Annotated in this window: 56 protein-coding genes (2 of these 56 running past the window's edge); 38 read left to right on the top strand and 18 right to left on the bottom strand. The window is 70.9% G+C overall.

All coding sequences use genetic code 11. The annotated features are described in order from the left end of the window. The 3 genes from CRP49_RS10015 to CRP49_RS10005 form a co-directional block, all read left to right on the top strand. On the top strand, positions 1-33 hold the 3' portion of the coding sequence (locus CRP49_RS10015) for a hypothetical protein (RefSeq protein ID WP_097253063.1). 807 nt of this gene lie to the left of the window's left edge; only the last 33 of its 840 coding nucleotides appear in the window; its start codon lies beyond the left edge, outside the window; the stop codon is at positions 31-33. A gap of 143 nt (positions 34-176) precedes the next feature. Next, positions 177-1,439, top strand: coding sequence for a sensor histidine kinase (locus tag CRP49_RS10010; RefSeq protein ID WP_218892992.1), 1,263 nt, complete (start codon positions 177-179; stop codon positions 1,437-1,439). Next, complete coding sequence (locus tag CRP49_RS10005; protein WP_097253062.1) at positions 1,436-2,110, top strand: response regulator transcription factor; 675 nt, start codon at positions 1,436-1,438, stop codon at positions 2,108-2,110. Before CRP49_RS10010 ends, CRP49_RS10005 begins: the two co-directional genes overlap by 4 nt. Here the strand turns inward: CRP49_RS10005 and CRP49_RS10000 are convergent. Beyond that, on the bottom strand, positions 2,104-2,598 hold the full coding sequence (locus tag CRP49_RS10000) for a hypothetical protein (protein WP_179851561.1): 495 nt from the start codon (positions 2,596-2,598) through the stop codon (positions 2,104-2,106). The genes CRP49_RS10005 and CRP49_RS10000 overlap by 7 nt on opposite strands. Positions 2,599-2,853: 255 nt before the next feature. Between CRP49_RS10000 and CRP49_RS09995 the strand changes: the two genes are divergently transcribed. The 7 genes from CRP49_RS09995 to CRP49_RS09965 all read left to right on the top strand — a co-directional run bounded on the left by CRP49_RS09995 (position 2,854) and on the right by CRP49_RS09965 (position 10,951). Further along, positions 2,854-4,263, top strand: a complete 1,410-nt coding sequence (locus CRP49_RS09995) for a chloride channel protein (RefSeq protein ID WP_097253060.1) — start codon at positions 2,854-2,856, stop codon at positions 4,261-4,263. A 74-nt stretch (positions 4,264-4,337) separates the two neighbouring features. Next, the gene (locus tag CRP49_RS09990; protein WP_097257278.1) at positions 4,338-5,252 is read left to right on the top strand and encodes a cyclase family protein; all 915 of its coding nucleotides are present in this window, start codon (positions 4,338-4,340) and stop codon (positions 5,250-5,252) included. A gap of 123 nt (positions 5,253-5,375) precedes the next feature. Next, positions 5,376-6,956 (top strand): GMC family oxidoreductase, encoded by a 1,581-nt coding sequence (locus CRP49_RS09985; RefSeq protein ID WP_097253059.1) that lies wholly within the window; start codon positions 5,376-5,378, stop codon positions 6,954-6,956. 165 nt (positions 6,957-7,121) lie between these two features. Further along, a complete protein-coding gene (locus CRP49_RS09980; protein WP_257033350.1) occupies positions 7,122-7,961 on the top strand; it encodes an SDR family oxidoreductase in 840 nt (279 codons plus the stop codon). A gap of 35 nt (positions 7,962-7,996) precedes the next feature. Continuing rightward, positions 7,997-9,424, top strand: a complete 1,428-nt coding sequence (locus tag CRP49_RS09975) for a cytochrome ubiquinol oxidase subunit I (RefSeq protein ID WP_097253058.1) — start codon at positions 7,997-7,999, stop codon at positions 9,422-9,424. Then, on the top strand, positions 9,421-10,461 hold the full coding sequence (locus CRP49_RS09970; RefSeq protein WP_097253057.1) for a cytochrome d ubiquinol oxidase subunit II: 1,041 nt from the start codon (positions 9,421-9,423) through the stop codon (positions 10,459-10,461). Before CRP49_RS09975 ends, CRP49_RS09970 begins: the two co-directional genes overlap by 4 nt. Beyond that, complete coding sequence (locus tag CRP49_RS09965) at positions 10,448-10,951, top strand: cation:proton antiporter (RefSeq protein ID WP_097253056.1); 504 nt, start codon at positions 10,448-10,450, stop codon at positions 10,949-10,951. The genes CRP49_RS09970 and CRP49_RS09965 overlap by 14 nt, the downstream gene beginning before the upstream one ends. Here CRP49_RS09965 and CRP49_RS09960 read toward each other — a convergent pair. From CRP49_RS09960 to CRP49_RS09945, 4 genes are all read right to left on the bottom strand, one after another. Then, the gene (locus CRP49_RS09960) at positions 10,920-12,758 is read right to left on the bottom strand and encodes a glycoside hydrolase family 15 protein (RefSeq protein WP_097253055.1); all 1,839 of its coding nucleotides are present in this window, start codon (positions 12,756-12,758) and stop codon (positions 10,920-10,922) included. The two genes, CRP49_RS09965 and CRP49_RS09960, sit on opposite strands and share 32 nt — an antisense overlap. A gap of 70 nt (positions 12,759-12,828) precedes the next feature. Continuing rightward, complete coding sequence (locus tag CRP49_RS09955; protein WP_097253054.1) at positions 12,829-13,773, bottom strand: DUF389 domain-containing protein; 945 nt, start codon at positions 13,771-13,773, stop codon at positions 12,829-12,831. A 37-nt stretch (positions 13,774-13,810) separates the two neighbouring features. Further along, entirely contained in the window at positions 13,811-14,779 is a 969-nt protein-coding gene (locus CRP49_RS09950) for a CorA family divalent cation transporter (RefSeq protein ID WP_097257276.1), read from the bottom strand. 130 nt (positions 14,780-14,909) lie between these two features. Further along, positions 14,910-15,806: a LysR family transcriptional regulator gene (locus tag CRP49_RS09945; protein WP_097253053.1), complete on the bottom strand. Its 897-nt coding sequence runs from the start codon at positions 15,804-15,806 to the stop codon at positions 14,910-14,912. A 78-nt stretch (positions 15,807-15,884) separates the two neighbouring features. On the opposite strand from CRP49_RS09945, the gene CRP49_RS09940 reads away from it, so the two are divergent. Further along, entirely contained in the window at positions 15,885-16,805 is a 921-nt protein-coding gene (locus tag CRP49_RS09940; protein ID WP_097253052.1) for an EamA family transporter, read from the top strand. Positions 16,806-16,873: 68 nt separating this feature from the next. Then, positions 16,874-17,545 carry an NAD(P)-dependent oxidoreductase gene (locus CRP49_RS09935; RefSeq protein ID WP_097257275.1) on the top strand — a complete coding sequence of 224 codons (672 nt, stop codon included), beginning with the start codon at positions 16,874-16,876 and terminating at the stop codon, positions 17,543-17,545. 15 nt (positions 17,546-17,560) lie between these two features. Here CRP49_RS09935 and CRP49_RS09930 read toward each other — a convergent pair whose 3' ends face one another. After that, positions 17,561-18,151, bottom strand: coding sequence for a TetR/AcrR family transcriptional regulator (locus CRP49_RS09930; RefSeq protein ID WP_097253051.1), 591 nt, complete (start codon positions 18,149-18,151; stop codon positions 17,561-17,563). A 114-nt stretch (positions 18,152-18,265) separates the two neighbouring features. On the opposite strand from CRP49_RS09930, the gene CRP49_RS09925 reads away from it, so the two are divergent. Together CRP49_RS09925 and CRP49_RS09920 are read left to right on the top strand one after the other, a co-directional pair. Further along, the gene (locus CRP49_RS09925; RefSeq protein ID WP_097253050.1) at positions 18,266-18,715 is read left to right on the top strand and encodes a tautomerase family protein; all 450 of its coding nucleotides are present in this window, start codon (positions 18,266-18,268) and stop codon (positions 18,713-18,715) included. After that, complete coding sequence (locus tag CRP49_RS09920) at positions 18,708-19,739, top strand: zinc-binding dehydrogenase (protein WP_097253049.1); 1,032 nt, start codon at positions 18,708-18,710, stop codon at positions 19,737-19,739. The genes CRP49_RS09925 and CRP49_RS09920 overlap by 8 nt, the downstream gene beginning before the upstream one ends. 19 nt (positions 19,740-19,758) lie before the next feature. Here CRP49_RS09920 and CRP49_RS46435 read toward each other — a convergent pair whose 3' ends face one another. Beyond that, positions 19,759-20,193 (bottom strand): hypothetical protein, encoded by a 435-nt coding sequence (locus CRP49_RS46435; RefSeq protein ID WP_143669976.1) that lies wholly within the window; start codon positions 20,191-20,193, stop codon positions 19,759-19,761. A 320-nt stretch (positions 20,194-20,513) separates the two neighbouring features. Between CRP49_RS46435 and CRP49_RS09910 the strand changes: the two genes are divergently transcribed. Next, entirely contained in the window at positions 20,514-24,584 is a 4,071-nt protein-coding gene (locus tag CRP49_RS09910) for a molybdopterin-dependent oxidoreductase (protein WP_373560389.1), read from the top strand. 132 nt (positions 24,585-24,716) lie between these two features. Beyond that, positions 24,717-25,052, top strand: coding sequence for a hypothetical protein (locus tag CRP49_RS09905; protein WP_097253046.1), 336 nt, complete (start codon positions 24,717-24,719; stop codon positions 25,050-25,052). Between the two features lie 21 nt (positions 25,053-25,073). On the opposite strand, the gene CRP49_RS09900 is transcribed toward CRP49_RS09905, so the two are convergent. After that, the gene (locus CRP49_RS09900) at positions 25,074-25,511 is read right to left on the bottom strand and encodes a hypothetical protein (protein WP_003974483.1); all 438 of its coding nucleotides are present in this window, start codon (positions 25,509-25,511) and stop codon (positions 25,074-25,076) included. A 573-nt stretch (positions 25,512-26,084) separates the two neighbouring features. On the opposite strand from CRP49_RS09900, the gene hemL reads away from it, so the two are divergent. The 8 genes from hemL to CRP49_RS09855 all read left to right on the top strand — a co-directional run bounded on the left by hemL (position 26,085) and on the right by CRP49_RS09855 (position 34,250). Continuing rightward, positions 26,085-27,401, top strand: a complete 1,317-nt coding sequence (hemL, locus tag CRP49_RS09890) for a glutamate-1-semialdehyde 2,1-aminomutase (protein WP_097253044.1) — start codon at positions 26,085-26,087, stop codon at positions 27,399-27,401. Positions 27,402-27,436: 35 nt separating this feature from the next. Then, a complete protein-coding gene (locus tag CRP49_RS09885) occupies positions 27,437-28,084 on the top strand; it encodes a histidine phosphatase family protein (protein ID WP_257033658.1) in 648 nt (215 codons plus the stop codon). 146 nt (positions 28,085-28,230) lie between these two features. Then, positions 28,231-29,532: a hypothetical protein gene (locus CRP49_RS09880; RefSeq protein WP_097253042.1), complete on the top strand. Its 1,302-nt coding sequence runs from the start codon at positions 28,231-28,233 to the stop codon at positions 29,530-29,532. A gap of 115 nt (positions 29,533-29,647) precedes the next feature. Continuing rightward, a complete protein-coding gene (locus tag CRP49_RS09875) occupies positions 29,648-30,238 on the top strand; it encodes a TlpA disulfide reductase family protein (protein ID WP_179851560.1) in 591 nt (196 codons plus the stop codon). Between the two features lies 1 nt (position 30,239). Beyond that, on the top strand, positions 30,240-31,004 hold the full coding sequence (locus tag CRP49_RS09870) for a cytochrome c biogenesis CcdA family protein (RefSeq protein ID WP_094215641.1): 765 nt from the start codon (positions 30,240-30,242) through the stop codon (positions 31,002-31,004). Between the two features lie 3 nt (positions 31,005-31,007). Further along, complete coding sequence (locus CRP49_RS09865) at positions 31,008-32,723, top strand: cytochrome c biogenesis protein ResB (protein ID WP_097253040.1); 1,716 nt, start codon at positions 31,008-31,010, stop codon at positions 32,721-32,723. Beyond that, positions 32,720-33,823 (top strand): c-type cytochrome biogenesis protein CcsB, encoded by a 1,104-nt coding sequence (gene ccsB / locus CRP49_RS09860; protein WP_097253039.1) that lies wholly within the window; start codon positions 32,720-32,722, stop codon positions 33,821-33,823. Before CRP49_RS09865 ends, ccsB begins: the two co-directional genes overlap by 4 nt. Before the next feature lie 25 nt (positions 33,824-33,848). Continuing rightward, the gene (locus tag CRP49_RS09855; RefSeq protein ID WP_097253038.1) at positions 33,849-34,250 is read left to right on the top strand and encodes a hypothetical protein; all 402 of its coding nucleotides are present in this window, start codon (positions 33,849-33,851) and stop codon (positions 34,248-34,250) included. Positions 34,251-34,263: 13 nt separating this feature from the next. Here CRP49_RS09855 and CRP49_RS09850 read toward each other — a convergent pair whose 3' ends face one another. The 5 genes from CRP49_RS09850 to CRP49_RS09830 all read right to left on the bottom strand — a co-directional run bounded on the left by CRP49_RS09850 (position 34,264) and on the right by CRP49_RS09830 (position 40,973). After that, a complete protein-coding gene (locus CRP49_RS09850) occupies positions 34,264-35,811 on the bottom strand; it encodes a hypothetical protein (RefSeq protein ID WP_097253037.1) in 1,548 nt (515 codons plus the stop codon). After that, positions 35,811-37,907, bottom strand: a complete 2,097-nt coding sequence (locus CRP49_RS09845) for a hypothetical protein (RefSeq protein ID WP_097257274.1) — start codon at positions 37,905-37,907, stop codon at positions 35,811-35,813. The genes CRP49_RS09850 and CRP49_RS09845 overlap by 1 nt, the downstream gene beginning before the upstream one ends. An 87-nt stretch (positions 37,908-37,994) precedes the next feature. Continuing rightward, positions 37,995-39,380, bottom strand: coding sequence for a condensation domain-containing protein (locus CRP49_RS09840; RefSeq protein WP_097253036.1), 1,386 nt, complete (start codon positions 39,378-39,380; stop codon positions 37,995-37,997). 179 nt (positions 39,381-39,559) lie between these two features. Continuing rightward, complete coding sequence (locus CRP49_RS09835; protein ID WP_097253035.1) at positions 39,560-40,531, bottom strand: isopenicillin N synthase family oxygenase; 972 nt, start codon at positions 40,529-40,531, stop codon at positions 39,560-39,562. After that, positions 40,524-40,973, bottom strand: coding sequence for a nucleoside deaminase (locus tag CRP49_RS09830; RefSeq protein WP_097253034.1), 450 nt, complete (start codon positions 40,971-40,973; stop codon positions 40,524-40,526). The genes CRP49_RS09835 and CRP49_RS09830 overlap by 8 nt, the downstream gene beginning before the upstream one ends. A 112-nt stretch (positions 40,974-41,085) precedes the next feature. On the opposite strand from CRP49_RS09830, the gene CRP49_RS09825 reads away from it, so the two are divergent. The 3 genes from CRP49_RS09825 (at position 41,086) to CRP49_RS09815 (ending at position 44,435) form a co-directional block, all read left to right on the top strand. Beyond that, entirely contained in the window at positions 41,086-41,853 is a 768-nt protein-coding gene (locus tag CRP49_RS09825) for a CDP-alcohol phosphatidyltransferase family protein (RefSeq protein ID WP_097253033.1), read from the top strand. A gap of 190 nt (positions 41,854-42,043) precedes the next feature. Next, the gene (locus CRP49_RS09820) at positions 42,044-42,490 is read left to right on the top strand and encodes an RICIN domain-containing protein (RefSeq protein WP_097253032.1); all 447 of its coding nucleotides are present in this window, start codon (positions 42,044-42,046) and stop codon (positions 42,488-42,490) included. A gap of 157 nt (positions 42,491-42,647) precedes the next feature. After that, positions 42,648-44,435, top strand: coding sequence for a serine/threonine-protein kinase (locus CRP49_RS09815; protein WP_257033349.1), 1,788 nt, complete (start codon positions 42,648-42,650; stop codon positions 44,433-44,435). 18 nt (positions 44,436-44,453) lie between these two features. Here CRP49_RS09815 and CRP49_RS09810 read toward each other — a convergent pair whose 3' ends face one another. Further along, positions 44,454-45,428: a zinc-binding dehydrogenase gene (locus tag CRP49_RS09810; RefSeq protein WP_097253031.1), complete on the bottom strand. Its 975-nt coding sequence runs from the start codon at positions 45,426-45,428 to the stop codon at positions 44,454-44,456. Between the two features lie 124 nt (positions 45,429-45,552). Between CRP49_RS09810 and CRP49_RS09805 the strand changes: the two genes are divergently transcribed. From CRP49_RS09805 to CRP49_RS09795, 3 genes are read left to right on the top strand one after another with little or no spacing between them, the layout of a single operon-like run. Then, positions 45,553-45,888, top strand: a complete 336-nt coding sequence (locus tag CRP49_RS09805; RefSeq protein WP_097253030.1) for a helix-turn-helix transcriptional regulator — start codon at positions 45,553-45,555, stop codon at positions 45,886-45,888. Between the two features lie 29 nt (positions 45,889-45,917). Then, complete coding sequence (locus tag CRP49_RS09800; protein ID WP_097253029.1) at positions 45,918-46,112, top strand: hypothetical protein; 195 nt, start codon at positions 45,918-45,920, stop codon at positions 46,110-46,112. Then, a complete protein-coding gene (locus CRP49_RS09795) occupies positions 46,109-47,056 on the top strand; it encodes a DMT family transporter (protein ID WP_097253028.1) in 948 nt (315 codons plus the stop codon). The genes CRP49_RS09800 and CRP49_RS09795 overlap by 4 nt, the downstream gene beginning before the upstream one ends. On the opposite strand, the gene CRP49_RS09790 is transcribed toward CRP49_RS09795, so the two are convergent. Next, on the bottom strand, positions 46,953-47,834 hold the full coding sequence (locus CRP49_RS09790) for a LysR family transcriptional regulator (RefSeq protein WP_097253027.1): 882 nt from the start codon (positions 47,832-47,834) through the stop codon (positions 46,953-46,955). The two genes, CRP49_RS09795 and CRP49_RS09790, sit on opposite strands and share 104 nt — an antisense overlap. Continuing rightward, entirely contained in the window at positions 47,834-48,145 is a 312-nt protein-coding gene (locus tag CRP49_RS09785; RefSeq protein ID WP_097253026.1) for a PLD nuclease N-terminal domain-containing protein, read from the bottom strand. Before CRP49_RS09785 ends, CRP49_RS09790 begins: the two co-directional genes overlap by 1 nt. A 76-nt stretch (positions 48,146-48,221) precedes the next feature. On the opposite strand from CRP49_RS09785, the gene CRP49_RS09780 reads away from it, so the two are divergent. The 7 genes from CRP49_RS09780 (at position 48,222) to CRP49_RS09750 (ending at position 54,015) form a co-directional block, all read left to right on the top strand. Then, positions 48,222-49,673, top strand: a complete 1,452-nt coding sequence (locus tag CRP49_RS09780; RefSeq protein WP_094215624.1) for a menaquinone biosynthesis decarboxylase — start codon at positions 48,222-48,224, stop codon at positions 49,671-49,673. After that, positions 49,670-50,572, top strand: coding sequence for a menaquinone biosynthesis prenyltransferase MqnP (gene mqnP, locus CRP49_RS09775; RefSeq protein ID WP_097253025.1), 903 nt, complete (start codon positions 49,670-49,672; stop codon positions 50,570-50,572). Before CRP49_RS09780 ends, mqnP begins: the two co-directional genes overlap by 4 nt. A gap of 64 nt (positions 50,573-50,636) precedes the next feature. Next, entirely contained in the window at positions 50,637-51,311 is a 675-nt protein-coding gene (locus CRP49_RS09770) for a UbiX family flavin prenyltransferase (RefSeq protein WP_097253024.1), read from the top strand. A gap of 89 nt (positions 51,312-51,400) precedes the next feature. Then, positions 51,401-51,856: an Lrp/AsnC family transcriptional regulator gene (locus CRP49_RS09765; protein WP_097253023.1), complete on the top strand. Its 456-nt coding sequence runs from the start codon at positions 51,401-51,403 to the stop codon at positions 51,854-51,856. A gap of 82 nt (positions 51,857-51,938) precedes the next feature. Then, a complete protein-coding gene (mqnE, locus tag CRP49_RS09760) occupies positions 51,939-53,102 on the top strand; it encodes an aminofutalosine synthase MqnE (RefSeq protein WP_097253022.1) in 1,164 nt (387 codons plus the stop codon). Between the two features lie 4 nt (positions 53,103-53,106). After that, positions 53,107-53,631: a GNAT family N-acetyltransferase gene (locus CRP49_RS09755; protein ID WP_097253021.1), complete on the top strand. Its 525-nt coding sequence runs from the start codon at positions 53,107-53,109 to the stop codon at positions 53,629-53,631. Positions 53,632-53,706: 75 nt separating this feature from the next. Continuing rightward, complete coding sequence (locus CRP49_RS09750; protein ID WP_097253020.1) at positions 53,707-54,015, top strand: DUF4229 domain-containing protein; 309 nt, start codon at positions 53,707-53,709, stop codon at positions 54,013-54,015. 68 nt (positions 54,016-54,083) lie between these two features. Here the strand turns inward: CRP49_RS09750 and CRP49_RS09745 are convergent, their stop codons facing one another. Beyond that, on the bottom strand, positions 54,084-54,641 hold the full coding sequence (locus CRP49_RS09745) for a GNAT family N-acetyltransferase (protein WP_097253019.1): 558 nt from the start codon (positions 54,639-54,641) through the stop codon (positions 54,084-54,086). Positions 54,642-54,772: 131 nt separating this feature from the next. On the opposite strand from CRP49_RS09745, the gene CRP49_RS09740 reads away from it, so the two are divergent. Continuing rightward, on the top strand, positions 54,773-55,423 hold the full coding sequence (locus CRP49_RS09740) for a TetR/AcrR family transcriptional regulator (RefSeq protein WP_097253018.1): 651 nt from the start codon (positions 54,773-54,775) through the stop codon (positions 55,421-55,423). A 170-nt stretch (positions 55,424-55,593) separates the two neighbouring features. Here CRP49_RS09740 and CRP49_RS09735 read toward each other — a convergent pair whose 3' ends face one another. Further along, positions 55,594-55,686 carry the end of a MaoC/PaaZ C-terminal domain-containing protein gene (locus CRP49_RS09735; RefSeq protein ID WP_097253017.1) on the bottom strand. It continues 801 nt past the right edge of the window, so only the last 93 of its 894 coding nucleotides appear in the window; its start codon lies off the right edge, out of view — the gene reads right to left on this strand; it ends in the stop codon at positions 55,594-55,596.

The raw sequence follows: 55,686 nt of genomic DNA, 5'->3' as shown, positions 1-55,686 counted from the left end.
GCGGCGTACCGGCTGGTGCGCTCCGACGCCTGAGCGTGGACGCGAGGGACACAGCCGCGATGGGCACAGCCGCCAGGGACACAGCGACGTCCGACCGGGTGCCGCGCGGCGCAGCGACGTACGACCCCGTGCACCATGGGCTGGTGACCGCCGTGACCGCCTACGACATCAGCGGAATGGGGCCGCTGGTCGCCCGGCTCGGCCGGGTCGGCCAGCGGCTCCGGCAGGCCGACCGGGCCCGGCCGTGGGTGCTGGACACCACGGTCGTGGTGCTGGTCTTCCTGCTGTTCTGCCTGCCCGACCTGCTGCACGTCGTCGCCGGGGACGGCGACGGCCCGCGCCATGTCCGGCTCGCCTTCACCCGGCCGCCCGTGGCGGCCATGCTCGCCCTGCAGGCCGGTCTGGTGCTGCCGCTGCTGTGGCGAAGGCGCCGGCCGCCGGCCGCCTTCGGTGCGATCTGGGCCGTCTTCGTCCTGCAGTGGTCCCTCGATGTGGCGCTGCGCGCGGACGTGGCCCTCTTCATAGCCCTGTACAGCCTGGCCCTGCACGGGCGGCTGCGCCAGCTGCCCTGGGCCTGCGGGGCCATGGCGGCCGGGATGGCGCTGGTCGCGGTGCGGGTGTCGCGGGCCGTGTCCGTCTGGGACGCGCTGTTCTTCCTGCTCAGCACGGCGACCGCGGCCCTCGCGCTCGGCCTGGTGGTCCGCATCCGCCGGGCCCAGCTCGCCGGGCTGCGGGACCGGGCGGCCCGCCTGGAGATCGAGCGCGACCAGCGCAGCAGGCTGGCCGTCGCCACCGAACGGGCCCGGGTGGCCCGCGAGATGCACGACATCGTCGGCCACAACCTGTCCGTCATCATCACGCTCGCCGACGCCGGCGCCTACGCGACCGACACCGCCCCGGAACGCGGCAAGGAGGCCCTGCACCTCATCGGCGACACCGGCCGCCAGGCGCTCGGCGAACTCCGGCGCGTCCTCGGCATCCTGCGCGAGGCGGCCGACGGCCCGCCGGGCGCGCCCGAACTCAGCCCGCAGCCCGGCATCGCGGACATCGACGCGCTGTGCGAGGGTGTGCGCGCCGCGGGCCTGGACGTCGTCTACCGCTCCGCCGGAGAGGTCGACGCCCTGGACGACGGGGTGCAGCTGACGGTCTACCGGATCGTCCAGGAAGCCCTGACCAACACCCTGAAGCACGCGGGCGCCGGCACCCGGGCCCACCTGTCGATCGCCGTCGAGGACGCCCGGCTGACCATCCGGGTCCAGGACACCGGCCCGGCCGCCCGGCCCGGACCGCCGAACGAGGAAGGACACGGCCTGGTGGGCATGCGGGAACGAGCGGCACTCTACGGCGGAACCGTCAGCGCGGGCCCGGTCGCGGGCGGCGGATGGCGCGTGGCGGTCACCCTGGACCTGGATCTGGACCGGGCGGGCGGTGCCGCGTGACCACCGTACTGATCGTCGACGACCAGCCCCTCCAGCGCTACGGCTTCCGCCTCCTGCTGGAGTCCGTTCCCGAGACGGAGGTGGTCGGCGAGGCCGCGCACGGCGCCGAGGCCGTTCGCAGGGCCGCCGAACTGCGCCCCGACGTCGTGCTGATGGACGTACGGATGCCCGGCATGGACGGCATCGAGGCCACCCGCCGTATCGCCGAGTCCGGCGGCCGCTCCCGGGTCCTCGTCCTGACCACCTTCGACCTGGACGAGTACGTCCACGCGGCCCTGCGCGCCGGAGCCAGCGGCTTCCTCCTCAAGGACGCGCGCCCCGAGGAACTCCTGGCCGGCATCCGCGCGGTCGCCCTCGGCGACGCCGTGATCGCGCCCGCGCTCACCCGCCGCCTCCTGGACGAGTTCGCCCAGCTCCTGCCGCGGCCCGCCGGCGACCCGGACGAGGACGCGCGCCTGAACTCCCTCACCGACCGCGAACGAGAGATCCTCGTCGCGATCGGCCAGGGCTGGACCAACGGCGAGATCGCCGCCCGCTTCGTCCTGTCCGAGTCCACCGTCAAGACCCATGTGGGCCGCGTCCTCGCCAAGATCGGCGCCCGGGACCGCGTACAGGCGGTGATCTTCGCGTACGACCGCGGGCTCGCCCGGCCGAACAGCGGCGCTCAGTAGCGCAGGGCCGAGCCGACCACCGCGTGGACCTCGCCGGCCAGCTTGCGGTTGCTGGTGGCCGTGGCCTCGCCGGAGGCGCCGGCGGCCACGTCCTTGACGGTCACCACGGTCACGTCCTGCAGGTTGCCGCTCTTGTCCGTGAAGTTGACCTGGACGGCGAAGGACTTGGCGGAGTCGGCGGTGTTCTTGGCGGTCACCTTGACCGTGGCCGTGCCCGCGCTGTCGGGGGTGGGGACGCCGAGCGTCACGTCGTCCTTGGCCTTCACCCCGTTCTTGATCCCCTCGAGTTTCTGCTTGGCCTCCGCCGACGCCGAGGCCAGCGCCTCCGAAGCCTTGGAGGCGAGGGAGGCGGCGGCGGAGGAGGCCGCCGAAGCCGCCTTGCTGGCGCCGCCGGACGGGCTCCCCGAGTCGGAACACCCGGCCCCCGCGACCGCGACGACCGCCGCCAGGACCGTGCCCACCGCACCTCGTGTCCAGTGCCCTGCCATACCGCGCCTCCCATGTCTCACGAAACGACTCACGAAACGGACTCTCCTTCTCAGTGAAGGGGCCACCGCGGCGGCCTGCACGCCGGGTGGGAGAGCCCGGGCCTCGCGGGCACCCGAACGGCCCCGTCCCGACGCCGCCGCGGCTCCGCGCATGCGTGGCCTGCGGCCCGGTGCTGCAATGGCTGGAGGGAGGGCGCCGACGGGCTGCCAGGCCCACGAGCGCGACATCCCCGGCTGACACGGGAGGTACGTGCCGTGACCCGGTCGGATCCGTCCGCCGCCCCCGCTGCCGGTACGCAGCCGGAAGAGGCCGACCGGCTGCGGGAGCTGCTCAGTGCTCCCGCGTACCGCAGGACACTCCTGTTCTCGGCGATCATCGGTGTCCCGGTCTCGCTGGCCGCCTTCTGGTTCCTGGCCGGACTGCACGCGCTGGAACACCTGCTGTGGGCCGCGCTGCCGGCCGGTCTGGGCTGGGACGTTCCCCCGTGGTGGTGGCCACTGCCGCTGCTGGCGCTCGCCGGTCTCGTCGTCGGCCTCGTCGTCAGGCATCTGCCGGGAGCCGGCGGCCACGTCCCCGCCGGGGGTCTGCACGCCGCGGGCATGGCACCGGCCGCCCTGCCCGGGGTGATCCTCGCGGCCGCGGCCAGTCTTCCGCTCGGTGCCACGCTCGGCCCCGAGGCCCCGCTGATCGCGCTCGGGGGCGGCCTCGCGCTGTGGTTCAGGGACCTGGCCCGCGCCCCGGTGACACCGCGGAACACGGCCCTCCTCGGCGCGGCCGGTGCCGCGGCGGCGCTGTCCGCGATCTTCGGCAATCCGCTGGTCGGCGCGGTGATCCTCATCGAGGTGGCCGGAGTGGGCGGCCCGCAGCTGTTCGCGGTCATGCTGCCCGCGCTCCTGTCGAGCGGGATCGGGTCGCTGGTGTTCACCGGTTTCGGCCACTGGACCGGCCTGCCGACGGGAAGCCTGTCGCTCAAGCTGGGCGTTCCGTTCCCCCGCCTGGACGCGGGAGACGTGCTCTGGTCGGTGGTGATGGCCGTCGGCATCGCCGTCGCCCTCCACGTGATCCTGTCCACCGGGCGCCTGGCCGCGGTGTTCGTCGTGCGGCGACCGGTCGTCCACACGGTGCTCTGCGCCCTTGCCGCCGGGGTGTGCGCCGCGGTGTACACACTGGCCGTGGACCGGTCGCCGGCGGACGTGGCCTCGTCCGGCGAGGCCGTCATGGCACAGCTGGCCGCGGATCCCCACGCCTGGGGTGTGGGTGCTCTGGTCGCCGTGCTGCTGTGCAAGGGAGCGGCGTACGCCCTGTGTCTCGGCAGTCTGCGCGGTGGCCCCGTCTTCCCGTCACTGTTCCTCGGTGCCGCGACGGGGGTGCTGCTCGCCCCGCTGCCCGGCCTGGGTGTCGTACCCGGGATGGCGGCGGGCATGGCGGCCGCGGCGGCGGCCGCGCTGCGGCTCCCGGTCAGCAGTGTGGTGCTGATCGTCCTGGTGCTGGGCAGCGCCGCCATGATCCCCGTGGTCATCCTCGCCGCCGTGGTCGGCTTCGTGACGGTCGAGCTGCTGCCGCCCGGCCGCGCCGTGCCGCCGGTGGGCAAGCCGGCCGGCCCACCGGCCGCCCGGCCAGCCGCCACCTGGGACGACAGCCCTGAACGCCGGACGAGGCCCTGACAGCCTTCAAGAAGGAGTTCCCGATGACTTCGCGCCCCCGGCCCGCGCCCTCGTGTCCCTCGGCACCGTCCGCCATGTCCGAAGCGGCCTTCCGCGACCTGTACCGCCGACTGCGGGACCAGGCCCCGGAGGGCGGGGAGCACCGGCGCGGCGCGCTGGACCGGCTCACACCGGAGCGGGTGGTGGCGGCCGCCGCCGGGGTCCGGAGCGGACGTACGGTGTCGCTGGCCGCCCCCATCGAGACCACGGCGGGTCCGGACGATCCCGAGCCCGCGACGCACCGGATGATCGCACCGGCGCCAGGGGAGGCCGAGGCCCCTGGACTCCACTTCGCCCGCGACCGGTTCGCCATGAACGTGCACGGGGACGCCGACAGCCACCTCGACGCACTGTGCCACGTGATCTTCGACGGCGAACTGTACGGCGGCGTCCCGGCGAGCAGCGTGACGCCCGACGGCGCCGACGCCCTCACGGTGGACCTGGTGCGGGACGGCATCGTCGGCCGCGGCGTGCTCCTGGACATCCCGCGCCTGCGCGGCGTGCCGTGGCTCGAACCCGGCGACACCGTGAGCGCCGAGGACCTCGCGGCCGCCGAGGCCGCCCAGGAGGTCACGACCGGCCCGGGCGACCTGCTGTTCGTGCGCGTCGGACACCGCCGCAGGCGCCGCAGCCTCGGCGCCTGGGACGCGGCACAGGGTCGCGCGGGCCTGCACCCGGAAGCCATGCCCTTCCTGGCCGAGCGGCGGGTGGCCGCCCTGGGGTCGGACGGCAACAACGACACGGCCCCCAGCCCGGTGGCGGAGGTCCCGTTTCCCGTCCACGTCCTGGCCGTGCACGCCATGGGGTTGCACCTCATGGACTACCTGGACTTCGAGGAACTGGTGCCCGTGTGCGAACAGCTGGGCCGCTGGCACTTCCTGTGCGTGATCGCCCCGCTCCGGCTGCCGGCGGCCACCGGTTCTCCGGTGAACCCGATCGCCGTCCTGTGACCGTGCCGGGGCACGGCAGTTCCAGGTGCCGCATCGCCGGGGGGCGTATACGTTCGAAGAGGGGCAAGAGCCGAGGCAGGTCCCGGCAACGCCCGGACCGCGGAAGCAAGGACGGTGGTCGCCATGGGCGGCTTCCCCCATTACGACCTCATCATCGTCGGCTCCGGCGCGGGCGGGGGCACGCTCGCCCACCGGCTCGCTCCGTCGGGGAAACGGGTGCTCATCCTCGAACGCGGTGACTACCTGCCGCGCGAACGCGACAACTGGGACTCGACGGCCGTGTTCGTCAAGGGCAAGTACCGGGCCCCGGAGTTCTGGCTGGACAAACACGGCAACGAGTTCCCGCCCGAGGTCAACTACTACGTCGGCGGCAACACCAAGTTCTACGGCGCGGCCCTGTTCCGGCTGCGGCCCGAGGACTTCGGAGAACTGCGCCACCACGGCGGCGTCTCTCCCGCCTGGCCGATCCGCTACGAGGACCTGGAGCCGTACTACACCCAGGCGGAGCACCTCTACCTGGTGCACGGCCGGCACGGCGAGGACCCGTGGGAGGGTCCGTGCAGCGGCCAGTACGCCTTCCCGCCGGTCGAACACGAGCCGCGCATCCAGCAGTTGAGCGACGACCTGGAGAAACGGGGACTGCACCCCTTCCACCTGCCCATCGGGGTCAACCTCACCCAGGACGCCAACGGGCGGGCGACGCACGCCAGCGCCTGCATCCGGTGCAACCGGGTCGACGGTTTCCCGTGTCTCGTCCGGGCCAAGTCCGACGCCCAGGTGATCTGCGTGGAACCGGCGCTGGAGCACCCGAACGTCGAGATGGTCACCAACGCCCGGGTGACGCGGCTCGAGACCGATCCGACCGGGCGCAGCGTCACAGCGGTCGTCGTCCAGCTGCCGGGCGAGGAGGAGGCCCGCTTCTCGGCGGACGTCGTGGCCGTGGCCTGTGGCGCCGTCAACTCCGCCGCGCTGCTGCTCGCTTCGGCGAACGACCGGCACCCGGCCGGGCTCGCGAACAGCTCGGACGTGGTCGGCCGCAACTACATGCGGCACAACAACCTTGCCCTGATGGCCATTTCGAAGGAGCCCAACGACACCCAGTTCCAGAAGACCCTCGCCCTGCACGACTGGTACCTGGGCGCGGACGACTGGGACTACCCCCTCGGTGGCATCCAGATGCTCGGGAAGTCGGACGCCGAGCAGATCCACGGTGAGGCCCCGCGCTGGGCCGGAGCGGTGACACCGGACATGCCCTTCGAGGTCATGGCCCATCACGCCGTCGACTTCTGGCTGTGCGGGGAGGACCTGCCACAGCCCGACAACCGGGTCACCCTGGACGGAGAGGGCCGGATCCATCTGGCGCTCGACGAGAGCAACAACATCGAGGGCCTCACGCGCCTCAGGCACAAGCTCCAGCACATGCTCGGCCAACTGGGCATGCACGAGCACCATCTGCTGTCCCACAGCATCTACCTGCACAAGGGCATGCCCATCGGCGCCACCGCACACCAGGCCGGCACGGTGCGTTTCGGCACCGACCCGGCGTCCTCGGCCCTGGACGTCAACTGCAAGGCCCACGACCTGGACAACCTGTACGTCGTGGACACGAGCTTCTTCCCGAGCATCGGTGCGGTCAATCCGTCCCTGACGGCCATCGCGAACGCCCTTCGCGTGGGTGATCACCTCGTGGAGCGGCTGAGCTGACCGGCGGCCGCCTGCCCGCCGCCGACCGGGCGAAGATCCTCAGTCGGTCAGCGGAAGGCGGGTCCGCCCGGGGTGCCGGTGTTCTGCCGCGGTGCTTGTGTGGCGCCTGTACCTCCGGGCCGCGGCCCGGCCGACCCGGGCCACGCAGTGGAGAAGAGAGGCATCGTGAGTTCGACCGAGGGCGCACCTCAGGGCGTGATCCCCGCACACCTGCTCAAGGGCCAGAAGGCGCTGGTCACCGGCGCGAACTCCGGGATCGGCAGGGCGACGGCCGTCGCCCTGGGCCGGGCCGGGGCCGACGTGGTCGTGAACTACGTCGCCGGCCGCGAGGAAGCCGACAAGGTGGTCGAGGAGATCACGTCCCTCGGTGTGCGGGCGGCGGCCTACGAGGCGGACGTGTCCGACGAGGACCAGGTCGTCGCCATGACGAACCGGATGGTCGAGGAGTTCGGCACGATCGACATCCTGGTCGCCAACGCCGGACTGCAGCGCGACGCCGCGTTCACCGACATGACGCTCGCCCAGTGGCAGAAGGTCCTGGACGTCAACCTCACCGGGCAGTTCCTCTGTGCCCGCGAGGCGACCAAGGAGTTCCTGCGGCGCGGTGTCGTCCCCGAGGTCTCGCGCGCGGCCGGGAAGATCATCTGCATGAGTTCGGTGCACCAGATCATCCCGTGGGCCGGGCACGTCAACTACGCCTCCTCCAAGGGCGGGGTGCAGATGATGATGGAGACGCTGGCCCAGGAACTCGCCCCGAAGAAGATCCGGGTGAACGCGATCGCCCCCGGGGCCATCAAGACGCCCATCAACCGCAGCGCCTGGGAGACACCGCAGGCCCGGGAGGATCTCCTGCGGCTGATCCCCTACGACCGCATCGGCGACCCCGAGGACATCGGCTACGCGGCCGTCGGCCTCGCCTCCGACCTCATGGACTACGTCGTGGGCGCCACTCTCTACGTGGACGGCGGGATGACCCTGTTCCCCGGCTTCGCCACCGGCGGCTGACCCACCCCACTCGCGTCGGCCCCGGAGAGACTCACATGCACACGGTCCTGCTGCTGGCGGACGCGCCCGCGCAAACGCTCCCGGCCAGATCGATGATGGCCTTCACCCTGGCCTCCCACATCATCCTGGTGCCCCTCGGCGTCGCACTGCCGCTGATCACGCTCATCATGCACGGCTACGGACTGCGCCGTTCCGACCCGACAGCCCTGTTGCTGGCACGGCGGTGGTCGGCCGTCATGGCGGTCCAGTTCGCGATCGGGGTGGTCACCGGCACCGTGCTGTCCTTCGAGTTCGGGCTGCTGTGGCCGGGCATGATGGGCCGGTGGGGCGATGTCTTCGGCATCGGGTTCGGTGTCGAGGCCTGGGCCTTCTTCCTGGAAGCCGTCCTCATCGCCATCTATCTCTACGGCTGGCGAAGGCTTCCCTCCCGGACCCACTTCCTGCTCGGACTGCCCCTGCCGTTCGCGGCCCTGCTCGGCGCCTTCGGGATCCTGGCCGCCAACTCGTGGATGAACACCCCCCGTGGCTTCACCCTCGACTCCACCGGCAACCCCGTCGACGTGAAGATCTGGAAGGCGATCTTCACGCCCATGTTCGGTCCGCAGTACTGGCACTTCGTCGTGGCGATGTTCGTGACGGCGGGCTATGTCGTGGCCGGTGTCTACGCCGTCGGCCGGCTGCGCGGCCGCCGGAACCACTACCACCGGCTCGGTTTCACCATCCCCTTCACGCTGGCCGCGGTGCTCACCCCGGTGCAGTTCGTGCTCGGCGACTCCATCGCCCGGCAGGTCTTCCACAAGCAGCCGGTGAAGTTCGCCGCCATGGAGATCGTCTGGAAGACCGACACGCACCAGCCGGAGTACCTCTTCGGCCGGCTGCATCCGAACGGCACCATCTCCGGCGGCATCAAGATCCCCCAGCTCGACTCGATCCTCGCAGGGTTCCACGCGGACACCAAGGTGACCGGGCTGACCTCCGTGTCCGCGAGCGACCGGCCGACGGCCACTCAGGCCACCATCGCCCACTGGGCCTTCGACATCATGGTCGGGATCGGCTCCCTGCTGGTGCTGCTCGCGCTCTGGTACGCGGCGATGTGGCTGCTGCGCCGCAGGATGCCCGCCTCACCCTGGTTCTTCCGGTGCGCGGCCGTGGCCGGCGTCGCCTCCGTCGTCGCCGTCGAGTGCGGCTGGATCACCACCGAAGTGGGCCGCCAGCCGTGGATCGTCTACCAGAACATGCGGGTCGCGGAAGCGGTGACGGCCACCCGTTCCACCAGCCTGTGGATCATGTTCGGCCTGGTCGTCGTGGTGTACGTGTTCGTGTTCGGGTCGTTCCTCGCGGTGCTGCTGAAGATGCGCACCCGCTGGCGGCTCGCCGACGAGACGGGCGGACCCCGGACACCCGAGGAGACACCGGAGACGGACACACCGTACGGGCCGCGCTCCGCCGGGAGCCGGCTGTGATCGCCGGGGTCGTCGCCGTCGTCCTGCTGCTCGCGATCGCCGCCTACGCCTGCGCCGGCGGCACCGACTACGGAGCCGGCTTCTGGGACCTGACCGCGGGCGGCGCGGAGCGCGGCAAGCGCCCGCGATGGCTGATCGACCACGCGATGGCTCCCGTATGGGAGGTGAACAACGTCTGGCTGATCTTCGTGCTGGTCATCATGTGGACGGGTTTCCCCGTCTTCTTCCAGCAGGTGTTCACCACGATGTGGCTGCCCCTGGCGCTGGCCGCCGTGGGCATCGTGCTGCGCGGCGCCGGCTTCGCCCTGCGCAAGCCCACGCGGCGGCTGGCCGGGCGGCGCCTGTACGGAGCGGTGTTCGCCGCCTCGTCGCTCCTGACGCCGTTCTTCCTCGGTGCCGCCGTAGGGGGAGTGGCCTCGGGCCGGGTGACCGCCACGACACAGGCGTCGACGGACGCCTGGGCCAACCCCACCTCGCTGCTGTTCGGGCTGCTCGCCATCGCGGCCACGGCGCTGCTCGGCGCCGTCTTCCTCGCCGCGGACGCCCGGCGTTTCGCCGCGCCGGACCTGGACGGCTACTTCCGGCGGCGGGCACTGGGCGCCCTCGCCGTCGTCGCCGCTCTGGCCGTGATCACGTTGGTCGTCACGCACGGGGACGCGCCTCATGTGTGGCACGGACTCACGCACGGCGTGGGTCTCGTCTTCGTCATCGTCGCGGCGCTGGGCACGCTCGCCACCGCGTGGCTGCTGACGCGTCCTTCCGCGGCCTGGTCCCGGGTCACGGCGGTCGGCGTGGTCGCGTCGGCCGTCATCGCCTGGGGCATGGCGCAGCGCCCCTACCTCGTCCCGACCTCGCTGACCGTCGCCGAGGGCGCGGGCGCGCACACCACGCTGCGCTGGCTGGCCTTCGTCACCCTCGTCGCCGTCGTGCTCATCGTCCCCGCGGTCGTCTTCCTCTACTGGCTGGACACCCATGGCGAGCTGGAGGGCCTCACCGACGCCGACCTGCGGCGCGGCGCTGTCGATGACCGAGAATGACTTCCTGCTGGGCATCGGCCTGACGGTGGCCCTCACCGTGGGGTGCCAGATCCTCGCGGCCCGACTGCGGATCCCGGCGCTGGTCCTCCTGCTGCCGGCCGGGTTCACCGCCGGAGCGCTTACCGACGTCGTCCACCCCGACCAGCTCGTGAGAGCAGCCTTCTCCCCCCTGGTCTCGGTTTCGGTGGCGATCATCCTCTACGACGCCGGGATGGGGCTGGACCTGCGCCATCTCAAGGGCGCGACCCGCAAGGTCGTCCTCTGGCTCATGGTGCTCGGCGTGCTGCTCACGTGGGGAACCGTCATGGGTCTCGGGCCGGCCCTGTTCGGTGTGCCGACGGCCGTGGCCAGCATGATCGGTGTGATCCTCGTGGTGTCCGGGCCGACCGTCGTCGGCCCGCTGTCCTCGGCGCCGTCGCCTTCCACTCCATCCGCCGGCCGGCTGAACCGGGTCCGGACTACCGCCGGTCGAGAGCCCCGTTCAGGGTGAGGGCCGCGTCGATGAGGGCGAGATGGGTGAACGCCTGCGGGAAGTTGCCGAGCTGGCGGCCCGTCAGGTCGATCTCCTCCGAGTACAGGCCCACATGGTTGGCGTACCCCATCATCTTCTCGAACGCCAGCCTCGCCCGGTCGGTCCGCCCCGCCCGCGCCAGGGCGTCGACGTACATGAACGTGCACAGCGAGAAGGTGCCCTCCGAGCCCCGCAGGCCGTCGGGCGAGGCCTCGGGGTTGTAGCGGTAGACCAGGCTGTCGCTGACCAGTTCCTGCTCCATGGCGTCCAGGGTCGATGCCCACATCGGATCCCCGGGGGTGAGGAACCCGACCGTCGCCATGCGCAGCAGCGAGGAGTCCAGTACGCCACTGCCGTAGTGCTGGACGAACGCCTGACGTTCCTCGCTCCACCCCTTGGCCATGACCTGCTCGTAGACGGCGTCCCGCTCGGTGTGCCAGCGTTCGGCCGCGGACGGCCACCCTTTCGACTCGGCGAGTCGCAGCGCGCGGTCGAACGCCACCCATGACATGACACGGCCGTAGGTGAAGTCCTGGCGACCGCCGCGGGTCTCCCAGATACCCTCCTCCGCTTGGTCCCAGTGGTCGGCCAGCCAGTCCAGGTCGGTCCGCAGTGAGGTCCATCCCCCGTGCCCGACCTGGAAGCCGTGCCGGTGCGCGAAGTAGATGCTGTCCAGCGCCTCGCCGTAGATGTCGAGTTGGAGCTGCGTGGCGGCGCCGTTGCCGATCCGCACCGGCGCGGAACGCGCGTACCCCTCCCAGTGGTCGAGGATCTGCTCGTCCAGGTCGGAGGAGCCGTCGACCTTGTACATGATGTTCAGCGGGCCCGTGTCCCCCTCGCTGCCGGCCCGCTCCTTGACCCGGTCGCCCAGCCAGATGATGAACGCCCTGGCCTCCTCCGTGAAGCCCAGTCCCAGCAGGGCGTACACGGAGAAGGAGGCGTCTCGGATCCAGGTGAAGCGGTAGTCCCAGTTGCGCTCGCCGCCCAGTTGCTCCGGGAGAGCCGCCGTCGGGGCGGCCACCAGCCCGCCGCTGGGTGCGAAGGTCATGAGCTTCAGCGTGATCGCGGAACGCTCGACCATTTCCCGCCAGCGCCCGGTGTAGCGCGATTGGGTCAGCCAGGAGCGCCAGAACCCCACGGTCTCGTCGAAGAGCCGTTGGTGTTCGTCGCGGCGGACCTCCGTGGGCGGCCCCTCGGCGCCCATCTCCAGCACCAGCCCGCGCTGTTGGCCGGCCTGCAGGGTCACTGAGAGGTGCAGGTCGGCGTCCCGGTCGGTGAGAACGTCCGCCAGCTGTTCGTCCTCCGGTTCGCGGATCGGGTGCACGGTGAGTTCGGTGCCGTCCTGCGCGGCGAAGGCCGCTCCGTGCTGGGTGATGCGCAACCGGTGTGCCTGGCGTCCGTAGTCGAACCGCGGGGCGATGTCCACCTCGAACGTCATGCTGCCGCGCACACAGCGGACCAGGCGGACCAGCCGGTGGCGGCCCGTGACCGTCGTACCGGTCACGGGCATGAAGTCGACCACCTCACCGGCGCCCGCCTCTGTCATGAACCGGGTCACCAGGATCGCCGTGTCGGGGAGGTACAACTGCTTGGTCGCATAGGTCGTGTGCGCCGGCCGGACCGTGCAGTGCCCGCCCTTCTCCTTGTCCAGAAGCGCCCCGAACACACTCGGTGAGTCGAACCGAGGGGAGCAGAACCAGTCGACCACTCCGTCGGTGGTCACCAGCGCCGCGGTCTGCAGATCGCCGATCAGACCGTGGTTCTCGATCAGCGGGTAGTCGTCCATAGGGGGGTGCCCCCTTCCGGTGTGCGATTCACCCGAACGCACCCCCCCTGCGATCAGCGTAGAGCCAGTGCTACGGCCGTGCAGCGGCACGGCGGGCCGCGCGGCGCCACAGGCGTCGCTGCACCCGCAGGGTGAGGACGCCGACGATCACGAGGACGACCACGTTGAGCAGCAACTGGAGCAGCGAACCCCATGCCTGGTGCCAGTCGGCGAAGGCGAGGGACACGGCGATGTCCGAGGCGGCGGGAATCGTGGTCACGGAGATGAAGACCCCGAGCAGGGCGCTGCCCCGTGCCTCGGTGAGCGAGACGATTCCGACGACGCCGGCGAGGACGGCGACGGCGACGGAGAAGAAGTCCGGTGTGTCGATGAGGTGGGAGACGGGGCGCAGGCCCAGCTCGAACGCGGTGGACTGCAGGCCGGCAGCCCGCGTCAGCGCGGCGAAACCCAGAGTGACCACGATGGCCAGCAGGAACCCGACCGTCAGCGCCCGTACTCCCTCCCACACCCTGCGGCGGTTACGGCGGTCGAGGCCGAGGGCGATGCTGGTGATCGCGTTGTACTCGGGCCCGACCACCATGGCCGCCACGATGAGGATCTGCGAGTTCGTCATGATGCCGACCGAGCCGATGAGCCCGGCGATCACCAGAAACAGGTAGAAGGACGGCGGATAGGTCCCCTCCGCCCGGATGTGGGCCTCGACCGCGGCCCACAACGGCGTGTGGACCAGCGCGCTCGGCTGGTCGGCCTCGATCTGCTCGGCGTGCCGCGAGAACATCATGTCGACGTCGTCGACCGCGATCGACCCCGTACGGTCGACGCCCAGCCTGCGCAGGTCGCCCAGCACGCCGTTCGCGGCGCCCTTCAGCACGTCGCACTCCAGCGCGTCACCGCCCGGGACGTGGGCCGCCCTGACGACCACGAGGTTGAGGACGCGATCGTGCGCGGCGAGCAGGTCGACGGCCTGCTGGGTGAGCGCGGGCGGCATGACCATGCGGAAGTGGATCAGATCCATCCGCAACCTCCTGAGCGGGGCCCGCCGGACACCGGGCTCACCGGTCCTGCGCGCCTTCGTCGTCCCGGAGACTTCTCCAGACGCGGGTGCGGTGCAGCACGTAGAGGGCGAGGAGGAGGACGCCTGCCTGCAGCCCGACGGCGAGCAGCCAGAAGACGGCTCTGCTCTCCATCTCGTCCGTCAGGTAGGTGAAGTTCATGCCGAAGTACCCGGTCAGGAACGTCAACGGCAGGAAGACCACCGACACGATGGCCAGCCGGTTGATCACGCGGTTCTGCTCGCCCGCCACGAGGGAGGAGTAGCTGGCGAAGGCCCGCCGGGTGGCCTCCTGCAGGGACTCGATGTCGGCGAGCACCAGCCGGCCGGCGTGCTGGAACTCCCGGGCGAGCCGCTGCCGCTCCTCCGGGAAGCTGGGGTTCAGCATCCTGCGCGCGATGACCTCGTCCGTCGTCTGGAGGTAGGGGAGGAGGAAGTGGTGCAGCAGCGCGGCACGCCGCCGTAGCCGTGCCAGGCGATAGATCTGCTGGGGGCGCCGATGCTCGAAGATCTGGTCCTCGAGGTCCTCCACCTCCAGGAGGTGCGCCACCGCGGCCCGGCGAAACGTCTCCAGGGCCTCCTCCAGCAGCAGGAACAGCACGGCCACCGTGTCGGGCGGGCTCTCCTGCCCGAGCCGTGCGATGAGACCTTCCAGCGGTTCGGCCGGTCCCCGGTGGAGCGTGACCAGATGACGTTCCGTCACCAGTGCGTGCACGTGGACGAAGTCGCCCTCTTCGACCACGGGTACGACGAAACCGGCGCGGTCGCCGTGGAACTCGGCCCGCGCCGGTACACCCGGTCTGCCGAACCAGGGCGGACTCTCGTCCTTCAGACCGAGCAGACCGACGACCTCCTGCTCATCTGCCGCCGGCCCGTCGGACAGTTGGACGTCGGCGAGCAGGAAGTCGGATACGGCGAGGCGCGCGCGTGTCTCCGACAGGCTCGTACGAGTGGTGATTCCTCCGGGCATCGACACCACCGAAACGATCATCGTCCCTCACCGTTTTCCCAGGTCGTAGCTCCCACGGTGCGCACACTCCGGCGCCGGCGCTCCCGGACACACGCAGTCGCCCCGACGGGTGCCCCGAACGAGTGACCGGTCAGGCCACCGACCACGGTCCGACCCCGAGGACGTCGAGCATCGCCCGGGTGGCGGGGCTGGGGTTGAACCGGCTCCACGCCAGATACTCGATGCGATGCGGTCCGTCGACCACCGGGACCAGCGCCAGTCGGGGGTCGTCGGCGGCCAGCGGCCGGATGAACGCCGACGGCAGCAGCGCGATGCCGAGCCCGCGCGCGATCAGCCGGGTGATCAGCTCGACGACACCGGCCTCGTACGCGACGTCACGGACCAGTCCCGCGGCGGCGAAGGCCTGATCGGACTGGGCCCGGGCGGGTGTCCCGGCCACGAAGTCCACGAACGTCTCCTCGGCGATGTCGTGCAGCGTGACCCGGGCAGCGCCCGCGAGCCGGTGCCCGGCCGGCACCACCAGCACATGTGCGTCATGGTCGAGAACGACGGTCTCCACACCGGAGGGCCGCTCGTCCTCCGGCAGGCCGAGGAACGCGATGTCCAGGCCGCCGCCGCGGACCGCCTCCACCAGCTCGTCGCTGCGCCCGGAGCGGAGGACGACGCGGACGTCCGGGTGCTGGGCGCGGTACCGCTGCAGCAGCTCGGGTACGTCGACGGCGGCCGTGGTCACGATCACGCCGACGGCGAGCCGGCCGCGTACGACGCCGGTCGCGGCGGCGGCGTCGGCGGCCGCGCGGTCGGCAGCGGCCAGGCAGTCCCGCGCGCCGGCGAGAAACGCCGCTCCTGCGCTGGTCAGCTCCACGCGGCGGCTGGACCGGGCGAACAGCTTGACCCCGAGCTCCCGCTCCAGGCTCGCGATCCGGTGACTGAGTGACGACTGCACCACGAAACAGCGCTCGGCCGCGCGCGTGAAGTTGCGGGTTTCGGCGACGGCGACGACGTAGCGCATCTGCTGGAGATCCATCCGGCAATCGTTCTTGTTCATAGGTGGCATGGCAAGCATGCGTTGGACTCATGGCCCGTCGTGCTGAGACTTCATCACATGCATTCCCTGACCGAGAGATCGCCGGTCCCGCTGCGGACCCCACCCGGCGGGCAGGCGGCGACGTTCGCGCTGACCGCCCTCGCCCCCGCGTCCTGGGGCACCACGTACGTCGTGACCACGCACCTGTTACCGCCCGGGCATCCGCTCTTCGCCGGGCTGATGCGCGCCCTGCCCGCCGGGCTGCTCGCGCTGGCGATCACCCGGGTCCTCCCGCGCGGGGACTGGTGGTGGAAGGCCGCCGTCCTCGGCGTCCTCAACATCGGCGGGATGCCCCTGCTGTTCCTGGCGGCCGGCCGACTCCCCGGCGGTGTCGCCGCCACCCTCGGCGCGGCCCAGCCGCTGCTGGTCGCCGGCCTGGCCCTCGCGGTGCTCCGCGACCGGCCCACGGTCCGGGGGCTGACCTGGGGCGTGATCGGCGTGATCGGCGTCGGACTCGTCGTGCTCGGTCCGCAGGCCCGGCTGGACGCCGTCGGGGTGCTCGCCGGCCTCGGCCATACGGCCACCATGGCCGGCGGGGTCGTCCTCACCAAGCGCTGGGGCCGCCCCGCGGAGGCCGGTCCACTGACCCTGGCCGGCTGGCAACTGACGGTCGGCGGCCTGCTGCTGCTCCCGCTCACCCTCACGTTCGAGGGGGTGCCGCAGCGGATCGACGCCGGAGCCGTCGGCGGCTACCTGTGGCTCGGCAGCATGGGCGGGCTGATCGCGTACACGCTGTGGTTCCGCGGGATCGGAAAGCTGCCGCTCGGCGCGTCCGCACCGCTGGTGCTGCTGTCTCCGCTGGTCGCGACCGTCATAGGCATCGCGCTGGGCGAGTCCCTGAACCCGCTGCAGACCTTGGGTTTCGCCCTCGCCCTGGCCGCGCTGCTGGCCGCGCAGCTCAACACCCCGAACCAGATCCGAGGAGGACGGAATCGATGAAGACGGGTTCGCTGAAGACGAGTTCGATGATGGCGGGTTCGATGATGGCGGGTTCGTCGACCGCAGGCATGACGATCGCCGTTCTGGGCGCGACCGGCATGGTCGGCAGCCGGGTGATCGCCGAGGCCGGTGCGCGCGGACACCAGGTGCTCGCCCTGTCCCGGAAGCCCGCGAGCGAGGACCCGAACGTGACACCGATCGCGGTCGACGCGACCGACGCGTACGCCGTACGCGAGGCGCTCGCGGGCTCCCCGTCGAACGGCGCCGCGGACGCGGTCGTGCTGAGCGTGCGGACTGCTCCGGTCGACCAGGAGTTCCTGGTCGGAGCCACCCGTACGGTGCTGGACATCGCCGCGCAGCTGGGGATCCGCGTCCTCGTGGTCGGCGGCGCCGGTACCTTGCGCAGCCCCGACGACCACGACCTGCTGGTCGCCGACAACCCCGCATACGTGCCCGCCGAACTGAGGCCCATCGCCGCCGCCGGGGTGGCCCAGCTGCGCACCTGCCAGGCTCATCCCGGCGCCGACTGGGCCTACCTGAGCCCGCCGGCCCTGCTCGAACCCGGTGACCGGACCGGCCGCTACCGGCGCGGCACCGACACCCTGCTCACCAGTGCCGACGGGCGCTCGTGGATCAGCGCCGAGGACCTGGCCGTCGCCGTGCTCGACGAACTGGAGACCCCTGGCCCCGAACGTCGCATCACGGTCGTCCACCGCGACGAAAGCCGGCCGACACCCTGACGGACACGGTGCTCGTCAGGCCGGCCGGCCGAGCGCGGCGGCGATCACTGTTTCGAGTTGCCGTGCGATCCGGTCCAGGGGCTGCGCGCTGTGCTTGGCACGGCACATGGCGGTGGCGCCCTCGACCGACGCCACGACGAGGGCCGCGAGATCCGCGGCCTGATCGGGGGTCACTCCGTGCTCCCCCAGCGACTCGGCGAGCAGGCCCTCCCAGCCCTCGAACGCCTCGGCGGCGGCGACTAGGGCGGGCGGGATCTCGTCGGCCGGCGGTTCCTCGACGGAGACGGCCAGCACGGGGCAGCCGGCGCGGAAGTCGCTGTCGACGACGATGCCGCGCCACAGGGCCAGGAAGGCCCGGAGTCCGGGGACCGGGCCCGCGCCCAGCTCCTCGCGGAGGACGCGGCCGACGGCCGTGCCCGCGTACCGCACGGCCTCGGTGGCCAGCTGCTGCTTCCCCTCGGGGAAGTAGTGGTAGGTCGAGCCGAGCGGCGCCTCGGCGTGCTTGGCCACCTCCCGGATGCTCGCGGCGCTCAGGCCGCGCCTGCTGATCAGGTCGGCCGCACCGGCCACGATGCGCTCGCGCGAAGGCCCGCCGGTTCTGGCCAAGACCGTTCTCCCCTCTGGTTATAACGCTCGTCATAGTCTAGCGTGGCCGCCGGTTATAACGACCGTTATAGAGCGTGCGCAGAGCACGAACAGAGCACGAGGGGAGACTTCGTCATGCCGATGATCCGGCTCACCGTCCCGTCCGGCGCCCTGACCGAGGAGGGCCGCAGGACGGTCCGGCGCGACCTGGCCGCCGTACTCCTGCGCTGGGAGGGAGCGCCCGACACGGCGTTCTTCCGTGCCCAGGCGTGGAGCTACCTGGTCGAGCTGCCCGAGGGCGCGCAGACCACCGCCGAGGACGACGCGCCCCGCTTCCTGGTGGACGTGACCGTCCCACAGGGCGCCGTGTCCGAGCGCCGCAAGGCCGGCCTGGTCGAGGACGCCACCAGGACCGTGCTCAAGGCCGCCGGGCTCTCCCCGGCCGACGCCCTGCGGGTGTGGGTGCTGGTGCACGAACAGCCCGACGGCACCTGGGGCGCGGGCGGCTCCGTCATCCGCTACGCCGACCTGGTCACCCTCGCGAAGGGGCAGCAGGAGCAGACGGGGCAGCAGGCCGATGCGTGAACTGACCTACGTCGCCCGCCACACCGTCGAATGGCGCGAGGCACCCGAACCCAGGCTCCAGTCGGACCAGCAGGCCATCGTCGCCCCGGTGGCCGCGACCTCCTGCGACGTGGACTCGGCGATCCTGGCGGGACATGCCACGCGGCGGCAGCCGCACATCAGACACAGCATCGACCCGCCGTTCGGGCACGAATGCGTGGCCAGGGTCGTCGACACCGGCGACGCGGTGACGTCCGTGACCCCCGGTGACCTGGTGGTCGTCCCCTGGTCCCTCAACTGCGGCACCTGCGACAACTGCCGCGCCGGACTGACCGCCCACTGCACGGCCGTACCCCACATGGCCATGTACGGCGCCCCCATCGGCGGCACCTGGGGCGGACTCTTCTCCGACCTGGTCCGCGTCCCCTGGGCGGACGCCATGCTGGTCCCCCTGCCCGCCGACCTCGACCCGGTGGCCATGGCCGCGGCGAGCGACAACTGGTCCCTGTCCTGGCGCCTGGTCGCCCCCCACCTGAGGAACAGGCCCGGAGCCCGGGTCCTGGTCGTCGCCCGCGGCAGCATCGGCCTCTACGTCTGCGACATCGCCCGGGCGCTCGGCGCCTCGGACGTCCTGTACGTCGACCCCGACCCGGAGCACCGGGGGCTCGCCGAGAGCTACGGCGCCCGTACCGCCGAGCAGGCCGAACCCGTCCACCACGGCTTCGACCTGGCCGTGGAGGCCACGGGCCGCGTGGACCAGCTCGCCCTGGCGGTCAGGTCCCTCGCCCCGGAAGGCGTCTGCGAGTCCGCGGGCAACCACTTCCGCCCCGGCGAGCTGCCCCTGCTCGACATGTACCTCACCGGCGTCACCCTGCGCATCGCCCGCGACAACGTCCGCGCGCACATCCCCGAGGCCCTCGCCCTCGCCCGCTCCGGCCAGGTCGACCCCGCCCGGGTGGTCTCCCACGTCCTCGACTGGGAGCAGCTCCCCGACGCGCTCCCCGAGAAGCACCTCAAACCGGTCTTCGTCCGCGGCGAGGCGTGAGGGCGGGGCACGGGGTGTCTCAGCCGACCTTGATGTGCTGGTCCATTCCCATCTGCTTGTGGCTGTCGACCGGGCAGTAGACGTCGTACGTGCCCTTCTTGAGGGTCACCGTCACCGTCCCGCTGTGGCCGGCCGGGATGTCCTTGGTCCGGGCGTCCTCCACACCGGGTCCGTCGATGGACAGGGCGTGGGTGATCGTGCCGTGGTTGTCGGCGACGAAGGTGTAGGTGCCTGGGGTGAACGACGACCGGGACAGCTTCAGCATGAACTCGCTCTCGGTGACCGTCACCCGGGTCCCTGACGCCGCTTGGGTCGTGCCGGAGCCGGCCGAGCCGCTCGCCTGACCGCCGCCCCCGCTCGAACAGGCCGCCAGGACGAGAGCGGCGCAGAAGGCCCCCGCTGTCGTACGGAGCGCCGTACGGGTCGTATGTGCCGGGATTGCCGGGATCGCCATCTGGCTCATCCCCTTCGATGTCAGGGAAGGGCCCCTATGACGGATACGTTCGAGCGGGCCAGATGGTTCGTGCCGGCGGCTGCCAGTGGCTCGGCCGCAGGGACCCCGTGCTCACACCCGCCCCCCAAGCCCTGTGCGATGGGCTTAACCCCTGGTGATCGGGCGCAGAGACACCCACGTAATGAGCGGTTCGTACCGTCACGAGGGGTGAGATCGGACCGAGCACAGCAAGGGAGGCGCCCGTGGCCGCGCCGGGCTCGTGGACTGAGGGCACGACGAAGGTGCGGACGGTCTGCTCGTACTGCGGGGTGGGCTGCGGCATGGTCCTCGACGTCGGCAGGGCAGCGGACGGACGGCGTACGGTCCTGAAGGCGACCGGGGACAAGGAGCACCCGGCGAACTTCGGCCGGCTGTGCACCAAGGGCGCGACCACCGTGGACCTGCTCGCCGCCCCGGGCCGGCTGACCACCGCCCTCGTCCGGCCGGACCGCGGCGAGGAGCCGCAGCCCGCGCCGGTGGCCGCCGCTGTCGCCGAGACCGCCCGCCGGCTGCGCGCGATCATCGACGAGCACGGCCCCGACGCGGTCGCCCTCTATGTGTCCGGGCAGATGAGCCTGGAGGCGCAGTACCTGGCGAACAAGCTGGCCAAGGGCTTCATCCGGACCAACCAGATCGAGTCGAACTCCCGGCTGTGCATGGCGAGCGCCGGTACCGGCTACAAGCTGTCGCTGGGCGCGGACGGGCCGCCCGGCTCGTACCAGGACTTCGACCAGGCCGACGTCTTCTTCGTCATCGGCTCCAACATGGCCGACTGCCATCCGATCCTCTTCCTGCGGATGATGGAGCGGGTGAAGTCGGCGGGCGCCAAGCTGATCGTCGTGGACCCGCGGCGCACCGCCACCGCCGACAAGGCCGACCTGTTCCTGCAGATCAAGCCAGGTACCGACCTCGCCCTGCTCAACGGGCTGCTGCACCTCCTGCACGCGAACGGCCACACCGACCCCGGCTTCATCGCCGCGCACACCGAGGGCTGGGAGGCGATGCCCGCCTTCCTCGCCGACTACCCGCCCGCCACCGTCGCGGAGATCACCGGCATCCCGGAGGACGACATCCGCGAGGCCGCCCGGCTGATCGGCGAGGCGGGGGAGTGGACGAGCTGCTGGACGATGGGCCTCAACCAGTCCACGCACGGCACCTGGAACACCAACGCCCTGGTCAACCTGCACCTCGCCACCGGCGCGATCTGCCGCCCGGGCTCCGGCCCCTTCTCCCTCACCGGCCAGCCCAACGCCATGGGCGGCCGCGAGATGGGCTACATGGGCCCGGGGCTGCCCGGGCAGCGCTCCGTGCTCGTCGACGCCGACCGGGCCTTCGTCGAGGAGCTGTGGGAGCTGGAGCCGGGCGCCCTGCGCGCCGACGGCGTCGGCAAGGGCACGGTCGAGATGTTCCGGAAGCTGGCCGATGGGGACATCAAGGCGTGCTGGATCATCTGCACCAACCCGGTCGCCTCCGTCGCGAACCGCAAGACGGTCATCGAGGGCCTGGAGGCGGCCGAGTTCGTCGTCACGCAGGACGTGTTCGCCGAGACGGAGACGAACGCGTACGCCGACGTCGTCCTGCCCGGCGCGCTCTGGACCGAGACCGAGGGCGTCCTGATCAACAGCGAGCGCAACCTGACCCTCGCCCGGCCGGTCGCCGATCCGCCCGGCGAGGCGATGGCGGACTGGCGGATCATCGCCGCCGTGGCCCGCGCGATGGGCTGTGAACAGGGCTTCTCGTACGACAGCGCCGAGCAGGTCTTCGAGGAGATCAGGCGCGCCTGGAACCCGGGGACCGGCTGGGACCTGCGCGGTGTGAGCTACGAGCGGCTGCGGGAGACGCCCGTGCAGTGGCCGGCGGCGAGCGCCGACGGTCCCGACCGCAACCCGATCCGGTACGTCGACGAGGACGGCTCGCTCTCCTTCCCGACCGCGAGCGGCCGCGCGGTCTTCTACGCCCGCCCGCACATCCCGGCCGCGGAGATGCCCGACGACGACTACCCGTACGTGCTCAACACCGGCCGCCTCCAGCACCAGTGGCACACGCTGACGAAGACGGGCAGGGTGGCCAAGCTGAACAAGCTCAACCCCGGTCCCTTCGTGGAGGTGCACCCGCGGGACGCGGCCGAGCTGGGCCTCGCGGAGGGGGACTCGGTGGAGGTCGCTTCGCGCCGCGGGCGGGCCGTGCTGCCCGCGGTCGTCACCGACCGGGTGCGGCCGGGCTGCTGTTTCGCCCCGTTCCACTGGAACGACCTGTTCGGCGAGTACCTGAGCGTCAACGCCGTGACCAGCGACGCCGTCGACCCGCTGTCGTTCCAGCCCGAGTTCAAGGTGTGCGCGGTCTCGCTGACCAAGGCGGCCACCCCGGTGACGGTACGGACTCCGGTCCTGGTGACAACTCCGGCCACGGCCCAGGCGTCGTCCACCGAGGTCCCACCCCCCGCTGCCCTTTCTTCTACGTCCGCCCCCGCCCCGTTCGGTCTGGAGCCCGGACCGCCGCCGGTCCTGGCCGAACACGAACGCCGCTATCTGACCGGCTTCCTGGCCGGCATTCCGTCGGGCGCCCCGGGCGTACCGGTGCTGCCACCGGACGCCCCGTTCAGCCCGGAGCACCGGCTGTGGGTGAACGGCGTGCTGGCCGGGATGTACTCCAGGACCGAGGCCACGCACGCTGTCATCGGCTCCCCGGAGCCGTCCGCGCCGCCCGCGCACGCTCCCCGCCGCCAGGTCGTGATCCTCTGGGCGTCGCAGACCGGGAACGCCGAGGAGTTCGCGACCGCCGCGGCCGAGCGGCTCACCGTGGACGGCCACCTCGCCGCCCTCCTGCCCATGGAGGACGCGGACCCCGCCGCACTGCCGTCCGACACCGACCTGCTGCTGATCACGAGCACCTTCGGCGACGGCGACGCCCCGGACAACGGCGCCGGCTTCTGGGACGCTCTCACCGCACCCGACGCCCCGCGCCTGAAGGGCCTGCGCTACGCCGTCCTGGCCTTCGGCGACTCCTCGTACGACGACTTCTGCGGCCACGGCCGCCGCCTCGACCGGCGCATGGCGGAGCTGGACGCGGTACAGCTGGCCCCGCGCACCGACTGCGAACCGGACTACGAGACGGCTGCGGACGCCTGGCTGGACCAGGTGCGCACCGCGCTGAAGGGCACGGAGCAGCCGGCCACCGCCCCGGCCGCCACCGCCCCGGTCCTGGCTGCCCCTACGACTCCCCGACCTCCCCGCCCCGCCCCCACCACCGCCCGCCTCACCGGCAACCGCCTGCTGAGCCTGCCCGGCGCGGGCAAGGAGGTCCGCCGCTTCACCTTCGACACCCGCGACAGCGACACCCCGCTGGTCTACGAGGCCGGCGACGCCCTGGCCGTACACCCGGTGAACTCTTCGGCGCTCGTGACGGAGTGGCTGGCCGTGACCGGCCTGGACGCGGATACGACCGTCCAGATCAAGAACGCCGGAGACGTGCCCTTCGCCGAGGCCCTGCTGCGCCACCTGGACATCACCCGCATCACCCCCGACCTGCTGCGCTTCGCCGCCGACCGCACCCGCGACCCGCGCGAGCTGCGCAAGCTGCTGCGGCCGGACAACAAGGGCGAGCTGGCGCAGTGGTCCTGGGGACGCCAGGCCGTCGACGTGGTCGCCGATTTCGGCCTCCGGGCCGGAGCACAGGAGTGGGCCGACCTCCTGCCGCGCCTGCAACCCCGCCTGTACTCCATATCCTCCAGCCCGCTGACCGACCCCCACCTGGTGTCCCTGACCGTCTCCGTCGTCCGCTACGAGAACCTGCGCGGCCGTCCCCGCCAGGGCGTCTGCTCCCCCTTCCTCGCGGACGCCGAGCCCGGCACCCCGGTGCCGGTCCGCGTCCAGCGGGCGCCGCACTTCCGCCCGCCCGCCGACCCCGCCGCGCCGGCGGTGATGGTGGGCCCCGGCACGGGCATCGCGCCCTTCATCGGCTTCCTGGAGGAACGCCGGGCCCGCGGCCACCGCGCCCCGAACTGGCTGTTCTTCGGCGAACAGCACCGGGCGACCGACTTCTACTACGAGGAGGAGCTGGCCGCCCACCTCGCCGACGGCACCCTCACCCGCCTGGACACCGCCTTCTCCCGCGACCAGCGCGCCAAGGTCTACGTCCAGGACCGGATGCGCGAACACGGCCCGCTGCTGTGGTCCTGGCTCCGCGACGGCGCCCACTTCTACGTCTGCGGCGACGCCTCCCGCATGGCCAAGGACGTCGACCAGGTCCTGCACGAGATCGCCACCGTCCACGGCGGCCTGACCGAGGCGGAGGCGACGGCGTACGTCAAGCAGCTCGCCGCCGACAAGCGCTACGTACGCGACGTGTACTGACCGTCACCGGGCGAGGGCCGAATTCACCCGAATGGAGTACCCGATCGGCCTGGGCCGAGGATCTGGCAGATAGTGGAACTGGTACGACGTCTCGATGGGCCCCGACGGCTCAGCCCCGGCACAGGAGGCTCGATGCGCGTTTCACGGCCACTGGCCGCGCTCACCGGCATCGCGTTGCTCGGCATCGCACTGACCGCCTGCCAGGACCAGGCGTCCGGCCAGATCACGGCGCGGCACGGTGTCAGGCATGTGGAGACCTTCTCGAACCCGTCGATCCACGGCTGCCATCGCTTCCGCGAGGGCGTGACCCACATCACCAACTACACACAGAGCAACATGCTCCTGTACACGACACCCGACTGCTCCGTGCCACCGGGCGGGGCGAGCATCTACCTGACCATGCAGTCGTCGGACGAGGTGGTCAGATCCGGCGGCTTGTGGCAGAGCTTTTCCTTTGCCTCCGGGTGAACAAGAGACCCCAGGTCAGTCTTACGGCCAAACCAAGCAATAAGGCTGATGCCCCGCCTCATGCAGCCGATGCGAGAAGTCCTGCCACTCATGCAGCAACTGGTACACATTGAACGCGTCCCGAGGCCCACCCCGGTCCGGCACCGTCGACCAGATGAACGCCGCCGCGCCCACCGCTTCCTCGCCGATGCCGCGGAGGGGGTCGACGACCGTCATGGGGAGCTTGACGACCGCGTAGTCGGGGTGCAGGACGACCAGCTCCAGGGGCGGCACCTTGTGCAGGGGCACTCCCTCGATGCCGGTCAGCACCATCGCGGCCATCGTCTCCGGCTTGATCTTGGTGAACATGCCGTTCATGCCCAGCTCGTCGCCGCCGAGTTCCTCGGGACGCATCGAGATGGGGACGCGGGCCGCGGTCGCGCCGTCCGGCGCGCCGAAGTATTTGTACGTCACCCCCACCCGACCACCATTCCTGCTCCCCGCCCGGAGGCGGTCGACCCGGTGGTCGAGCCGGCTGTCGAGTTGCCGGTCGTACCGCTCGGGCTCACTCGGTACACCCTGTGCCTGACGTGCGTCAGTCTGACGTGCTTCGGTAGTTTCCTCCGCTTCGCGCCGGTGCCTTCCCCGCCGGGCACGTCGAGGACCCAGGTCATCAGTCCCCTCGCCCAGTCCGCCACCGCGATGCATATCTCCACCCGACTGCTTTTCTAGGACGCGTGGCCCCCGCCGCGCAACCCGATCATCGTGTCAGTGACCTCCCCCACGGCCGCTCGCCGAAACGTGCGGTTAAACACCAGTCCGCAGGATCTTCAGAAGCCCCTGACACAGCCCCTGACTACTACGTGCCGATGAGCTGTGTGTATCAGGTGTCAGTCTCGCAGATGACGCGGCCGTGATCACGGTTTCGATCTTGAGGTCGGTCGCCTCGCGGTCGCCACCCGGCCGCAGCCGGGCCCGGCCGCGGCCTACCCTGAGGAGGTCACCACGCAACCGGAGTCCGAGAAGTCGGAGAAGTCGCACGTCATGAGTGCCATGAGCGAACTGCCCTATCCCTATGATGCGCCCGTCTCGCAGGCGCTCTTCGACCGTGCGTCCGCCGTCACACCCGGCGGCGTGAACTCCCCGGTACGCGCCTTCCGCGCCGTGGGCGGCACGCCCCGGTTCATAGTGTCGGGGAAGGGGGCGTACCTCACCGACGCCGACGGGCGGGAGTACGTCGACCTCGTCTGCTCCTGGGGGCCGATGATTCTGGGGCACTCCCACCCCGAGGTCATCGCCGCCGTCCAGGAGGCCGTCGCGCGCGGTACGTCCTTCGGCACGCCCGGTGAGGGCGAGGTCGCCCTCGCCGAGGAGATCGTCGCCCGGGTGGAGCCCGTCGAGCAGGTGCGGCTCGTCAGCAGCGGGACCGAGGCCACCATGAGCGCCATCCGGCTCGCCCGCGGGTTCACCCAGCGGTCCAAGGTGATCAAGTTCGCCGGGTGCTACCACGGGCATGTGGACTCGCTGCTCGCCGCGGCGGGCTCCGGGGTCGCCACCTTCGCGCTGCCCGACACGCCCGGTGTCACCGGTGCCCAGGCCGGGGACACGATCGTGCTGCCGTACAACGATCTCGAGGCTGTGAACGAGGCCTTCCACCGGCACCCGGGCGAGATCGCCTGCGTTATTACGGAGGCTTCGCCCGGCAACATGGGCGTCGTGCCGCCCGCCCCGGGGTTCAACCAGGGGCTCAAGGACGCCTGCCGGAAGAACGGCGCCCTCTTCATCTCCGACGAGGTCATGACCGGGTTCCGGACGAGCCGGAGCGGCTGGTACGGCATCGACGGGGTCAAGCCCGACCTCATGACCTTCGGGAAGGTCATGGGCGGCGGGTTCCCCGCTGCCGCGTTCGGGGGGCGCGCCGACGTCATGGCCCACCTCGCCCCCGCCGGGCCCGTCTACCAGGCCGGCACCCTCTCCGGGAACCCCGTCGCCACCGCCGCTGGGCTCGCCCAGCTGCGGCTTCTCGACGACGCGGCGTACGACAAGGTCAACGCCGTCTCCGAGCAGATCCAGAACCTCGTCACCGAGGCGCTCGGCAAGGAAGGCGTGGCGCACCGGCTGCAGACCGCCTCCAACATGTTCTCCGTGTTCTTCACCGACCGGCAGGTGCGGGACTACGAGGACGCCAAGCGGCAGGAGTCGTTCCGCTTCACCGCCTTCTTCCACTCGCTGCTGGCGAACGGCGTCTATCTGCCGCCGTCGTCCTTCGAGTCCTGGTTCGTGTCCACGGCCCACGACGAGCGGGCCATCCAGAAGATCGCCGACGCCCTCCCGGCGGCGGCCCGAGCGGCCGCGGAGGCCACCGCGTGAGCGACAACAGCAAGGACATCACCGTCGTCCATCTCATGCGGCACGGCGAGGTCGCCAACCCGGACGGGATCCTCTACGGGCGGCTGCCCGGCTACCACCTGTCCGAGCTGGGCCGGCAGATGGCCGACCGGGTCGCGGACCACCTCGCCTCGCGGGACGTCACGTACGTGGTCGCCTCGCCGCTGGAGCGCGCGCAGGAGACCGCCACCCCGATCGCCAAGGCGCACGGGCTCGACCTCGACACCGACGAGCGGCTGATCGAGGCCGACAACGTCTTCCAGGGCAAGACCTTCGGGGTCGGGGACGGCGCGCTGCGCAAGCCCGAGAACTGGAAGCACCTCGTCAACCCGTTCAAGCCGTCCTGGGGCGAGCCGTACATCGACCAGGTCGTCCGGATGATGGGCGCGCTCAACGCGGCCAAGGACCAGGCCCGCGGGCACGAGGCGGTGCTGGTCAGCCACCAGCTGCCGATCTGGATCGTGCGGTCGTACGTCGAGAAGCGGCGGCTGTGGCACGACCCGCGCAGGCGGCAGTGCACCCTCGCCTCCCTGACGACTTTCACGTATCTGGGCGACAGGATCGTCTCCGTCGGCTACACCGAGCCCGCCATCGACCTCGTGCCGGCTCACCTCCGGGCCGGCGCCAAGCCGGTGCAGGGGAAGAGCAAGGCCTTCGGCGCGTAACTGCCGCTCCTGGCAGTCTATTTGACATGCCTTAGGGTGCTTTTGTCAGATCCGTTGCGAAAAACATAAATATCATCGGAACCTCCCCGATCGTCGCGCCCTCTGAATGGGTGACCACCAGCAGGCGCGACGAATCGGGGATTTCCATGCGCACCAACTCCCGGACCCTTTCCCGGAGGGGAATGCTCGGCCTCGGCGCGGGCGCGGCGGCCGCCGCCACACTCGCCGGCTGTGGGTCTCTCAGGTCCTCGGACGGCGGCGGGCACGGGTCCGGTTCCGGGAACTCGGCCGGAGGGGGCGAAGGCAAGAACGGCGGGACCGAGGCCCGGCCCATCGGCGACGGCTCCACCTCCTTCACCGGCAAGCAGCCGCACCAGCCCGCCAGGCCCGAGCCGTTGGAGCCGGGGCAGACCCCGCCGCAGTTCGTGATCTTCTCCTGGGACGGCGCCGGCGAGGTCGGCAACGGTCTCTTCCCGCGCTTCCTGGACCTCGCCAGGGAGCACGGCGCGAGCATGACCTTCTTCCTCTCGGGGCTGTATCTGCTGCCCGAGGCGAAGAAGCGGATGTACGAGCCGCCGAACAACCCGCGCGGCGCCTCCGACATCGGCTACCTCAGCGACCCGCACATCAAGTCGACGCTGGCCAACGTCCGCCGGGCCTGGCTGGAGGGGCACGAGATCGGCACCCACTTCAACGGGCACTTCTGCTCCGGCCACGGCACGGTCGGCAACTGGACCCCGCAGCAGTGGGCGAGCGAGATCCGGCAGGCCAAGGCGTTCGTGAAGGAGTGGCGGACCAACACCGGCTGGACCGACCTGCCCTCGCTGCCGTTCGACTACGACAAGGAGTTGGTCGGCGGCCGTACGCCCTGCCTGCTAGGCCAGAACAACCTGCTGCCCACCGCCCGCGAGCTGGGCTGGCGCTACGACGCCTCCTCGCCGGGCGGGCGTCAGGTGTGGCCGGTGAAGCGGCTGGGGATCTGGGACCTGCCGTTGCAGCAGATACCTTTCCCCGGACGTTCCTTCGAGGTCCTGTCCATGGACTACAACATGCTCGCCAACCAGTCGGTCAATTCGACCAAGGCGCCCGCCTACAACTACCCGGGCTGGCGCAAGCAGTCCGCGCAGGCGTACATCGCGGGATTCGAGCGGGCATACAAGACAAACCGGGCGCCGTTCTTCATCGGCAACCACTTCGAGCACTGGAACGGCGGCATCTACATGGACTCCGTCGAGGAGGCCTTCAAGCACATCGCGCGCGAGAAGGAGAAGGGTGCGGACGTGCGCCTGGTCTCCTTCCGGCAGTTCGTGGACTGGATGGACGTCCAGAAGCCCGAGGTGCTCGCCAAGCTGCGCACGCTGGAGGTCGGGCAGCAGCCGGCCGGAGGCTGGAAGGACTTCCTGCGGGACGCCAAGGGTGCCAAGTCGGCCTCCTCGAACGCCGCCTGAGAAGCCCCCGGGAAAGCTGACCGAAATGTCCGGAGTAAATACCTCCTGAAATGCGGTTTTCCGCCCGCCAGGGGGGCGCGCGAGATCCCCGGAACAGGCATGCGAAACTTTTCACATGAGTACCCGTAGCCGCGCCGTCCTGCTTGGCGCCATGGCCGCCGCGGCGGCCCTGACCCTGTCCGCGTGCGGCAACGGCGGCACCTCCGGCGGGGGCGGCAACACCGGCTTCGTCACCGGCAACAACGGCATCGACACCGTCGCGCAGGGCAAGCGGGCCACGGCGCCCGACCTGTCCGGCAAGACCATCGACGGCAGGACCCTGGACGTCGCCGGCTACAAGGGCAAGGTCGTCGTGATCAATGTCTGGGGCTCGTGGTGCGGGCCGTGCCGGGAGGAGGCCAAGTACTTCTCCAAGGTCTCCCAGGCGTACGAGGGCAAGGGCGTCCAGTTCGTCGGCATCAACACCCGGGACACCAGCACCACCCCCGCGGTCGCCTTCGAGAAGGAGCACGGGATCAGCTACCCGAGTCTGTACGACCCGACGGGCAAGCTGATGCTCCGCTTCGAGAAGGGCACGCTCAACCCGCAGCTGATCCCCTCCACGCTCATCATCGACAAGAACGGGAAGGTCGCCGCGCGGGCGCTGGAGGCGCTCGACGACACCACCCTGCTGAAGATGCTCAAGCCGGTCCTCGCGGAGAAGTGACGTGAGCGCACTCCTCACGCTCGCCGCGGAGAACCAGACCGTGAAGAACGGCGCGCTGCTGGTCGCCCTGCCGATCGCCCTGCTCGGCGGCCTCGTCTCCTTCTTCTCGCCCTGCGTCCTGCCGCTGGTCCCCGGTTACCTCTCCTACGTCACCGGGGTCGCCGGCACCGACCTGGCCGAGGCCAAACGGGGGCGCATGGTCACCGGCGCCTCCCTGTTCGTGCTCGGCTTCAGCGCCGTGTTCATCTCCGGCGGGGCGCTGTTCGGCTTCTTCGGCTGGACCCTCCAGGAGCACAAGGACGTCCTGTCCAAGGCGCTCGGCGTCCTCATGATCCTCATGGGCGTGTTCTTCATGGGGCTGATGCCCTGGTTCACCCAGCGCGAGTTCCGCTTCCACAAGCGGCCGACGACCGGCCTGGTGGGCGCGCCCATACTCGGCGCCCTGTTCGGCATCGGCTGGACGCCCTGCATCGGCCCGACCCTCGCGGCGGTGAACTCCCTGTCCATCCAGCAGTCGAGCGCCGGGCGCGGCGCCGTGCTGATGGTCGCCTACTGCCTGGGCCTCGGCGTGCCCTTCGTGCTCGCCGCGGTCGCCTTCCGCAAGGCGCTCGGCGCCTTCGGCTGGGTCAAGCGCCACTATGTCTGGGTGATGCGCATCGGCGGCACGATGATGATCGTGACCGGTGTGCTGCTGCTGACCGGGGCGTGGGACAGTCTCGTGCAGCAGATGCAGACCTGGTCCAACGGCTTCACTGTGGGGATCTGATCGATGAGCAAGACCGAAACCGACAAGGGCCAGGACCAGGAGGACCTGGGGGCGGCCGGCTCCCAGCTGTCCACCGCCCCGCAGGAGGAGATCGCCGCCGTACCGGGCATCGGCGTCATCGGCTGGGCCCGCTGGTTCTGGCGGCAGCTCACCTCGATGCGGGTCGCGCTGCTGCTGCTCCTGCTGCTCTCGCTCGGCGCGATCCCCGGCTCGCTGATCCCGCAGACCGGCGCCGACGCCGCCAAGGTCGACGACTTCCGCCAGGCGCACAGGACGCTCGCGCCGGTCTACGACAAGCTCGGCCTGTTCCACGTCTACAGCTCGGTGTGGTTCTCCGCGATCTACATCCTGCTGTTCGTCTCCCTCATCGGCTGCATCGTCCCGCGTACCTGGCAGTTCGTCGGCCAGCTGCGCGGCCGCCCGCCGGGCGCCCCCAAGCGGCTGAACCGGCTGCCCGCCTACACCACCTGGCGCACCACCGCCGAGCCGGAGCAGGTCCGCGAGGCCGCGCTCGCGCTGCTCAAGAAGCGCCGCTTCCGCGCCCACCTCGTCGATGACGCCGTCGCCGCCGAGAAGGGGTACGTACGGGAGCTGGGCAACCTGGTCTTCCACATCGCGCTGATCGTGCTGCTGACCGCCTTCGCCTCGGGCCAGATGTTCAAGTCGGACGGCACCAAGCTGATGGTGGAGGGCGACGGCTTCTCCAACGCGCTGCCGATGTACGACGACTTCAAGTCCGGCAGCCTGTTCACCACCGACGAGCTGGTGCCCTTCAGCTTCGACCTGAAGGACTTCAAGGGCACCTACGAGCTGACCGGCCCCAACCGCGGCACCCCGCGCACCTTCCAGGCGAGGATCGCCTACAGCGAGGGCGCGTACGGCAAGGAGAAGCCGGCCACCATCAAGGTCAACGAGCCGCTGCAGATCGGCGACTCCAAGGTCTACCTGGTCAGCCACGGCTACGCGCCCGTCATCACCGTCCGCGACGGCAAGGGCAAGGTCGTCTACCAGGACGCCGTACCGCTGCTGCCGCTCGACGGCAACGTCACCTCGCAGGGTGTCATCAAGGTCATGGACGGCTACCGCGACGCCAAGGGGCAGAAGGAGCAGCTCGGCATCCGGGCCTTCTTCCTGCCGACCTACGGCGGTGGCGCCTCGGTGCTCTCGCAGTTCCCGGCGCTGCTGAACCCGGTGCTGAACCTGGAGCCGTACCACGGCGACCTCGGCGTCGACTCGGGCCTTCCGCAGAGCGTGTACCAGCTCGACAAGAGCCACATGAAGGCGTTCAAGGACGCCAAGGGCCTGCAGCTGCGCGGGAACCTCAAGCCCGGGCAGACCATGCAGCTCCCGAACGGTGCCGGCTCCATCACCCTGGAGAAGGACATCAAGGAGTGGGCCGGCTTCGAGATCGTCCAGGAGCCGGGCAGCGGCTGGGCGCTCGGCGGTGCCCTCGCCGCGATCTTCGGTCTGGCCGGGTCCCTGTTCATCCAGCGCCGCCGCGTGTGGGTGCGGGCGGTGCGCGGCGCCGACGGCGTCACGGTCGTCGAGATGGCCGGGCTCGGCCGCAGTGAGTCCGCCAAGGTGCCCGAGGAACTGGGCCACCTCGCCGGAACCCTCTACGACCAGGCGCCGGGGGCACCCGACCCCGACGACTCTTCAGCATCCAACGAAGCATCCCCCGACCCCCAAGTCGTACCTTCCGAAGGGGCTGAGAAGTGACTCTCGCCGCCGCAACCGATCTCGCCGTCGCGACCAACGAACACCTGGCGAGCATCAGCAACACGCTGATCTACTCGTCCATGGCCGTCTACACCCTGGCCTTCTTCGCGTACATCGCCGAGTGGCTCCTCGGCAGCCGCAGCAAGGTGGCCCGTACGGCCGCGGCGCTGACTGCGCAGAGCGGGCAGAAGGCGGCGAGCGCGCCCGCCGTCACCGTCAACCAGGCCGGCGGCACCGCCGTACTGGAGCGGCCCAAGGTCGTCGTGCGCTCCGCGTCCGGCGCCCGGGACGTGCCGGACGGGCCCGGTGCGCACGGCGGGGACGAGCAGGGCGACCTCTACGGGCGGATCGCCATCTCCCTCACCGTGCTCGCGTTCCTGGTGGAGCTGGGCGGGGTCGCCACCCGCGCGGCCTCCGTGGAGCGGGCGCCGTGGGGCAACATGTACGAGTTCAACATCACCTTCTCCACGGTCGCGGTCGGGGTGTACCTGGGCCTGCTGGCGCTGAAGAAGAACGTGCGCTGGCTCGGCCTGTTCCTGATCACCACGGTCCTGCTCGACCTCGGTCTCGCCGTCACCGTCCTGTACACGGCCAGTGACCAGCTGGTCCCCGCCCTGCACTCGTACTGGCTGTACATCCACGTCTCCACCGCGATCTTCTGCGGCGCGGTGTTCTACGTCGGCGCGGTCGCCACGATCCTGTACCTGTTCAAGGACTCGTACGAGAACAAGCTGCAGACCGGCGGCAAGCCCGGCGCCTTCGCGACCTCGGTGCTGGAGCGGCTGCCCGCCTCCGCCTCGCTGGACAAGTTCGCCTACCGGGTCAACGCGGCCGTCTTCCCGCTGTGGACGTTCACGATCATCGCGGGCGCGATCTGGGCGGGCGACGCCTGGGGCCGCTACTGGAACTGGGACCCCAAGGAGACCTGGTCCTTCATCACCTGGATCGCCTACGCCTGCTACCTGCACGCCCGGGCCACGGCCGGCTGGAAGGGCCGCAAGGCCGCCTACCTGGCGATGATCGCCTTCGGCTGCTGGCTGTTCAACTACTACGGCGTCAACATCTTCGTGAGCGGCAAGCACTCCTACGCGGGCGTCTGAGCCGCCGGTCGCCCACACTGGTGCCATGAGCGGTTCCATCGCACAGGGCACCAGCCAGACCCACGGGAACACGCACATACTCCACTTCCTGGTGCGGCTCCCGAGGTCCATGGAGGAGGTCTGGCCGGCGGTGGCCACCCAGGAGGGGCTTTCGGGGTGGTGCACCGCCGCCGACGTCCTCGAACCCCGGCTGAACGGTCTGGTCACCCTGCGTGACCTGGGCACCGGCCGGGTCACCGCGTGGGACGTGGACCGGGTCGCGGAGTACACCGTGGAGGGCGGCGGCCGCATCCGGTTCCATCTGGAGCGGGACGGGGACACCGCAAGCGTGCTGCGCTTCACCCACGAGTTCCGGGGCGAGGGCGAGTCGGAGGCCGACTGGCGCACCAGATTCGAACGACTGGTCGAGTTTCTCCGGCGTGCCTAGGACGGCCCGGCGCTCAGGACGGCGGCAGGCACTCCTTCGCCGGCGGCTTCCCCTCCGGCCAGGCGATCTTCACGAAGCGTGAGCCGCCCTCGGGGGTCAGCTCCACGATCGGTACGGCCTTGTCGTACGGGTTGCCGTGCACGTCCAGGCAGATCCAGCCGCTCGCCCCGCTCACCCGGAGCGAGCCCTTGACCTGCGGCCACTGCAGACCGACGTCCGCGAGCGACGGGACGTTCCGCCCGTCCGGCACCGCCTCGCGGATGCCGTGCACCGCCAGCTGCAGGGCGTCGTAGCCGATGATCAGCTGGCCGTCGTCCAGCGCGACCGAACCGATCGGCCCGGACGGCTTCCGTTCGGCGGCCGTCAGCAGCCGCTGCAGCACCCCGAAGTCCGCCGCCGAGCCACCCGTCTTCGCCGGGTCCTTCGCCCAGGCGTCCGGGTGGGCGAGGGAGGTGTAGCGGACGGAGAGGTTGTGGCGCAGGGCGTCGCGGTCCAGGTCGCGCTCGTGGGTCAGGTACGACGCCTCGTCACCGGTCAGCACCGTGAACTTCCGGTCCTGGCAGCCGCGTCCGCCCAGCGCGTTGATGAACTGCCGCAGCTGTGTGTGCCGTCCCGCGAACAGGATCGTGTCGGTCTCCCGGGAGGTGTCGCACACCAGGTGCGTGATCTGCCGGAAGGTGTTCGCGGTCGTGCCCTCCTTGCTGCGGTCGGCGGGCGGCGTGAACGGCTGCGGCTCGTACGGCGAGCCCTTGATCAGCGCCGCGAACGACTCCTGCAGCGTCCGGGTGTAGGGGTCGCCCGGCTTGTCGTACACCAGCAGCGCCTTGCCCGCGCTCACCTTGGCGAAGGACGCCAGCGCGCGGGCCTCGTCGGTGTTGGTCGGCGACACCCGGGCGAGGCCGGGGTAGGGGTCCTTGCCGCCCTGCCCGTTGGCCAGGTCGTCGGCGGTGATCGAGGAGCCGACCACCGGGATCCCGCGCCGGGTCAGCGCCTGGACGGCCTTCTTGTTGTTGTCGGTGCTCTGCCCGATCCCCGCCACGGCCCGCAGCCGGTCCGCGCTCGTCGTCATCCGCGCCAGCTGGTCCACCGTCTGCTGCCAGTGGTCCCCGGTCGCGCCCGGGTTGGCCAGCACCAGCCGGATCGCGGGCGCCTCCCCGTTGGCGTCGTGGTTGGCCTGGTACTGCGCCAGGTAGGCGCCCTGCAGCTGGTGCTGGATGTCGTTCAGGTTGGTCGCGGCGGTGGAGCTGTACGGCAGCATCAGCGCGACCGTGACGTAACTGCCGGGCTTGAGGCGGTCGTTCTCCCGCGCGATCGCCCGTACGACGTCCCGCAGCTGCGCGTGCCCGAAGTCGTACGAGCCCGTCGCCACGCCCACGCACTCGTCGCTGTCCGCGGGCCGGGACACCCCGGGCGCACAGGAGCGGTCCTCGTGCATCAGCGTCCGGACCCCGAACACCAGCCCCGTCACCAGGGCCGCCGTCACCAGCAGCGCCAGATAGCGGCGCAGCGGGATCTCCCACACGCTCTCGCGCACCCACGTGCCCACGCCTCTGCGCGCCATCACGCCTCCCCGCTCCGGTCGTCCGGGCCGCCGTCCGTGTCATCGGGGTCGCCCGGATCGGCCATCGGGCGCCCGGCGAGCGCCGCCGCAGGCCAGTCCCGGGAGGTCCGCCACAGCAGCGCGTTGCCCGCCGGCCGCAGGTTGGACAGCTGCTCCAGCTCGAACCGGAGCCGGTCGCACACCTTCGGGTCGGGCAGCACCAGCGGATCGCCCAGCTGCCACACCGCGTGCAGCAACCGCCGTACCCGCAGGTGCAGTACGGCGTCCGCGCCCTCGGGCGGCTCCTGCCCGGCGTCCGTGCGGCCGAGCGCGACCGCGGCCCGCCGGTCGCCGTGGCCGGTGAAGTCGCGGCCGTCGGCGTCGTGCGCGTGGAAGTAGGGTGCGGACGCCACGAAGCGCAGGGTGCGCAGCCAGGTCCGGATGTCCGCGGTGTGGAAGGTGCCGCGCAGCTCGGCGACCGCCGACTCCGCGTTGCCCAGGGCGAGTTCGTGATGGAGCCGGTAACGGGCCTGCTCGGGCTCCGGGTAGTGCGCGATCAGCGTCTCGTGCGCCCTACGCCACGACACGTGGTCGGGGTCCCGCAGATGCAGCCTCAGCAGCAGCAGGGTGCGCACGAAGGGGTCGCCGACGAACTGGCCCGGCACGGTGGGCAGCCCCTCCTCGGTCAGCCGGGTCCGCAGCGCCCGTACGTCCGCCGGGCCGAAGGTGTCCGGCAGCAGGGCCGCGGCCAGTGCGCAGGCCGAGTCGTGGTCGTGCGCGGCGGCCAGCACGGTCAGCTCGTCCAGGTGCTCGGCGGGCACCAGCCGGTCCAGCAGCGCCTGGTAGGCGGGGGAGGCGTCGTGGTCCTCGTCCAGCCGTACGTCGGCGGTGAGCAGTTCGCCGAGCGAGCCGGCCCGGTTCTGCGCGGCGGACTCGGCGAGCAGGACGATGCCCAGCGGATTGCCGCCGGTCAACCGGTGGGTCGCGTGCGGGAGTTGGGGCGGGACCGGGGCGTCGTCACAGACGGCGCCGACGATGTGCAGGGTGTCGTCCGGGCTCAGCGGGGCGAGCGCGACCAGCAGCGCCCGCGAGGAGGCGGCCGCGTCCGGGGTCCAGCCGCTGCGCCGGGCCACCTCCGGCAGCTCCCGCCGGACCGCGCTGCGCAGCTCCTCGCGGCCCTCGCCGCGCCGGGCCGCGACGAACACCACCTGGTCCGCGATGCCCTCGGCCCGGTCGCGCAGCACGGCCTCCACCAGCCCGGGCCCCGGCGCGGTCTGCGCGTCGTCGATCAGCACCAGGGGCCGCCCGAGCCGCTGCATGCGCGGCAGCACCCCCGCGTACGCCTCCGTCAGGTCGGCCAGCAGCGCCCGCACCAGATACCGCTCGGCGTGCTCCCGGGAGGTGCCGCCCGCCCGGAAGTGCCCCGCCAGCAGCATCAGCCCGCGCTGGGCGTGCCCGCCCGCGTTCGGGTACGTCCGGTACCACACCGACGCCTTCTGGTGCCGCCGGCTGGTGAAGCCCTCGGCGACGGACTCCAGGGTCGCCTCGATCGCGCCGGACAGCAGCGGCCCGGTGCCGGTGGTCGCGGCGACCACCTTGGCCGCCACCTTCCCGGCCCAGCGCCCGGCCAGACCGCTGACCCACGAACCGCTCTCGTTCAGCAGCAGGATCCGCTCGACCTCCCGGCGGATCCGCTCCGAGTCGGCATCGCCCCAGCCGCTCGCGGCCACCGCCACCAGGCCCGACATCAGCCGTGGAAAGGTGATCCGCCCGGCGCCCGTCACCGGCGCCGCCAACTGCTCGGCGATCACCAGCAGCGCCTGCGCCACCGGCGACCACGACTCGGCGGGCCGCTCCGCGGGCGGCCCCGCGAACTGCGGCTCCGCACAGTCGATCAGCGCGACCGGCGTGTGCCCCTTGTAGGCGCCCCGTAACTCGGCCAGCACCGCGCTCTTGCCCAGACCGCGGGCGCCCGTGAGCACCACGAAGGGCAGCTCGCCCGGGTGCTCGAACGGATGACCACGGTGCTGGTGGGGGCGCAGGCCCACGAGCCGGGGCGCGAGACCGGCCGGATCGACGTCGAACAGCGCTCCTCGCCCGTGCAACCGTCTGTGCACCACATCCCCCCTCAACAGCAGTGTAGAAAGGGGAAGTTGTCACTGACCAGGGTCGGTGATGTCCGTTGGGTTACGAAATTGACCGGGCTACGACGCCGTCGCCGCGAGCAGATCCCTCAGCCGTTCGACGTACAGCCGCACGTTCTTGGCCGCCACGTCGGTGTCCGGATAGCGGCTCGCCAGCCACAGGCCGTCGTGCAGCCGGGAGACCCACACGCACACCTGGTCGCCGTACGACACCCGCATCAGCCCGTACGCCTTCTGCTCGGCCCACTGCCCGGCGCCCGGGATGCCACGGGCGTCCAGGAACGAGACGATCGAGTACAGGTCCGGGGAGGTCGGCCGGAAGTCCGTGCCGAGCAGCTTCAGCACCCGGGCGAGCGGCATGCGCGCGAGGGACCGGTTGGCCTGCAGCTCGGCGCGCACGGCCCTGAGGGTGCTCGGCAGGTCGGGCGTGCCGGCCACGGGCACCTCGATCGGAGCGCCGCCCACGAACCAGCCCACCGAGTCGGACCAGCGGGACTTCACCCGGGTGTGGAACGGCACCACCGTCCGGTACACGGACTGCCCGCCGAGTTCGTGGACGATCACGCCGGTGGCCGCCAGCAGACCGACCAGGCTGCCGCCGTGGGGCCGGCAGTACGCCTCGAACGCGGCGGCCGTGTCCGCGTCCACGAGCGGCTCGCAGAGCATCTTCTGCGACGGCAGCGGACCGCCGGGTTCCAGACCGAGGTCGACGGGGAAGTTCGGCAGCGTACCGTCGCACCGCCCGATGAACTCCCGCCAGCGCGCCACGACGTCATGGCTGCCGTCGATCCGGTCGGCGTCCGCCCGCTCGATCTCGCAGAAGTCGACGTAACTCGCGGCCGGCGTCCGCACCACGGGTCCGCGCCCCTCGACGCCCGCCGCGTACAGCTCGTGGATCTCCGCGGGGATGCCGTGCACGGAGTAGCCGTCCACGTTGCTGTGGTCGAAGGCCATGTACACGCTGGTCGAGTCGTCCCGCACGACCGCCGTGTAGATGAGGTTCGGCCAGCGCAGGGCGTCCGCGACGGCGTCGAAGCGGTCCTGGAGGTGCGCGACCAGGGCGTCCGCGTCGCCGAAGTCGCCGACCGTCTCGCGCCGCAGGGACACGTCACCGGCGTCGAGGGTGAACCGGCGCAGCCGGTCGCCCGCCCAGCGGAAGCCGCTGCGCAGCGTCTCGTGCCGCAGCGTCCAGGCCCGCAGCGCCTCCTGGAGCACGTCGAGATCGACCCGGCCCGGCAGGTCGAAGGCCGTACCGAGCCAGGTCGGCACGAACAGCCCGCCGTCCCGCACCGACCTGGCCGTCCTGATGTGCGACTCCTGGATGTAGGCCGGCGGCCGGGAGTCCTCCGGCAGCCCCTTCGCCGTCTCGACGGTGGCCGGACTCAGCGTCCACTCGACGAGCCGCCCCGGCCGGACCTCGCAGCGCTGGATATCAGTGATTCGCACGCGTCTCCGATCGCAGAAGGGGGCCCGTGAATGTGGGCCCCCTTCAAGGGAATGCCGTCGGACGCGGCCGGGACATGCCCACCCGGGGCATTTCAGTGGAACGGGTGGCGGGGCGAACGCGGAAGTGAATAACCGACGGTGATCGTGCGGGGGTCGGCCGACGGCGATCGGACGGGGGTTCAGCCGACGGTGATCGAGTCCAGCTTCTCCCGCAGGTACACATGCGAGTCGACGGGCGGGTACGCCACCCGGCCCACCGGCGCCGGCACGGACTCGACCAGCGTGCCCGGGGTGCACTCGCCGAAATACACGAGGGACATCAGCTCCTCGGTGGGTGCGTCGGAGGGCGGCGGCAGCACCCGGTGCCGCCCCGACCGCCACCGGTCACCGGTCCAACGGGCCATCAGATCACCGATGTTGATGGTGAAGGCCGCCGGGTCGTAGGGCGCGTCCTCCCACCCTCCCTCATCCGTGTACACCTGCAGGCCGCCCTTCCCCGCCTGCCGGTCCAGGATCGTGACGGTCCCGAAGTCGGTGTGCGGCCCGATCCGGAACTGCCCGGGCTCCGGCTCGCCGACGACCTCGGTCCCCGGGTACCAGTTGATGTTGAAGCCGTACGTCGGATGGTCCATGTGCCGGGAGAAGAAGTCGGGTTCGAGCCCCAGGGCGTACCCCAGCAGCGACAGCAGTTCCTTCTCCAGTGCGGCCATCTCGGCGAGGTACTCCTCGCACAGCGACCGGAGCCCGGGGATCTCCGCCGGCCACACGTTCGGCGCGTACCACTCGGCGTTGACGACCGGGTCCTCGAACGGCTCGTGCGTGGCGAAGGTCAGCGACTCCTTCAGGTCGGGCGGGGTCTCGGTACCCTCCGCGTACCCGTTGGCCTCGGCGCCCGGCCCCAGCCAGCCGCGCCCGCCGACCTTGGCCTCGTACCGCCGCTTCACCTCGTCCGGCAGCAGGAAGAAGTCCCGGGCGGCCGCACGGATCCGGGCGCGCAGCTCCGGCTCCACGCCGTGCCCGGTGACCAGCAGGAATCCGGCGGTCCGCAGGGCCCGGTCGACGGTACGGGCGAGGGCCGCCCGGGCCTCGGGGCCGCCGTCCAGCCAGGACCGGAGGTCGATGGTCGGGATCGAAAAACGGGGCTCACTCACCGATGTCCTCGTTCCACAGAGCCGGGTTGTCCTTGACGAAGGCGCGCATCATCTCGACGCACTCGGGGTCGTCCAGCAGCACGATCTCCACGCCGTGCTCGGCGAGCCAGTCGTGGCCGCCGTGGAAGGTGGTCGCCTCGCCGATCACCACGCGCGACATCCCGAACTGGCGGACCAGGCCGCTGCAGTACCAGCAGGGGGAGAGGGTGGTCACCATGGTCGTGCCGCGGTACGTGTGCTGCCGTCCCGCCGCCCGGAACGCCGCCGTCTCCGCGTGCATGGAGGGGTCACCGTCCTGGACGCGGCGGTTGTGGCCGCGGCCCAGCAGGGCGCCGTCGGGGCCGTAGAGGGCCGCGCCGATCGGGATGCCGCCCTCGGCGAGTCCGGCGCGGGCCTCGGCGACGGCGGTGACGAGCCAGGCGCGGGCCTGTTGCTGATCCATGGGTCCACTGTTCCCCGGTGAGGCACCCGGGCAACGCGCGGCGCCCGCGTTCGGGTGGCCCGAACCCCCTCTGTAGCCTTGCCCGATCACATCGCGCGGGAGGGAAACGCCCATGGTCGCTGCCCCGGTTCTGGAGGAGCTGCGGGAGGTCTGCCAGCCGTACGCCAAGCTGGCGAGCCGCAACGGGGAGCACTGGGCGGGCCGGCTGTACATGCGCAGGGTCTCGCTGCGGTTCACCCGGCAGCTGGTGCGCACTCCGGTCACCCCGGACCAGCTGACCTGGACCATGGTGGTGTGCGGGATCGCCTCCGGCGCGGCCCTGCTGATCCCCGGCCTGACCGGTGCCGTCCTGGCCGTCGTCCTCATGCAGATGTTCCTCCTCTTCGACTGCGTGGACGGTGAGGTCGCCCGCTGGAAGGGGCAGAACAGCGCGACCGGCATCTACGTGGACCGGCTCGGGGCGTACCTCGCGGACGCGGCGCTGATGGTGGGGATCGGGTTCCGGGCGGCGGAGAACGGCCTCGGCGGCTGGCTCTCGCTGGGCATCGCCACCGCGCTCGGCGTGGTCCTGCTGAAGGCCTCGACCGACCTGGTGGACGTGGCCCGGGCCCGGCGCGGGCTCGCGGTGGCCGACGACGAGTCGACCCGGCCGCGGTCGCAGGGCGTGGCCACCGTGCGACGGCTGGCGGCGGCCTTCAAGATCCACCGGGTGACGAACGGCATCGAGGCGTCCCTGGTCCTGCTGGCGGCGGCGGTCGGGGACACGCTCACGGGCGGGGTGGAGGTGACCCGCTGGGCGCTGGTCGCGCTGGCCGCGATCACCTGGCTGATGGTCCCGGCCCATCTGCTGTCGATCCTGGCGTCGTCGCGGCTGCGTTAACGCATTGCTGGGGGTGATCGCGGCGGGGTAGCGTGACGCCGACCTCAATGATCGATTCGGCATGTCAAGGCCGCTGTCACCTTTCACCCTCGGGTGAACGCAGCGCACTCGCCGCTCACTGGTCGTACGCCCGCGGGTGAGGCAGCCGTTGTCGCCGGACACGACATTCGACCTGTGAACGGGGAACTCCATGAAGAAGCGTTTGGTGGCCAAGTTCGTCGCCGCGGCATGTCTCGCCCCGGTGTTGGCCCTTGCGGGTACGGGGCAGGCATTCGCCGCCGACCACGCCGTCACCTGGAAGAACAAGAGCAACGGCGAGTACCTGGCCTACTTCAACGGCAAGGTCCGTACGACCTCTGCCACCGGGGCGAGCATGAAGTGGGACGAGAACAAGCAGTCCGACGGCTCCTTCACCATGAAGCACCACCTCACCGGGAAGTGCCTCGACAGCAACAGCAACGGCGCCGTCTACCTGGGTGCGTGCAACGGCGGCGACTACCAGAGGTGGTACGAGAGCAACGACTCCTCGGGCTGGAACCTGCAGAACAAGGCGACCGGGCGCACCCTCGGGCTGTCGCCCAGCGGGGCCGTCGTCACCGCTCCCGACGCGGGCGCCCCGCGCCAGCGCTGGAGCTGATCCGCAGCTCGTTCCGTCGAGCAGGCCGGGCCGGTCCGTATCCGTTCGAGACGGGTGCGGCCCGGCCCGGCCTTTTCCTGTGCGCACACCCCCGGAGCCGCCGGTGCCGTCGCTGAAGTAGGTTGCAGAAAGCCAAGTGACCCACAGGGGGAGAGACTTGAACGGGGAACAGAACGGCGTCGAGTCACTGGAGGACGGCGATCCCCGGCGGATCGGGCCGATCCCGCTGGTCGGGCGGCTCGGGGCCGGCGGCATGGGGCGGGTCTATCTCGGCGTGCACCAGGGGCGGTACGCCGCCGTGAAGCAGGTGCTGCCCTCGGTCGTCGCCGAGGACCAGGACTTCGTACGGCGTTTCGGGCACGAACTCGACAACCTCGCCCGGCTGCCCGCCGACGCCACGGCGCCGCTGCTCGTCAGCGACCGCGACGCCCGGCCGCCGTGGTTCGCCACCGCGTACGTACCCGGCCTGACCTTGCGCGAGGCTGTCGAGCTGCACGGCGGACCGCTCCCGGCCGAGGCGCTGTGGCTGCTGCTGCGGGAGGCCGCCAAGGGGCTCGCGGCGGTGCACGAGCTGGACATGGTGCACCGGGACGTCAAGCCGTCCAACGTCATGCTCACCCTTGAGGGGGTCACCCTCATCGACTTCGGGGTCGCCCGGGCCGCCGAGCAGAGCCAGCTGACCCGGACCGGCATGGTGGTGGGCACCCCCGCCTACATGTCCCCCGAACAGGCCTCGGGGGCAAGGCGGTTGACCGGTGCTGTGGACGTCTTTGCGCTGGGCTCGGTGGTCGCCTACGCGGGCAGTGGCCGGCCGCCGTTCGGGGACGAGTCGGGGCACGGCGTGCTGTACCGGATCGTGCACGAGCAGCCCGACCTCGACGCCTTGCGCGAGACCGCCCCGGAGCTGGCCGACGTCGTCGCGTCCTGCCTGGACAAGGACCCCGAGAGCCGCCCCACCGCCGCCGAACTCCTCGACCTGTCGGCCGGGCACGGCCCGGCCGCCCCGCCGCTGTGGCCCGAGGCGATCACGGAACGGCTGACCGCGCGGGCAGCCTTCGCGGCAGCGGTGCCGGAGGTGCCGAAGGTATCGGAGGTGCCGGTCGCGGAGCCCGAGCCCGAGGTGGTCGTACAGCCCCTTGTGCCCGAGCCCGAGCGTGAACGGCGCCGGAACCGGATCCTGTTGGGCGTCGTACCGGTCGTGGTCGTGGTCGGCGCGAGCACCCTGGCCTTCCAACTGCTGCCGTACGTCACCGACTCCGGCAGGAACGACACCGCTGGGACCCCGACCGCGTCCGTTTCCGCGTCGGCTGGGCCCGGTGCGTCCGGATCGCCCTCCGGGAGCCCGTCCGGCACGCCGAGCCCGAGCGGGAAGGGCTCGGCCTCTCCGAAGGGCAAGGACAAGAAGAACTCCGGGGGCGACGACGGGAGTTCGGGCCGCGGGACGGCGACTTCGGGCGGTTCCGGATCGTCGGGCGGCGGCGGTGGCTCAGGTTCCGGTTCGGGCGGCTCCAGCAGCTCGGGCGGCTCCAGTGGGGGTTCGTCCAGCAGCTCCTCCGGAGGCACCTCCACCACCGCCCCCTCCCCCAGCTCCTTCAGGCTCAAGAACGGCGAGAACGGCAAGTGTTTGACCACGTTCTACGGCAACACGAGCCTCGGCGACTGCTCGGGCTCCACGGCGAAGTGGACCTTCCGCGGCGCCTCGGGCGGCAGCGTCAAGGTCGTCAACGTGTCGACCGGCTCCTGCCTCTCCGCCAACGGCCCGGGGCAGGCGGTCTTCGTCGGGGACTGCTCCCTGAGCGGCACCGCCCGCCTGTGGAAGACGGGCTCCGGTAACACCCTGAAGGCCGTCTACGGCGGCGGCTGCCTCGACCTGGCCTATCCCGACGGAGCGGAAGAGGCGACCTGCGACCCCGGTACCGCCTCCCAGAGCTGGGCCAGGACATGACGGCCCCACGCGTGCCGACTACGCGCCGACCCGCAGCAGCAGCTTCCCGGTGCTGTTCCGGCTGCCCATCAACCGGTGCGCCTCCGCCGCCTCCTCCAGGGTGAACTCCGCCGTCACCGGCAGGGACACCGTGCCGTCGACCGCCTTCGCGAACGCGTCACCGGCCAGCCGCCGGAGTTCGGCGGGGGCAGTCTGCGCCAGGGTCAGGATGGAGAAGCCGGAGACCGAGATGCCGAGCGGGTACAGCTCGGGCTGGCCCACGGTCCAGGGCTCGGCGGAGCCGGCGTTGCCGAAGGAGACCAGGCGGCCGAAGGGCGCCAGGGAGGCGAGGCCCGCGCGCAGGGTGTCGCCGCCGACCGGGTCCAGGACCAGGTCGACGCCCCGGCCGCCGGTGGCCTGCCGCACCGGGTCCTGGAAGGCGCCGACGAACACCTCGTCGTAGCCGTGCTCCTTGGCGAAGGCCGCCTTCGCCGCCGAGGACACCACGCCGTACACCGCCCCGGCGCCCGCCGCCCGGGCCAGCTGGCCGGCCACCGTGCCGATGCCGCCGGCCGCTCCCTGGACCAGGACCGTCTCGCCGGGCTGGAGCCGGCCGACCTGGTGGATCAGGGCGTACGCCGTCGGCAGGACGGTCGGGAGCGTGGCCGCCGTGCGCAGGTCCACGCCCGAGGGGAGCGGGAAGACGGTGGTCGTGTCGGCCACGACCACCTCCGCGTACGCCCCGCCCTCCGTCAGCGCCGCCACCTCCTGGCCGACGGCCAGGCCGGTGACGTCCGCGCCGAGTGCGCGGATCCGGCCGGAGACCTCCAGACCGGGGACGTAGGGCAGCTCCGGCACCCGGTAGCCCTCCGCGCGGGCCTTCAGGTCGGCGAAGTTCACGCCCGTGTAGGCCACGTCGATGCTCACCTGGCCGGGGCCGGGCTCGGGCGCCTCGGCCGTCACCGCCCTCAGCACCTCGGGACCGCCGTACTGCTGGAACTCGACCGCGCGCATGCCGTACCTCCGGCTCGGAGAGAGTGTTCAGGGTGTTCAACGAAAAGCGAACACTCGCGAGTGTATGATTTTCATCGAACACTCGGCAAGCGGTCGAGCGGGACACGGCAGTGAGGAGGGCGGCATGGCCGCGAGCAGCCACCGGGCCGCCCCGGAGCACACCCACCCCGACCAGGTGTCCGTCCTCACCGCGCTCTCCGCCCTCGCCGACCCCGTACGCCTCACCCTGGTCAGGGAGCTGGCCGGCTCCACCGAGTGGTCCCGCAGCTGCGGCAGCTTCGACGTGCCGGTCGGCAAGGCGGCCCTCAGCCACCACTTCGCGGTACTGCGCGGCGCGGGCCTGGTCGAGCAGCGGGACGAGGGGCCCAGGCGGGTCAACCGGCTGCGCCGGACGGAGTTCGACGCGCGTTTCCCGGGGCTGCTCGACCTCGTTCTGAACACCTCGGCCCCAGGTCTCTGACGTACCTTCACTTTCCAAGGTTGTGGCCCGTGTTGCCCGAGGACCCCAACTACCTTCCGCTGTACCTGGACAACGACGCCGTCATGAGCCTGTTCAAGATGGGCAACTACCGGTCGGCGCTGCGCCGGGAGGCGCCCATCGGCCCGCCCGATGCCCCCATCGGCAGGACGCCCCAGTGGCTCGTGGACCGGCACCGGCGACCCTTCGTAGCGTCGTCGGCATGACCCCAGAGCACAAGGGCACGGCCCAGCTGACCACCGCGATGATGCTGTCCGGCACCCTCGGCGTCTTCGTCGTCGAATCGGGCGCTTCGCCCTTCGACGTCGTCTTCTTCCGCGTCCTGTTCGGCGCCCTCGCCCTCGGCGGCTACGTCCTCGCACGAGGGTGGCTGGGCGACCACGGCTTCACCCCGCGCACCCTCGGACTCGCCGTCCTGGGCGGGGTGTTCATCGTCTTCAACTGGGTGCTGCTGTTCCAGTCGTACGAGAACACGTCCATCTCCGTGGCCACCGTGGTCTACCACACGCAGCCGTTCTACGTGGTCCTCCTCGGCGCCCTCCTCTTCCGTGAACGGCTCACCGCCGCCCGGGTCGGCTGGATCGCCGTCGCCTTCGCGGGCCTGATCCTGGTCTCCGGCGTGACCCCCGCCGACTTCACCGGCGGCGGCGCCTACCTCACCGGCATCGGCCAGGCCCTGCTAGCCGCCCTCCTCTATGGCCTGTCCACCCTGGTCACCAAGCGGATCACCGGCGTACGCCCACATCTGATCGCCCTCGTCCAGGTCCTGGTCGGCATCCCGCTGCTGCTCCCGTTCGCCGACTTCGGCGCGATGCGCGGGACGGGCTGGGACTGGGGCTGGCTGATCGGCCTCGGCTTCGTCCACACCGGCGTGATGTACGTCCTCATGTACGCCGCCTACGCCCAGCTGCCCACCGCGAAGATCGCCGTACTCGCCTTCGTCTACCCGGCCGTGGCGATGGTGATGGACTGGGCGGTGTACGGCCACCACATCGGCCTCGTCCAGGCGCTGGGCGTCCCGCTGATCGTGACGGCGAGCCTGAAGGTCACCCTTGCTCGGCCACGAGCTTCCGCGCCTGCTCCACGAACAGCCGGGCATGGGCCGGAAGCCGCTTCCCGGACCGCCACGCCAGCTGCGTGCGAAGCGTGAACGGCGGCTCCCACGCGAGCCGTACGAGGGAGCCCGTCGCGAGTTCGGCGGCGACCGTCACCTCGGGAAGCAGCGCGATCCCGAGGCCGGCCGCCGCCGCGCGCTTGGTGGCCTCGATCGTGCCGAACTCCATGAACTCCACCGGCTTCAGCGCCGTCAGCTCCCGCTCGAACAGGTCCCGGTAGGCGCAGCCCGGCTCGGTGGCGAGCAGGGACTGCCCGGTCAGATCGGCCGTCGCGACCGGCGCTCCGGCCAGCGGGTGTCCGGGCGCCGCGACCAGCGCCAGCGGCTCCACCGCCAGCACCGCGCTCTGAAGGCCCGGGTGTTCGGTCTCCTCCTCCATCAGGAAACCGACGTCGTACGTCCCCTGCCGCAGCGCCTGCCGGGTCTCGTCGCCGATGGTGGTGCGCAGGGCGAGCCGCACCTTCGGGTGGCGGTGGTGGAAGTACTCCAGCAGCGGGGGCAGCCGGTAGGAGGTCAGGGACTCCATGGTGCCGACGGTGAGGGTGCCGGACGGCTCCTCGGCTCCGGTGACCGCCGCCCGGGTCTCCTCGGTCAGCTCGATGATCTGCCGGGCGTAGGGCAGCAGCCGCTCGCCCGCCTCGGTGAGCCGGATGCGGCCGCCGAGCCGGTCGAACAGCTCGACGCCCAGGTCGGACTCCAGGGAGCGGATCTGGCTGGTCACGCTGGACTGCGCGTACGACAGTTCGGCCGCCGCCCGGGTGAAGCTCAGGACCGTGGCGACCTTCTCGAAGGTGACGAGCAGCCGGAGTTCCATCAGCCCTTCTCGGGGTCGTCCTTGTCGAGGGACTTCAGGAACTCGGGGTTGTCGTCGGGGGCGACCCAGTTCGCGGCGGTATTCCTGTGCCACTCGCAGGGAGTGGAGCCTCCCCCAGCGGCGGCGCGCCGCGCCTTGCCGGTGATCAGCCAGGCGACCGGGCCCACCAGTACCTCGCCGAAGAGCAGGATGATGATCACCCACACCACCTTCGGCAGGTGGCGCACCTCTTCCTCGGGGGTGTTCAGGCAGTCCACGAAGGCGTAGATCCACAACGCCAGGACCAGCAGGAACGGCAGATACCTGAGCATCGACGTGCGCCCTCTTCGAGATGTGAGTAGGCCCCGGTGACCGGGCCAGGGTAGCGGGTGACAGATACTGGGACACATGGCTTACGACGATCTTCGCTCCCTGCTCAGGGCGCTGGAGCGCGAGGGAGACCTCAAGCGCATCAAGGCCGAGGTCGACCCGTATCTGGAGGTCGGGGAGATCGTCGACCGGGTGCAGAAGTCCGGGGGACCGGCGCTGCTCTTCGAGAACGTGAAGGGCTCGGCGATGCCCCTCGCGATGAACGTCTTCGGGACGGACCGGCGGCTGCTGAAGGCGCTGGGCCTGAAGTCGTACGGCGAGATCTCCGAGAAGATCGGCGGGCTGCTGCGGCCCGAGCTGCCGCACGGGTTCGTGGGCGTGCGCGAGGCGTTCGGGAAGCTGGGCGCGATGGCGCACGTGCCGCCGAAGAAGGTGAAGGAAGCCCCCGTACAGGAAGTCGTCCTGCACGGCGACGAGGTGGACCTGGACCGGCTGCCGGCCCTGTTCACCTGGCCGAAGGACGGCGGCTCCTTCTTCAACCTCGGGCTCACCCACACCAAGGACCCCGAGACCGGCATCCGCAACCTGGGCCTGTACCGCCTGCAGCGGCACGACAAGCGCACCATCGGCATGCACTGGCAGATCCACAAGGACAGCCGGAACCACTACCAGGTGGCGGCCCGGCGCGGCGAGCGTCTCCCGGTCGCCATCGCCTTCGGCTGCCCGCCGGCCGTGACCTACGCCTCCACCGCCCCCCTCCCCGGGGACATCGACGAGTACCTCTTCGCCGGGTTCATCGCGGGCAAGCGGACCGAGATGGTCGACTGCAAGACGGTGCCGCTCCAGGTCCCCGCGAACGCCGAGGTCGTGCTGGAGGGCTGGCTGGAGCCCGGCGAGATGCTCCCGGAGGGCCCCTTCGGCGACCACACCGGCTTCTACACCCCGCAGGAGCCGTTCCCGGCCCTGAAGATCGACTGCGTGACGATGCGGAAGCGCCCGCTGCTCCAGTCGATCGTGGTCGGCCGCCCGCCGACGGAGGACGGCCCGCTCGGCCGCGCCACGGAACGCTTCTTCCTCCCCCTCCTGAAGATCATCGTCCCGGACATCGTGGACTACCACCTGCCCGAGGCCGGCGGCTTCCACAACTGCGCGATCGTCTCGATCGACAAGAAGTACCCGAAGCACGCGCAGAAGGTCATGCACGCGATCTGGGGGGCCCACATGATGTCCCTCACCAAGCTGATCGTGGTCGTGGACTCCGACTGTGACGTGCACGATCTGCACGAGGTCGCCTGGCGGGCCCTCGGCAACACGGACTACGCCCGCGACCTCACGGTCGTCGAAGGCCCTGTCGACCACCTCGACCACGCCTCCTACCAGCAGTTCTGGGGCGGCAAGGCGGGCATCGACGCCACGAAGAAGTGGCCCGAGGAGGGCTACACGCGCGACGGCGGATGGCCGGACATGGTGGAGTCCGACCCGGATACGGCGGCCCTGGTGGACCGCCGCTGGAAGGAGTACGGCCTGTGAGCAGCGCCTCCGCGGCACTCCCGCGGCCGGGACGCACCAAGGCGTTCCTCCGCCTGGTGATGATCGAGCACTCGGTCTTCGCGCTCCCCTTCGCCTACATCGCCGCCCTGACCGCGATGTACCAGTGGGACAGGAACATCCACTGGGGCCGGCTCCTTCTCGTCACCATCTGCATGGTCGGCCTGCGCACCTTCGCCATGGCGGTCAACCGGATCATCGACCGGGAGATCGACGCCCGTAACCCCCGGACGGCCCACCGCGAACTCGTGACCGGCGCGATGTCGGTACGGCACGCCTGGACGGGCGCCCTGATCGCGCTGGTGATCTTCCTGGGCGCGGCGGCTCTCCTCAACCCCCTGTGCCTGGCCCTGGCCCCCATCGCGGTCATCCCGATGGTGGTCTACCCGTACGGCAAACGGTTCACGAACTTCCCGCAGGCCATCCTGGGCCTGGCCCAGGCGATGGGCCCGGTCGGCGGCTGGCTCGCCATCTCGGGCGCGTGGTCCTGGGACGCGGTGATCCTCGGCCTCGCCGTCGGCATCTGGATCGGCGGCTTCGACCTGATCTACGCCTGCCAGGACGTCGAGACCGACCGCGAGACCGGCGTCATGTCGGTCCCGGCCCGCTTCGGCATCCCGGCGGCGATCTGGGGCGCGCGGGTCTGTCACACCGTGACGACCGGGTTGTTCGTCTGGTACGCCCTGACGACGCACGCGGGCGCCTTCTTCTGGCTGGGCCTGGCGATCGTCGCGGGCGCGTTCGTCTACGAGCACCGGATCGTCCGGCCCCACGACCTCTCCCGCCTGAACAGGGCGTTCTTCAGCGTCAACGGCTTCATCGGGATTGCCCTGTTCGTGTGCGCGCTGCTTGATCTTCTCGTTCGAGGCCTGACTGTGTGAGTACGGTGCGGTGCCGTGGGTGGCCCGGCCTGAGCACCTTTTCGTCCGCCGGTACGCTCAAGGTGTGAACGCAGGAGAAACGCAGCGCGCGCCTTGGATCGTGGGGGTGTCCGGAGCTTCCGGGACGCCGTATGCGGCTGCCGTGCTGCGGGCGCTGCTGGACGCGGGGGAGGCGGTCGACCTGGTGGTCAGCCGGGCCTCGCGGCTGACGCTGCTGGACGAGACGGGGATCTCGTTCCGGGACGCGCACTGGCAGGAGGACCTGCGGGAATGGCTGGCCCGGGGCGCCGACGGGAAGCCCGGGACCTTCGACGTGGACGTGAGCGGGGTGCGGTACTGGAGCGCGGGGGATCTCGCGGCGGGGCCGTCCTCGGGGTCGTACCCGGCGAAGGGGATGCTCATCGTCCCGGCCTCCACGGCCTGTGTCGCCGGTGTCGCCCTCGGGCTGTCCAAGGATCTGCTCCAGCGTGCGGCGAGCGTCACACTGAAGGAGCGCCGGCCGCTGGTCGTGGCCGTACGGGAGACCCCCTTGAACGGTCAGACCCTGCGGCACCTCGTCGCGCTCGACGACGCGGGGGCCGCTGTGGTGCCGGCCTCTCCCGCCTTCTACGCGGGCGCGACCCACATCCAGGATCTGGTGGACTTCGTCGCCGGGCGGGTGCTGGACGCGGCGGGCGTCGGGCACGGCCTGTACCGGCGCTGGAAGGGCGAGCTGGGCGGCGGCTCAGCGGTCCGGTAGTCGAGCAAGTCGAGCACGACGGGCAAGTCGCAGTACCTCTCATCACTTCAGGAACGTTCAGAACTTTTCCAGGGGAAGGCTTCGATCGCATGGACGCGGTGGACAGGCAGCTCATCCAGGCCCTGAGGGAGAACGGCCGGGCCTCCTACGCGGAGCTGGGACGCCTCGTCGGCCTGTCGGGACCCAGCGTCACCGACCGCATCAACCGGCTGGAGGCGGCCGGTGTCATCACCGGCTACCGCGCCACCGTGAACGCGGCCTCCCTCGGCCTCGGCGTGACCGCCCTGATCGGCATCTCGCTGTCCGACGCCGCCGACCACGAGGACGTGGCGCAGCGGCTGAAGGAACTCCCCGAGATCGAGGACTGCTGGTTCATCGCCGGCGACGACTCCTACATGCTCAAGGTGCGGGCGACCGACGTGGACGGGCTGGAGCGGATCATCCGGCGGCTCAGCGGGACCAAGGGCGTGTCCCGGACCCGTACCACGATCGTGCTGTCCACGAAGTGGGAGAACCGGGTCGGGGAACTTCCCGAAGAGGTCTAGGCGCGGAGCGCCGTATGGGGGTCCCTCCGCCCGAAAGATGGGGGAGTACGGTTTACGGAGTCTGTCGAGGAAAGGTGTTGGCATGGACGTCGGGCTCAAGCGCGAGCTGGAGGAGAAGGTCCGCTCCGGTGAGCGGCTGACCCGCGAGGACGGCATCGCGCTGTACGAGTCGGACGACCTGGCCTGGCTGGGCGGCCTCGCGCACGAGGTGCGGACGCGCAAGAACGGTGACGTCGTGCACTTCAACGTCAACCGGCACCTCAACATGACCAACGTGTGCACGGCCTCCTGCGCCTACTGCTCGTTCCAGCGCAAGCCGGGCGAGAAGGACGCGTACACGATGCGCATCGAGGAGGCCGTCCGGCTCGCCAAGACGATGGAGTCGGAGAACCTCACCGAGCTGCACATCGTCAACGGCCTGCACCCGAACCTGCCGTGGCGCTACTACCCGCGCTCGCTGCGGGAGCTGAAGGCCGCCCTGCCGAACGTCTCGCTCAAGGCCTTCACGGCCACCGAGATCCACCACTTCGAGACCATCTCCGGGCTGAGCGCGAGCGAGATCCTCGACGAACTCATCGACGCCGGCCTGGAGTCCCTCACCGGTGGCGGCGCCGAGATCTTCGACTGGGAGGTCCGCCAGCACATCGTGGACCACCGGACCCACTGGGAGGACTGGTCCCGCATCCACCGCCTGGCGCACGAGAAGGGTCTGAAGACCCCGTGCACCATGCTGTACGGCCACATCGAGGAACCCCGCCACCGGGTCGACCACGTCCTGCGCCTGCGCGAGCTGCAGGACGAGACCGGCGGCTTCCAGGTCTTCATCCCGCTGCGCTACCAGCACGACTTCGTGGACATGAAGGACGGCAAGGTCCGCAACCGCCTTCAGGCGCGGACGCAGATGGCGACCGGTGCCGAGGCGCTGAAGACCTTCGCCGTCTCCCGCCTGCTCTTCGACAACGTCCCGCACGTCAAGGTCTTCTGGGTGATGCACGGCGTGCAGACCGCCCAGCTCGCGCTCCAGCACGGCGCCGACGACATGGACGGCTCGGTCGTCGAGTACAAGATCACGCACGACGCGGACAACTACGGCACCCCGAACAAGCTGACCCGCGAGGACCTGCTGGACCTGATCCGCGACGCCGGCTTCCGTCCGGTGGAGCGGAACACGCGGTACGAGATCATCCGCGAGTACGACGGCCCGGACCCGCTGCGCCGGGAGTCGCCGCAGCCGATGCGGGTGTGAGCCGGTGACGCTGTCGTTCGAGCTGGACCCGGCGGTCTCGCCTGCCCTCAGGGACGACGTGCTCACGCTGTGGGCCGACGTCTCCAACGCGGGAGGCTCGGTCGGCTTCGTGCCGCCGGTGACCGCCGACGAGATACGCCCCGAGCTGGTCAAGCACCTCGTCGCGATGGCCGAGGGCCGCACCCGGCTGCTGGTGGGCCGGGACGGGACGGGCGCGGTCGCGGCGACCGCGTTCCTCACGTACAACACCCACCGGCTGATGAAGCACTGGGTGTGGCTGTACACGGTGATGGTGCACCCCCGGCACCAGGGCAAGGGCTACGGCCGCGACCTCCTCGCGGCCGCCGCCGACGCCGCCCGCGGCCTCGACGGCATCGAGGCCATACGGCTCACCTGCCGGGGCGGCCTCGGCCTGGAGCACTTCTACGGCTCCTGCGGCTACAAGGAGGTCGGCCGGATTCCCGGCGCGATCCGGGTCGCGCCCGGCGACGACCGGGACGACATCTTCATGCTGCTGCCGCTGCTCTGACCCCGCTGCAAGATCGGGTCCGCACCGTGCTTCACTGGACGGTGCCCCTGTTTGGAATCGGAAGAGTGGATTGAGATGCTCCGATACACGCTGATGCGCCTCGGCATCTTCGCCGGCTGCCTCGTGGTCGTCTGGGGAGCCGTCTACTCCGGGATCTTCCCGCGTGGCTTCGGCGACTCCAACTTCCTGTGGGTGCTGCTGCTCGCGATGGTGCTCTCGGCGCCGATCAGCTTCGTGGTGCTGCGCAGGGAGCGGGACCGGGCCTCCGTGCAGATCGTGAACAGGGTCGACCGGATGAAGGCCAACCTGGATGCCAACCGCAGCCAGGAGGACGTGGCGGACGACTCCGCGCGGGCGCAGGGCGGGGCAGCCGCGCCCAACTAAAGCTTCTCGTCTGTCCGGTTCGGCGCGGTTTCGTGCCCACCTCGGGCGAAGGCCGCCTTCAGACCAGTTCACAGTCCGCTCATCGAGTGCAGTTGGGCGAACTCATCAGCGAGCATGCCCATCATGACGAGATCATGGTGTCGGCCGGCGAAGAACACGTGATCGCGGAGGCGGCCTTCCTCGGTGAATCCGAGCCGACGGTGGAGTGACAGCGACGCCTCGTTGTGGGCGAAGATCCGCGCCTGGCACCGGTGATAGCGCCGCTCGGCGAACATGAAGCGCAGCAGTAGCACGACGGCTTCTGCCGCGTAGCCCTTGCGCCAGTGGTCAGCACCGATGGTGACGCCGTACTCGAACCAGCCGGCACGGGGATCAGCGAGATGCGAGCCGACGGTACCGACTATTTCTCCCGTGTCGACGGCCTCGATTGCCAACTGGAAGCAGTCACCACCGGGCTGGACACCGGCTTGCTCCCTCGCCCAGACGCGGTAGCCCTCGGCAGAACGAGGCGGCTGCAGCAGGTCTCCCAACCGCTCCTCGTCCGTGGCGAAGCGCATGAACGCCGCCCAGTCGTCGGGCTCGATACCGCGCAGGCGTACCCGTTCGCCGGTCCAGAACGATGTCATCCCCTATTTGATCACGCTGCCGCGCGGTGAGTTCCAGGCTTGCTGCCCCTGAGACAGACGGTCAGGCCGGTCCAGCGCTTGAGGGTACGGGCCTTCTGGTGAAGTGCGGATCAAGTCTTAGGCTTGCCCTCATGGGTGCCGTGAAGACCAAACGGATGCCGAGGGCGGTTCGAGAGCAGCAGATGCTCGACGCCGCCGTGCGGATCTTCGGCCAACGCGGCTACATGGCCGCCTCGATGGACGAGATAGCCGAACTCGCGGGTGTGTCCAAGCCGTTGGTCTACCTGTACCTCAACTCGAAGGAAGACCTCTTCACCGCCTGCATCCGCCGCGAGGCCGGCGCCCTGACGGAGGCCGTCCGGGCCGGAGTCCGCGCGGGGCTGCCCGCCGACCGCCAGCTGTGGGACGGGCTCCAGGCGTTCTTCGCGCACACCGCCGAGCACCCCGACGGCTGGTCCGTGCTGCACCTCCAGGCCCGCACCCACGGCGAGAACTTCGCCGCCGAGGTCACCGCGATGCGCGAGGAGATCGTCGCGTTCGTGACCCAGCTGATCGCGGTCGCGGCCCGTGAGGCCCACCGTGACCCCGACCTCCCCGAGCGCGAGGTCGCCGGGCTCGCCGAGGCCCTGGTCGGCGCGGCCGAGTCCCTCGCGGCCTGGGTCAACGCGACGGACGGCGTCAGCGCCAGGCAGGCCGCGTCCACCCTGATGAACTTCGCCTGGTCGGGCTTGGGCAACCTGATGCGGGGCCGCCATTGGACTCCGCCGGCGGGTGAGGTGTAGCGCCGTAGGGGCGCCTGGCCGTCGCCGGGTGCGGGTGGTTCATGGCTGGTCGCGCAGTTCCCCGCGCCCCTTAGGTAGGCGAGCCGCAACGTGGCTTTGGGGGCGCGGGGACCTGCGCGAACAAGCCCCCCGCACCCGCACCCGGCAACGGACAGAACCCCCAACGGCGCCTAGCCCGGCAACCCCCGCACCTCTCCGGACACGTGCGACCGTCCACCCGAGCCGCGCAGCTCAAAGCTCCCGCTGCCATCCGCGCCGTACGT

This window comes from Streptomyces sp. Ag109_G2-15 (genome assembly GCF_900215565.1).
Taxonomy (GTDB): domain Bacteria; phylum Actinomycetota; class Actinomycetes; order Streptomycetales; family Streptomycetaceae; genus Streptomyces; species Streptomyces diastatochromogenes.
Note: the sequence above shows the minus strand (reverse complement) of the source record. Positions and strands in the feature narration are given on the sequence as shown.

What these genes read in the sequence shown, in the direction of transcription:
- CRP49_RS09830 (WP_097253034.1), bottom strand. Translation starts at nt 40,973, where the DNA reads ATGGATCAGCAACAGGCCCGCGCCTGGCTCGTCACCGCCGTCGCCGAG.
- CRP49_RS46435 (WP_143669976.1), bottom strand. Translation starts at nt 20,193, where the DNA reads ATGGCGATCCCGGCAATCCCGGCACATACGACCCGTACGGCGCTCCGT.
- CRP49_RS09855 (WP_097253038.1), top strand. Translation starts at nt 33,849, where the DNA reads ATGAGCGGTTCCATCGCACAGGGCACCAGCCAGACCCACGGGAACACG.
- CRP49_RS09940 (WP_097253052.1), top strand. Translation starts at nt 15,885, where the DNA reads ATGCATTCCCTGACCGAGAGATCGCCGGTCCCGCTGCGGACCCCACCC.
- CRP49_RS09925 (WP_097253050.1), top strand. Translation starts at nt 18,266, where the DNA reads ATGCCGATGATCCGGCTCACCGTCCCGTCCGGCGCCCTGACCGAGGAG.
- mqnE (WP_097253022.1), top strand. Translation starts at nt 51,939, where the DNA reads ATGGACGTCGGGCTCAAGCGCGAGCTGGAGGAGAAGGTCCGCTCCGGT.
- CRP49_RS09805 (WP_097253030.1), top strand. Translation starts at nt 45,553, where the DNA reads ATGGCCGCGAGCAGCCACCGGGCCGCCCCGGAGCACACCCACCCCGAC.
- CRP49_RS09920 (WP_097253049.1), top strand. Translation starts at nt 18,708, where the DNA reads ATGCGTGAACTGACCTACGTCGCCCGCCACACCGTCGAATGGCGCGAG.
- CRP49_RS09820 (WP_097253032.1), top strand. Translation starts at nt 42,044, where the DNA reads ATGAAGAAGCGTTTGGTGGCCAAGTTCGTCGCCGCGGCATGTCTCGCC.
- CRP49_RS09880 (WP_097253042.1), top strand. Translation starts at nt 28,231, where the DNA reads ATGCGCACCAACTCCCGGACCCTTTCCCGGAGGGGAATGCTCGGCCTC.
- CRP49_RS09885 (WP_257033658.1), top strand. Translation starts at nt 27,437, where the DNA reads ATGCGGCACGGCGAGGTCGCCAACCCGGACGGGATCCTCTACGGGCGG.
- hemL (WP_097253044.1), top strand. Translation starts at nt 26,085, where the DNA reads ATGAGCGAACTGCCCTATCCCTATGATGCGCCCGTCTCGCAGGCGCTC.
- CRP49_RS09965 (WP_097253056.1), top strand. Translation starts at nt 10,448, where the DNA reads ATGACCGAGAATGACTTCCTGCTGGGCATCGGCCTGACGGTGGCCCTC.
- CRP49_RS10000 (WP_179851561.1), bottom strand. Translation starts at nt 2,598, where the DNA reads ATGGCAGGGCACTGGACACGAGGTGCGGTGGGCACGGTCCTGGCGGCG.
- CRP49_RS09810 (WP_097253031.1), bottom strand. Translation starts at nt 45,428, where the DNA reads ATGCGCGCGGTCGAGTTCCAGCAGTACGGCGGTCCCGAGGTGCTGAGG.
- CRP49_RS09850 (WP_097253037.1), bottom strand. Translation starts at nt 35,811, where the DNA reads ATGGCGCGCAGAGGCGTGGGCACGTGGGTGCGCGAGAGCGTGTGGGAG.
- CRP49_RS10010 (WP_218892992.1), top strand. Translation starts at nt 177, where the DNA reads ATGGGGCCGCTGGTCGCCCGGCTCGGCCGGGTCGGCCAGCGGCTCCGG.
- CRP49_RS09745 (WP_097253019.1), bottom strand. Translation starts at nt 54,641, where the DNA reads ATGACATCGTTCTGGACCGGCGAACGGGTACGCCTGCGCGGTATCGAG.
- CRP49_RS09975 (WP_097253058.1), top strand. Translation starts at nt 7,997, where the DNA reads ATGCACACGGTCCTGCTGCTGGCGGACGCGCCCGCGCAAACGCTCCCG.
- CRP49_RS09910 (WP_373560389.1), top strand. Translation starts at nt 20,514, where the DNA reads ATGGTCCTCGACGTCGGCAGGGCAGCGGACGGACGGCGTACGGTCCTG.
- CRP49_RS09935 (WP_097257275.1), top strand. Translation starts at nt 16,874, where the DNA reads ATGACGATCGCCGTTCTGGGCGCGACCGGCATGGTCGGCAGCCGGGTG.
- CRP49_RS09950 (WP_097257276.1), bottom strand. Translation starts at nt 14,779, where the DNA reads ATGCCCGGAGGAATCACCACTCGTACGAGCCTGTCGGAGACACGCGCG.
- CRP49_RS09905 (WP_097253046.1), top strand. Translation starts at nt 24,717, where the DNA reads ATGCGCGTTTCACGGCCACTGGCCGCGCTCACCGGCATCGCGTTGCTC.
- CRP49_RS09765 (WP_097253023.1), top strand. Translation starts at nt 51,401, where the DNA reads ATGGACGCGGTGGACAGGCAGCTCATCCAGGCCCTGAGGGAGAACGGC.
- CRP49_RS09990 (WP_097257278.1), top strand. Translation starts at nt 4,338, where the DNA reads ATGTCCGAAGCGGCCTTCCGCGACCTGTACCGCCGACTGCGGGACCAG.
- CRP49_RS09750 (WP_097253020.1), top strand. Translation starts at nt 53,707, where the DNA reads ATGCTCCGATACACGCTGATGCGCCTCGGCATCTTCGCCGGCTGCCTC.
- CRP49_RS09945 (WP_097253053.1), bottom strand. Translation starts at nt 15,806, where the DNA reads ATGGATCTCCAGCAGATGCGCTACGTCGTCGCCGTCGCCGAAACCCGC.
- CRP49_RS09875 (WP_179851560.1), top strand. Translation starts at nt 29,648, where the DNA reads ATGAGTACCCGTAGCCGCGCCGTCCTGCTTGGCGCCATGGCCGCCGCG.
- CRP49_RS09955 (WP_097253054.1), bottom strand. Translation starts at nt 13,773, where the DNA reads ATGGATCTGATCCACTTCCGCATGGTCATGCCGCCCGCGCTCACCCAG.
- CRP49_RS09785 (WP_097253026.1), bottom strand. Translation starts at nt 48,145, where the DNA reads ATGCTCAGGTATCTGCCGTTCCTGCTGGTCCTGGCGTTGTGGATCTAC.
- CRP49_RS09960 (WP_097253055.1), bottom strand. Translation starts at nt 12,758, where the DNA reads ATGGACGACTACCCGCTGATCGAGAACCACGGTCTGATCGGCGATCTG.
- CRP49_RS09795 (WP_097253028.1), top strand. Translation starts at nt 46,109, where the DNA reads ATGACCCCAGAGCACAAGGGCACGGCCCAGCTGACCACCGCGATGATG.
- CRP49_RS09790 (WP_097253027.1), bottom strand. Translation starts at nt 47,834, where the DNA reads ATGGAACTCCGGCTGCTCGTCACCTTCGAGAAGGTCGCCACGGTCCTG.
- CRP49_RS09780 (WP_094215624.1), top strand. Translation starts at nt 48,222, where the DNA reads ATGGCTTACGACGATCTTCGCTCCCTGCTCAGGGCGCTGGAGCGCGAG.
- CRP49_RS09825 (WP_097253033.1), top strand. Translation starts at nt 41,086, where the DNA reads ATGGTCGCTGCCCCGGTTCTGGAGGAGCTGCGGGAGGTCTGCCAGCCG.
- CRP49_RS09865 (WP_097253040.1), top strand. Translation starts at nt 31,008, where the DNA reads ATGAGCAAGACCGAAACCGACAAGGGCCAGGACCAGGAGGACCTGGGG.
- CRP49_RS09740 (WP_097253018.1), top strand. Translation starts at nt 54,773, where the DNA reads ATGGGTGCCGTGAAGACCAAACGGATGCCGAGGGCGGTTCGAGAGCAG.
- CRP49_RS09985 (WP_097253059.1), top strand. Translation starts at nt 5,376, where the DNA reads ATGGGCGGCTTCCCCCATTACGACCTCATCATCGTCGGCTCCGGCGCG.